General features: G+C 66.0%; 56 protein-coding genes (2 of these 56 only partly in view). 33 read left to right on the top strand and 23 right to left on the bottom strand.

The window, feature by feature from the left end; all coding sequences use genetic code 11:
- From flgK to ACN9MV_RS24950, 4 genes are all read left to right on the top strand, one after another.
- Positions 1–1,770: the 3' portion of a flagellar hook-associated protein FlgK gene (flgK, locus tag ACN9MV_RS24965; protein ID WP_426389969.1), read on the top strand. Its footprint begins 195 nt before the window's first position; 1,770 of the gene's 1,965 nt are visible here — the last part of the coding sequence; the start codon falls outside the window, past its left edge; its stop codon occupies positions 1,768–1,770.
- Positions 1,771–1,808: 38 nt separating this feature from the next.
- Positions 1,809–3,020: a flagellar hook-associated protein FlgL gene (gene flgL, locus ACN9MV_RS24960; RefSeq protein ID WP_093077303.1), complete on the top strand. Its 1,212-nt coding sequence runs from the start codon at positions 1,809–1,811 to the stop codon at positions 3,018–3,020.
- A gap of 845 nt (positions 3,021–3,865) precedes the next feature.
- The gene (locus tag ACN9MV_RS24955) at positions 3,866–8,143 is read left to right on the top strand and encodes an RHS repeat-associated core domain-containing protein (RefSeq protein ID WP_426389967.1); all 4,278 of its coding nucleotides are present in this window, start codon (positions 3,866–3,868) and stop codon (positions 8,141–8,143) included.
- Positions 8,144–8,619: 476 nt separating this feature from the next.
- Positions 8,620–8,967, top strand: a complete 348-nt coding sequence (locus ACN9MV_RS24950; protein ID WP_426389965.1) for a hypothetical protein — start codon at positions 8,620–8,622, stop codon at positions 8,965–8,967.
- A 70-nt stretch (positions 8,968–9,037) separates the two neighbouring features.
- On the opposite strand, the gene ACN9MV_RS24945 is transcribed toward ACN9MV_RS24950, so the two are convergent.
- Complete coding sequence (locus tag ACN9MV_RS24945; RefSeq protein ID WP_426389963.1) at positions 9,038–9,250, bottom strand: hypothetical protein; 213 nt, start codon at positions 9,248–9,250, stop codon at positions 9,038–9,040.
- A gap of 25 nt (positions 9,251–9,275) precedes the next feature.
- Here ACN9MV_RS24945 and ACN9MV_RS24940 point away from each other — a divergent pair, with 25 nt between their 5' ends.
- Both ACN9MV_RS24940 and ACN9MV_RS24935 read left to right on the top strand, forming a co-directional pair.
- Positions 9,276–9,557, top strand: a complete 282-nt coding sequence (locus ACN9MV_RS24940) for a hypothetical protein (protein WP_307617357.1) — start codon at positions 9,276–9,278, stop codon at positions 9,555–9,557.
- Positions 9,558–9,676: 119 nt separating this feature from the next.
- The gene (locus ACN9MV_RS24935) at positions 9,677–10,054 is read left to right on the top strand and encodes a cytochrome c oxidase assembly factor Coa1 family protein (protein WP_093077298.1); all 378 of its coding nucleotides are present in this window, start codon (positions 9,677–9,679) and stop codon (positions 10,052–10,054) included.
- A 95-nt stretch (positions 10,055–10,149) separates the two neighbouring features.
- On the opposite strand, the gene ACN9MV_RS24930 is transcribed toward ACN9MV_RS24935, so the two are convergent.
- The 17 genes from ACN9MV_RS24930 to fliF form a co-directional block, all read right to left on the bottom strand.
- Entirely contained in the window at positions 10,150–10,464 is a 315-nt protein-coding gene (locus ACN9MV_RS24930; RefSeq protein WP_426389960.1) for a hypothetical protein, read from the bottom strand.
- Positions 10,465–10,809: 345 nt separating this feature from the next.
- Complete coding sequence (locus ACN9MV_RS24925; RefSeq protein WP_426389958.1) at positions 10,810–12,222, bottom strand: amidase; 1,413 nt, start codon at positions 12,220–12,222, stop codon at positions 10,810–10,812.
- Between the two features lie 14 nt (positions 12,223–12,236).
- Complete coding sequence (locus ACN9MV_RS24920; RefSeq protein ID WP_426389956.1) at positions 12,237–13,028, bottom strand: transporter substrate-binding domain-containing protein; 792 nt, start codon at positions 13,026–13,028, stop codon at positions 12,237–12,239.
- Positions 13,029–13,105: 77 nt separating this feature from the next.
- Entirely contained in the window at positions 13,106–13,789 is a 684-nt protein-coding gene (locus ACN9MV_RS24915; RefSeq protein WP_426389954.1) for a GntR family transcriptional regulator, read from the bottom strand.
- Between the two features lie 96 nt (positions 13,790–13,885).
- Positions 13,886–14,671: a flagellar biosynthetic protein FliR gene (fliR, locus tag ACN9MV_RS24910; RefSeq protein WP_426393199.1), complete on the bottom strand. Its 786-nt coding sequence runs from the start codon at positions 14,669–14,671 to the stop codon at positions 13,886–13,888.
- Positions 14,672–14,699: 28 nt separating this feature from the next.
- Entirely contained in the window at positions 14,700–14,969 is a 270-nt protein-coding gene (gene fliQ / locus ACN9MV_RS24905; protein ID WP_093178182.1) for a flagellar biosynthesis protein FliQ, read from the bottom strand.
- Positions 14,970–14,979: 10 nt separating this feature from the next.
- Entirely contained in the window at positions 14,980–15,741 is a 762-nt protein-coding gene (gene fliP / locus ACN9MV_RS24900) for a flagellar type III secretion system pore protein FliP (RefSeq protein ID WP_093058548.1), read from the bottom strand.
- On the bottom strand, positions 15,738–16,154 hold the full coding sequence (gene fliO, locus ACN9MV_RS24895; protein WP_426389951.1) for a flagellar biosynthetic protein FliO: 417 nt from the start codon (positions 16,152–16,154) through the stop codon (positions 15,738–15,740). The genes fliP and fliO overlap by 4 nt, the downstream gene beginning before the upstream one ends.
- Positions 16,151–16,603 (bottom strand): flagellar motor switch protein FliN, encoded by a 453-nt coding sequence (gene fliN / locus ACN9MV_RS24890; RefSeq protein ID WP_093077287.1) that lies wholly within the window; start codon positions 16,601–16,603, stop codon positions 16,151–16,153. Before fliN ends, fliO begins: the two co-directional genes overlap by 4 nt.
- Complete coding sequence (fliM, locus tag ACN9MV_RS24885) at positions 16,596–17,597, bottom strand: flagellar motor switch protein FliM (protein WP_093058551.1); 1,002 nt, start codon at positions 17,595–17,597, stop codon at positions 16,596–16,598. The genes fliN and fliM overlap by 8 nt, the downstream gene beginning before the upstream one ends.
- A gap of 27 nt (positions 17,598–17,624) precedes the next feature.
- On the bottom strand, positions 17,625–18,137 hold the full coding sequence (gene fliL / locus ACN9MV_RS24880; protein WP_093077286.1) for a flagellar basal body-associated protein FliL: 513 nt from the start codon (positions 18,135–18,137) through the stop codon (positions 17,625–17,627).
- Between the two features lie 151 nt (positions 18,138–18,288).
- The gene (locus tag ACN9MV_RS24875) at positions 18,289–19,713 is read right to left on the bottom strand and encodes a flagellar hook-length control protein FliK (RefSeq protein ID WP_426389948.1); all 1,425 of its coding nucleotides are present in this window, start codon (positions 19,711–19,713) and stop codon (positions 18,289–18,291) included.
- A 28-nt stretch (positions 19,714–19,741) separates the two neighbouring features.
- Positions 19,742–20,197 carry a flagellar export protein FliJ gene (gene fliJ, locus ACN9MV_RS24870; RefSeq protein ID WP_093058554.1) on the bottom strand — a complete coding sequence of 152 codons (456 nt, stop codon included), beginning with the start codon at positions 20,195–20,197 and terminating at the stop codon, positions 19,742–19,744.
- The gene (fliI, locus tag ACN9MV_RS24865) at positions 20,194–21,657 is read right to left on the bottom strand and encodes a flagellar protein export ATPase FliI (RefSeq protein WP_426389946.1); all 1,464 of its coding nucleotides are present in this window, start codon (positions 21,655–21,657) and stop codon (positions 20,194–20,196) included. Before fliI ends, fliJ begins: the two co-directional genes overlap by 4 nt.
- A gap of 5 nt (positions 21,658–21,662) precedes the next feature.
- Complete coding sequence (gene fliH / locus ACN9MV_RS24860; RefSeq protein ID WP_426389944.1) at positions 21,663–22,457, bottom strand: flagellar assembly protein FliH; 795 nt, start codon at positions 22,455–22,457, stop codon at positions 21,663–21,665.
- Positions 22,444–23,442, bottom strand: a complete 999-nt coding sequence (gene fliG / locus ACN9MV_RS24855; protein WP_093058557.1) for a flagellar motor switch protein FliG — start codon at positions 23,440–23,442, stop codon at positions 22,444–22,446. The genes fliH and fliG overlap by 14 nt, the downstream gene beginning before the upstream one ends.
- Complete coding sequence (fliF, locus tag ACN9MV_RS24850; RefSeq protein ID WP_426389942.1) at positions 23,435–25,171, bottom strand: flagellar basal-body MS-ring/collar protein FliF; 1,737 nt, start codon at positions 25,169–25,171, stop codon at positions 23,435–23,437. The genes fliG and fliF overlap by 8 nt, the downstream gene beginning before the upstream one ends.
- A 285-nt stretch (positions 25,172–25,456) precedes the next feature.
- On the opposite strand from fliF, the gene fliE reads away from it, so the two are divergent.
- The 24 genes from fliE to ACN9MV_RS24730 all read left to right on the top strand — a co-directional run bounded on the left by fliE (position 25,457) and on the right by ACN9MV_RS24730 (position 49,718).
- Positions 25,457–25,780, top strand: a complete 324-nt coding sequence (gene fliE / locus ACN9MV_RS24845; protein ID WP_093077280.1) for a flagellar hook-basal body complex protein FliE — start codon at positions 25,457–25,459, stop codon at positions 25,778–25,780.
- Positions 25,781–25,958: 178 nt separating this feature from the next.
- Positions 25,959–27,617 (top strand): FliC/FljB family flagellin, encoded by a 1,659-nt coding sequence (locus tag ACN9MV_RS24840; RefSeq protein WP_093058560.1) that lies wholly within the window; start codon positions 25,959–25,961, stop codon positions 27,615–27,617.
- Positions 27,618–27,788: 171 nt separating this feature from the next.
- Positions 27,789–28,151, top strand: coding sequence for a flagellar protein FlaG (locus ACN9MV_RS24835; RefSeq protein ID WP_093058561.1), 363 nt, complete (start codon positions 27,789–27,791; stop codon positions 28,149–28,151).
- A 55-nt stretch (positions 28,152–28,206) separates the two neighbouring features.
- Entirely contained in the window at positions 28,207–29,649 is a 1,443-nt protein-coding gene (fliD, locus tag ACN9MV_RS24830; protein ID WP_093058562.1) for a flagellar filament capping protein FliD, read from the top strand.
- A 19-nt stretch (positions 29,650–29,668) separates the two neighbouring features.
- Positions 29,669–30,088 (top strand): flagellar export chaperone FliS, encoded by a 420-nt coding sequence (fliS, locus tag ACN9MV_RS24825; RefSeq protein ID WP_093058563.1) that lies wholly within the window; start codon positions 29,669–29,671, stop codon positions 30,086–30,088.
- 30 nt (positions 30,089–30,118) lie between these two features.
- The gene (locus tag ACN9MV_RS24820) at positions 30,119–30,451 is read left to right on the top strand and encodes a flagellar protein FliT (RefSeq protein ID WP_256216787.1); all 333 of its coding nucleotides are present in this window, start codon (positions 30,119–30,121) and stop codon (positions 30,449–30,451) included.
- A 34-nt stretch (positions 30,452–30,485) separates the two neighbouring features.
- Entirely contained in the window at positions 30,486–31,781 is a 1,296-nt protein-coding gene (locus ACN9MV_RS24815) for a flagellar hook-length control protein FliK (RefSeq protein WP_426389938.1), read from the top strand.
- Positions 31,778–32,053 carry an EscU/YscU/HrcU family type III secretion system export apparatus switch protein gene (locus tag ACN9MV_RS24810; RefSeq protein WP_426389936.1) on the top strand — a complete coding sequence of 92 codons (276 nt, stop codon included), beginning with the start codon at positions 31,778–31,780 and terminating at the stop codon, positions 32,051–32,053. The genes ACN9MV_RS24815 and ACN9MV_RS24810 overlap by 4 nt, the downstream gene beginning before the upstream one ends.
- Before the next feature lie 304 nt (positions 32,054–32,357).
- Entirely contained in the window at positions 32,358–32,750 is a 393-nt protein-coding gene (gene flhD, locus ACN9MV_RS24805) for a flagellar transcriptional regulator FlhD (RefSeq protein WP_371127410.1), read from the top strand.
- Positions 32,747–33,334 (top strand): flagellar transcriptional regulator FlhC, encoded by a 588-nt coding sequence (flhC, locus tag ACN9MV_RS24800; RefSeq protein WP_093058567.1) that lies wholly within the window; start codon positions 32,747–32,749, stop codon positions 33,332–33,334. Before flhD ends, flhC begins: the two co-directional genes overlap by 4 nt.
- Positions 33,335–33,412: 78 nt before the next feature.
- On the top strand, positions 33,413–34,273 hold the full coding sequence (motA, locus tag ACN9MV_RS24795; protein WP_093058568.1) for a flagellar motor stator protein MotA: 861 nt from the start codon (positions 33,413–33,415) through the stop codon (positions 34,271–34,273).
- Positions 34,274–34,286: 13 nt separating this feature from the next.
- Positions 34,287–35,165, top strand: a complete 879-nt coding sequence (gene motB / locus ACN9MV_RS24790; protein ID WP_093077275.1) for a flagellar motor protein MotB — start codon at positions 34,287–34,289, stop codon at positions 35,163–35,165.
- Between the two features lie 25 nt (positions 35,166–35,190).
- Positions 35,191–37,254, top strand: coding sequence for a chemotaxis protein CheA (gene cheA, locus ACN9MV_RS24785; protein WP_426389932.1), 2,064 nt, complete (start codon positions 35,191–35,193; stop codon positions 37,252–37,254).
- A 29-nt stretch (positions 37,255–37,283) separates the two neighbouring features.
- Positions 37,284–38,603: an EAL and HDOD domain-containing protein gene (locus ACN9MV_RS24780; RefSeq protein WP_426389930.1), complete on the top strand. Its 1,320-nt coding sequence runs from the start codon at positions 37,284–37,286 to the stop codon at positions 38,601–38,603.
- A 94-nt stretch (positions 38,604–38,697) separates the two neighbouring features.
- Positions 38,698–39,537, top strand: a complete 840-nt coding sequence (locus tag ACN9MV_RS24775; protein ID WP_371127411.1) for a CheR family methyltransferase — start codon at positions 38,698–38,700, stop codon at positions 39,535–39,537.
- Positions 39,534–40,172 (top strand): chemoreceptor glutamine deamidase CheD, encoded by a 639-nt coding sequence (gene cheD / locus ACN9MV_RS24770; protein WP_426389928.1) that lies wholly within the window; start codon positions 39,534–39,536, stop codon positions 40,170–40,172. The genes ACN9MV_RS24775 and cheD overlap by 4 nt, the downstream gene beginning before the upstream one ends.
- A gap of 56 nt (positions 40,173–40,228) precedes the next feature.
- Positions 40,229–41,254, top strand: a complete 1,026-nt coding sequence (locus ACN9MV_RS24765) for a protein-glutamate methylesterase/protein-glutamine glutaminase (protein WP_371127412.1) — start codon at positions 40,229–40,231, stop codon at positions 41,252–41,254.
- A gap of 31 nt (positions 41,255–41,285) precedes the next feature.
- Complete coding sequence (gene cheY, locus ACN9MV_RS24760) at positions 41,286–41,681, top strand: chemotaxis response regulator CheY (RefSeq protein WP_172839779.1); 396 nt, start codon at positions 41,286–41,288, stop codon at positions 41,679–41,681.
- A 1-nt stretch (position 41,682) separates the two neighbouring features.
- A complete protein-coding gene (cheZ, locus tag ACN9MV_RS24755; RefSeq protein ID WP_093058575.1) occupies positions 41,683–42,324 on the top strand; it encodes a protein phosphatase CheZ in 642 nt (213 codons plus the stop codon).
- A 143-nt stretch (positions 42,325–42,467) separates the two neighbouring features.
- Positions 42,468–43,610, top strand: a complete 1,143-nt coding sequence (flhB, locus tag ACN9MV_RS24750; RefSeq protein ID WP_093178159.1) for a flagellar biosynthesis protein FlhB — start codon at positions 42,468–42,470, stop codon at positions 43,608–43,610.
- A complete protein-coding gene (flhA, locus tag ACN9MV_RS24745) occupies positions 43,607–45,706 on the top strand; it encodes a flagellar biosynthesis protein FlhA (protein ID WP_093077268.1) in 2,100 nt (699 codons plus the stop codon). The genes flhB and flhA overlap by 4 nt, the downstream gene beginning before the upstream one ends.
- A gap of 71 nt (positions 45,707–45,777) precedes the next feature.
- Entirely contained in the window at positions 45,778–48,132 is a 2,355-nt protein-coding gene (flhF, locus tag ACN9MV_RS24740) for a flagellar biosynthesis protein FlhF (RefSeq protein ID WP_426393198.1), read from the top strand.
- Positions 48,133–48,142: 10 nt separating this feature from the next.
- A complete protein-coding gene (locus ACN9MV_RS24735; RefSeq protein ID WP_426389926.1) occupies positions 48,143–48,949 on the top strand; it encodes a MinD/ParA family ATP-binding protein in 807 nt (268 codons plus the stop codon).
- Between the two features lie 34 nt (positions 48,950–48,983).
- Positions 48,984–49,718: an RNA polymerase sigma factor FliA gene (locus ACN9MV_RS24730; protein WP_093058580.1), complete on the top strand. Its 735-nt coding sequence runs from the start codon at positions 48,984–48,986 to the stop codon at positions 49,716–49,718.
- A 30-nt stretch (positions 49,719–49,748) separates the two neighbouring features.
- Here ACN9MV_RS24730 and ACN9MV_RS24725 read toward each other — a convergent pair whose 3' ends face one another.
- Positions 49,749–50,405 carry a hypothetical protein gene (locus ACN9MV_RS24725; protein ID WP_093058581.1) on the bottom strand — a complete coding sequence of 219 codons (657 nt, stop codon included), beginning with the start codon at positions 50,403–50,405 and terminating at the stop codon, positions 49,749–49,751.
- Positions 50,406–50,670: 265 nt separating this feature from the next.
- Here ACN9MV_RS24725 and ACN9MV_RS24720 point away from each other — a divergent pair, with 265 nt between their 5' ends.
- A complete protein-coding gene (locus tag ACN9MV_RS24720) occupies positions 50,671–52,590 on the top strand; it encodes a glycoside hydrolase family 15 protein (protein ID WP_426389925.1) in 1,920 nt (639 codons plus the stop codon).
- Here the strand turns inward: ACN9MV_RS24720 and ACN9MV_RS24715 are convergent.
- Genes ACN9MV_RS24715 through ACN9MV_RS24700 form a run of 4 tightly spaced genes read right to left on the bottom strand, consistent with a single transcriptional unit; the run spans position 52,556 to position 55,179 of the window.
- A complete protein-coding gene (locus tag ACN9MV_RS24715; RefSeq protein ID WP_093058583.1) occupies positions 52,556–52,894 on the bottom strand; it encodes a hypothetical protein in 339 nt (112 codons plus the stop codon). The two genes, ACN9MV_RS24720 and ACN9MV_RS24715, sit on opposite strands and share 35 nt — an antisense overlap.
- Before the next feature lie 47 nt (positions 52,895–52,941).
- The gene (locus tag ACN9MV_RS24710) at positions 52,942–53,841 is read right to left on the bottom strand and encodes an NAD(P)-dependent oxidoreductase (protein ID WP_426389924.1); all 900 of its coding nucleotides are present in this window, start codon (positions 53,839–53,841) and stop codon (positions 52,942–52,944) included.
- On the bottom strand, positions 53,838–54,395 hold the full coding sequence (locus ACN9MV_RS24705) for a gluconokinase (protein ID WP_426389922.1): 558 nt from the start codon (positions 54,393–54,395) through the stop codon (positions 53,838–53,840). The genes ACN9MV_RS24710 and ACN9MV_RS24705 overlap by 4 nt, the downstream gene beginning before the upstream one ends.
- A gap of 4 nt (positions 54,396–54,399) precedes the next feature.
- Complete coding sequence (locus ACN9MV_RS24700) at positions 54,400–55,179, bottom strand: SDR family oxidoreductase (RefSeq protein WP_258355250.1); 780 nt, start codon at positions 55,177–55,179, stop codon at positions 54,400–54,402.
- Positions 55,180–55,312: 133 nt separating this feature from the next.
- Between ACN9MV_RS24700 and ACN9MV_RS24695 the strand changes: the two genes are divergently transcribed.
- Both ACN9MV_RS24695 and ACN9MV_RS24690 read left to right on the top strand, forming a co-directional pair.
- The gene (locus tag ACN9MV_RS24695; RefSeq protein ID WP_426389921.1) at positions 55,313–56,266 is read left to right on the top strand and encodes a 2-hydroxyacid dehydrogenase; all 954 of its coding nucleotides are present in this window, start codon (positions 55,313–55,315) and stop codon (positions 56,264–56,266) included.
- Between the two features lie 19 nt (positions 56,267–56,285).
- Positions 56,286–56,824, top strand: partial view of an L-idonate 5-dehydrogenase gene (locus ACN9MV_RS24690; RefSeq protein WP_093058588.1) — the 5' portion only. 535 nt of this gene lie beyond the right edge of the window; the window shows 539 of its 1,074 coding nt (coding positions 1–539); it begins with the start codon at positions 56,286–56,288; its stop codon lies beyond the right edge, outside the window.

Here is a 56,824-nt window from a genome sequence, read left to right as displayed (position 1 = left end):
CGCAGCTACGACCGCTACCTGACGGCGCAGCTCTCTATTGCGCAGTCGACCTCGGCCGCGCTTGCCACCAACAGCACGCAGATCAACCGCATCGACACCCTGCTGGCCGACAAGACCTCGGGCATCGCGCCGCTGATGCAGAGCTTCTTCACCAGCGTGCAGGGCGTGGCCAACACACCGGCCGACCCGGCGGCGCGCCAGCAGATGATCAGCTCGGCGCAGGCGCTGGCCAGCAAGTTTCGCGCGACCGACCAGTACCTGTCGGACCTGAACTCCTCCGTCAATGAGCAGATCGTCGGCAGCGTGGACCAGATCAACACCTACGCCAGCAAGATCGCCAGCCTCAACCAGCAGATCAGCCAGATCAGCGCCATGGCCGGCGGCCAGCCTCCCAACGACCTGCTCGACCAGCGCGACCAGCTCGTGAGCGAGCTGAGCCAGGTGGTCGACGTGAAGGTGCTGCAGCAGGACAACGGCAAGTACAACGTGTTCATCGCCACCGGCCAGTCTTTGGTGACGGGCGACTACGCCGCCACCATGGCGGCAGTTAACTCCGCCGCCGACCCGTCGCGCAAGGCCGTGGCGCTGCAGGGCTTTGCCGGCAACACGACCGAGCTGTCGGACGGCGTCATCACCGGCGGCACTCTGGGCGGGCTCATGAGCTTTCGGCGCGACACGCTCATTCCCACGCAAAACTCCATCGGCCGGCTCGCCATGTCGGTGGCCGACGCCGTGAACGCGCAGAGCAAGCTGGGCGTGGACCTCAGCGGCGCACTGGGCAAAGACTTTTTCACGCAGTCCGTGCCGGGTGTGCTCTCCAACGCAAAGAACGCGGGCAACCTCGAACTCACCGGCACGCTCTCGAACGCGTCGCAACTCACGACCAGCGACTACAACGTGAGCGTCACCGACGTGGCCGGCACGCTGACCTACTCGGTCACCCGCCTGTCGGACAAGCAGTCGATGGGCTCCTTCACCACCTTCCCCATCACCTTCGACGGCGTGAGCCTCACGGCCGCCAGCGGTACCGCGCAGGCCGGCGATTCGTTTCTGGTGCAGCCCACGCGCACCGGCGCGCGCGACCTCGACGTGCTGACGCTCGACCCCGCCAAGGTGGCCGCGGCATCGCCCATCGTCACCGGCAATACCGTCGGCAACAAGGGCTCCGGCGCGCTGGGCGCGGCCACGGTGGATGCGAGCTACCCCGCAACGCCGCTGGGCGGCACCGTCACGCTGAGCTACGACGCGACCACCGGCAACCTGACGGGCTTTCCGGCCACCTCGGCCGTGACGGTCACGCTGGCCGATGGCACCAGCACCAGCTACGCGGCCGGCACGCCCGTGCCCTACACCGCCGGCGCGAAGATGAGCTTCGACGGCATCACCGTTGCCATGACCGGCGCGCCTGCGCAAGGCGACACCTTCACCATTGGCAAGAACACCGCGGGCGTATCCGACGGCAGCAACGCGCTGCTGCTGGGCGCACTGCAGCGCAAGACCACCATGGCCAACGGCACGGCAACCTTCAACGGCGCCTACTCGCAGATCGTCAGCGAAGTCGGCAACCGCGCCATGGCAGTGAAGGTGGCAGCCACCACGCAAGACAGCGTTACCAGCCAGATCAAGGCCAGCCAGCAGGCCATCTCGGGCGTAAACCAGGACGAGGAAACCGCCAACCTGCTGATGTTCCAGCAGATGTACCAGGCCAATGCGAAGGTGATCCAGACCGCCTCGACCATCTTCGACACCATCCTCGGCATTGGCAGCTGAGCCAGCCCAACGTCAAGCAGATTCAACAAGGCAAAGCGATGCGCATCAGCACCCAATCCTTCTACGAACAGAACGTACTGGCCATGGGCCAGCAACAGCAGAAACTGTTCAGGGTCCAGCAGCAGCTGGCGACCAACTCAAAATTTCTCTCGGCAGGCGACGACCCGGTGGGCGCGGCCCGCGCACTCGGCGTCAGCCAGACGCTGTCGGAAATCTCGCAGTACGCCACCAGTCGCCAACGCGCGTCGCGCTCGCTCTCCACCGAAGAGAACGCGCTCAACTCGGTGACCTCGATCCTGCAGAACATCAAGGCCCTGACCGTGCAGGCCGGCAACGGCACCCTGTCGGACGCCGACCGCGCATCGCTCGCCACCACCATCCAGAGCAGCTATGACCAGCTGGTGGGCATCGCCAACTCCGACGATGGCAACGGCCAGTATCTGTTCGCAGGCTTCAAGAGCGGCTCCCCGCCCTTCGTGGCCACGGCCAGCGGCGGCGTGCAGTACGTCGGCGACCAGGGCCAGCGGCTGATGCAGGTCGACGTGGCGCGCCAGATGTCCACATCGGACGACGGCCGCAGCGTCTTCCAGTCGGTGCAGGGCGGTGCGGGCTATGTGGCGTCAGGCGCCGCGGGCAACACTGGCACCGGCGTGTTCGGCTCTGTCAGCGTGACCGACGCCACCGCGCCCAACTACGGCAAGGACTTCACCATCACCTTCAGCGCCACCGACTACACGGTGACGACCAAGGACACGCCGCCGGTGGTCGCAGCCACCGGCCCGATCTCTGCGGACACGCCCATCAACTTCGGCGGCGTGCAGATCAAGATCACTGGCACGCCGGCGGCTGGCGACAGCTTTGATGTGTCTACCGCGAAGAATGCCGGCACCGATGTGTTCGCTGCCATCGGCGAGCTGGTGAGTGCGCTGCGCACGCCGCTGAGCGGTGGTGGCGCGGCTGCGCAGGCGAAGCTGCAGAACGCGCTGGCCACAGCCAACGTGAAGGTGACGAATGCGCACGACAACGTGCTGACGGTGTTGTCGTCGGTGGGCTCAAGGCAGAGCGAGATCGATGCGCTGGACTCGGGTGGTGGGGATCGCAAGCTGCAGGAAGAGTCTTATCTGTCTTCCATTGAAGACCTGGATCCGTATAGCGCGATTGCGGAGTTTTATCAGCGGCAGTCTTCGTTGCAGGCTACGCAGATGACGTTTGCTAAGTTGAATAGTATTTCGTTGTTCAATTATTTGTAGAGGTAGGCAGGGCTGGGTGGCCTTGCGTTGGCCCGATTGCGAAGGGGTAGACCACTCTGGAAGTGTGCAGCGTGCGGCTGGCGTGAGGAGGAATCACGTAAGGAAAATAGAGTCTGAACCCGAATCTCCAAGCCGCGCGGGTCAACCTCAGGCTAGACGCGGAATTGGAAGTGGTCTTGCCGCGCTGGGATGCGTGGCGCCTCACGCCGTTATTAAGACTTCGGCGCCGGTCGCCAATGACCATGCGAGCATGAATTTGGTCCGGCGCGGTCGCAGGCTTATGGGTAGTCGCCCAATGACAACAGCAAGCTCCGGGGCGCTGCGTACTTTCATATTCAGCCAGCGATCAACTTACCTCGTGCCATTGGTCTGTCGTTGTCTGGGTGTGACCTTTCGGCTAATCTGAAACAACTTGTAGGCGTACGTTGCGTAGCAGTTGCGCGTCGTCTGACGGGTGATTGACTGTCGCGGGTCAGAGCCCACCAAGATGACCATGGACGCGGATAGCACGCCAAAGAAAACAAGGGGAGGAAGCGATGACGGGTTTCAGAAGGGCTTGGCTTGGGTTGCTGCTTCGGGTGGCATCTCGACGGGGATGGTCAACGAGTTGGCGTACTCAGTTCAGTCCGTCCATTCGCACGATCGCCTGCGTAACGCTGCTGCTGATCACCGCGGCGGCGCACGCGGGTATTCCCCCGCGAGTCAGATACATAGCTGACCACACTCTCCAGCCGGATGGCTTCTCGACCCGGTTGGAAGCCTGCGTTGACTTTGTAGATCAAATCAATGCGCAGTACGGGCCTCTACCTCAAGGTCAGTATCCTTGGATTTGGAAGGATCCACGGTTGAGTTCAGACGGTTCAATGTGCATCGTTGATCTGTATTGGAAAGAGCCAGCCGGCGTAATGGGGATTCGGGATTATGCAGGCGCGAGTATCGGCTATCGACAAGATTGCCCAAGCAGAAGCAGCCTCTATATGGGCAGTTGCATCTGCCAGGAAGGTCTGCAAGACGACGTCACCGCATTTGCTTGCAGACCTGCAGAGCCAGAGCAGGTTGCAGGGCAATGCACCCCCGATGGTCTGTCTGTTGGTCGTCCGATCTTGCCCTCCACTCAAGAGAAGTACCGCTCGGAGGCGGACTGGATTGATGGCGGTGTAGCGCCTCTTTCTTTTGTGCGGACGTATCGCAGCAGTTGGGGGCTGGATGGCACCGATACAAAGGCGAATCTGGGTGTAGGGTGGAGCCACAACCACGCGTGGCAGTTGGTTCAGTCTCCCGACAATCTGCGCATCTCCATCGTTATGCCTGAGGGCTACAACCGCAGTTTCACGAGGCAATCCGACTCTTCCACTACATGGACTGCAAACAATGGTGCCGACGTCCTGAGTGAGGTCAATAGCTCGTGGATCTACAAGCGCGCGGAGGACGACAGCGTCCTGGCGTTTACTTCCGAGGGCAAGCTGCAGACCAGAACCGAGCGCAACGGGTTCAGCTATGCCTATACCTATGACGGGGACGGTCGCTTGGCGGCGGTGGTCAACGGCTTCGGCAGAAGCCTCGCCTTCACATACGCTGGAAACAGATTCGCGACTGTCACCACCGCCGATGGTCGTCTCATTGGCTATAGCTACGACACCCAGGGGCATCTGGCGACAGTGCTGTATCCCGATGGAAAGAGCCGAGGTTTCCTCTACGAAAACAGCACCTATCCTCATGCTCTCACTGGCATCGTTGATGAAGCCGGAGGGCGTTGGGGCACCTTTGCCTATAGCAGCCAGGGGCAGGCCATCAGCACCGAACTGGCGGGAGGTGTCGAGCGCTACGAAGTCACCTATCTTGGATATGGGGCACAAGTCAAAGACCCCTTGGGAATGATCCGGGAGTATCGATACCAAGTTGACTCGGGAAAAGTCGCCGTTCGCTATGCTACCCAGGCATCGGGGACGGGCCAGCCTGACATGGGTTGGCGCACGCAGGACGCCAACGGCCTGATCACCTCGGAGACCGACTTCAAGGGGGTAGTGAACACTACGGCCTGGGATGTGGCTCGTCGGCTGCCAACGACCGTGGTCCATGCTTCCGGCACTCCTGATGCCCGCACGGCCTCCACTCAGTGGCATTCCATGTTCAGTCTGCCCGTGCTGGTAACCGAGCCAGGCCGCACCACTACCTATACCTACGACGCTGTTGGCAATGTGCTGACTCGCACGGTCACTGACACGGCGACCAATAAGGCCCAACTCTGGCAGTGGACGTACAACGCGCAGCAGTTGGTTGATACGGCAACAGAGCCCAACGGCGCAGTCACCAGCTACATCTACGACATCCGTGGCAACGTCCTCACTTCCACCAATGCTCTGGGCCACGTCACCAGCTACACCTACGACCTCGCCAACCGTGTCATCAGCTCCACGGCCCCTAACGGCCTCGTCACTACCTACACCTACGACCAGCGCGACCGCCTGCTGACCCAGACCGTCGGCGGCCGGACCACAGTTCTTACCTACAAGCCCTACGGCACGGTCGAGACGGTGTCCTTGCCCTCAGGCTTGGTCCTGACCTACGCCTACGACGCCGCCCACCGCCTGATCGGCTGGGGCAACAGCCGAGGCGAATCCGGCACCTACGCCCTCGATGGCATGGGCAACCGTACTGCTGAGCAGGTCAAGGACGGCTCAGGCAACGTCGCCTGGAGCGTGGCGCGCACCATCAACAACATCAACCGCCTCTTAAGCAGGACTGAAGGCTCCAACCAGACGAGCTTTTTTTACTATGACCCCAATGGCGAACTCACGGATGAGTACAACGGGAATCAGAGAGTTGCCGCATATGGACTTGACAACCTGCGCCGCGTCAAGACCGTTACCGATGCAGCGAGTGCCAGTGCCAGCCTGAGCTACAACGCCCAGGACGCGGTGACTTCAGCCAGCGACTTCAAGGGCGTGGCCACCGCCTACACCCGAGACGCCCAAGGCAACGCAACAACCGAGAGCAGCACCGATACGGGTGGAGCCAGCACACAGTACGACAACCTCGGCCTGCCCAGCCAGATCACCGACGCCCTCGGCCAGGCGACAACGATCACCCGCGATGCCCTGGGCCGCCCGACTGGCCTGGTCTTCGCCGACGGCAAGACCACCACCCTGCGCTACGACCTCACGGCCAACAGCAAGGGCTATCTGTCCGAGATCGTCGACCGCAGCGGCACCACCGAGTACACCCGCGACACCTTCGGCCGCGTGACCCTCAAGAAGCAGACCCTGGCCAACGGCAGCGTCCAGCAGGTCAGCTACACCTACAACCCCAACGGCACGCTGGCCAGCATCGGCTACCCCAACGCAGGCGGCGTGCTCACGCACACCTACGACAGCACCGGTCGCCTCACAGGCCTGAGCCTGAACGGCAACCCGCTGGTCACCGGCATCGCCTGGAACCCGCTGGGCCAGCCCACGGCGTGGACCTGGGCGTTCGCGAGCCCCTCCATCGGAGCCAGCCGCAGCTACGACACCGCAGGCCGGCTGACCGCCACCGAGTTCAGCAGCTACGCCTACGACGCAGCCGGGCGCATCACCAGCCTGACGCAGAACCTCTACCAGCCCGGCGACACCGACCCGACCCACAGCACCATCGCCAATGCCAACGTCACCTGGAGCGTGGGCTACAGCGCCGTGGGGCGCATCGTGAGCTTCGACGCCACGGGCAACACCGCAGGCTTCGGCTACGACGCCAACGGCAACCGCAACAGCAGCACCCGGGCACTCAATGGCACGAGCACCAGCCGCACCTACACGGTGGGGTCTGCAAGCAACCAGCTCACGGGCTTCAGCCAGACCATCAACGGCGCGAGCAGCACCAGCGTCACCTACGGCTACAACGCCAACGGCGACCTCCTGACGGATGGCCTGCGCAGCTACACCTACGACGCCGAAGGGCGGCTTGCCGCGGCGACGACGGGTGCGACCGATGTCAGCCCGACCACGCGCTATGCGCACAACGCGCTGGGGCAGCGGGTGTTCAAGACGGAGCCGCTGTATCCGCCCAGCCAGGGCGACGAGGCCGACCCGGGCTTCATGCAGAGCCTGATCGCGTTCTTCACGAAGTTGTGGAGCCCGAGCACGACGCAGGCGGAACAACTCGGCTACGCCTATGTCTACGACGAGCAGGGCACGCTGATCGCGGAGGTGGGCAGCGGGGGCACGAACAGTGCGGGGCAGAGCCAGTACATCTACCTGCCGACGGGCAATGGGCCGATGCCGGTTGCGGCGGTGATCAACGGAACGACATACGCCGTCCACAGCGATCACCTGAACACCCCGAGGAAGCTGACCAACGCAGACGGCCAAGCCGTCTGGCAGTGGGGCTACAGCGCGTTCGGGGAAGACAAGCCGACGGTTGCGAAGAACCGGTTTGCGAATCTGGAAGTGACGCCGAGTCCGGGCACGACGGGCATCTCTGAGGTGAAGTTCAACCTGCGGTATCCGGGGCAGTACGCCGATGAGGAATCGGGGCTGTTCTTCAATGGCTATCGCTCTTACTGCCCAAGTTGTGGGAGATACACGCAGCCTGACCCCATCGGACTTGATGGCGGTTGGAATCGCATCGGCTATGCGTATCAAAACCCACTGAGGTTCACCGACCCCAAGGGCCTGCAAGTTGCACCTGCCCCTTGGGGGCCGATGCCCTTCCCGCCTGTTTTGCCTGGTCGAAGCTCTTCGCCACAAGGCGGCAGCGATCTCGATGGAATTCCCATTCCCCCGCCTGTACTTGCGTGGCCAAAACCCCAAACGCCGGTATCACCTTTGAGCTTGACCGTGCCAGGATTAATTCTGGACATCTGCAAGGGCATTAGCAATCTGACTCAGGCCAGACTGCCAGACAAGGACACGCGAGAACTCTCAGATCAACAGGCGACGGATGACAAAGGAAGGCTAAGGTGCCAGTACTGTGGGCAGCAGATGAGGCCTGATTCCGGGCATGACAACTCAAGGGAATTTGATCATGAGGAAGCCTGGGCCAATGGCGGGGGGTCCGAGATCGATAACATCCTCAGCGCGTGTCGCAAGTGCAATCGCCAAAAGGGTCGGCGATTATTTCCTAACGAGTGGATTCCCAACCATTGACCGAGACCAGCATGATCCCAGGTAACCTGAAGTCCTATGTTTGCATCCATGTCTTTGAAAAGACGGAGCCTGTGCGTTTAATAGCTCGCCCAGACGGAGACTGGTGCTTTGTTTGTGGTGGAGAGCACGAGCAAAGTGCTTCGGCCTATCGAGTTGTAGGCATCGGACACGTGCTTGAAGATGATCCGAGCCTTCGCTCAGAGATGGATCTTGAGCCCGGCTGGGAATCTGAGCGAAAAGAACCTGGATCGCCCTGGATAAGAACGCGAGGCGACACGACGGGTTCGTAGAGGTTGCTTCGACACGACCAGATCGTGATGACCCAGTCTTCTGCTGGGCCTTTCATCACCGCCCGAAAATCTTCCGAACAATCGACGGCCCAGGTAGCCCCGTCAGAAGCGGGGGGCCCAACGAGCTTCTTGCCTCCCAGTAGGGGACCTGGCATGTGTTCCCGTGACGATTACAAGGACAGCTCCATGATGCCCTCTTCAATTTCGCAGCTTGACGCTGAATCGTTCGACTTCAATGTCGCTCATGTAGCGACCATTCCATCGAATCTTTCGATTCTTGCCAAGAGGTTCAACTTCAACGTTGAACATGAACTCGATGACCTTCAAGAGTACGACGTTGCGTATTTGAAGTTGGATGACGGGTTTCGCTTCTACCTTTGCAAGTACAAGGGCCTTCCCGAGAACACAGTGGATTTGTTCTTTTGCTCGCAGCTAGATGACTGGGAGCATCGGCTGGAGCAGGTGTCGGCCGCCCTTGGCATCACTTCATCCGAACTTCTCTGGAAAAACACCGGGTACATAAAGACCCCGTGAAGAGGTTCGGTGCTTCGCAATAAGGCGACCCGTTCCTAGCGGCCCCAGCTCTCCCGCTGGGCCCTGCTCTTCACCGTCCAAACAGCTTCCGAACAATCGACGGTCCCAGTAGCCCCGTCAGGAACGGATGGCGCTCGACCAGTTTCTTGCCCTGTGCGAACGCACTGGACTCCTCGACAGTCTGTGCAACGTTGTCGATGCTGTCGATCAGCTGCCGGTGGCGGTTGGGACGCGCGGTCAGTTTGGCGGGGGTGCTGGTGTAGGCTATGTCGATTGCGTTCAAAAAACGTGGTGCTTAAGGAGGTGATATGTCCAATCGTCAGGGTTTTCTTCTTGGCTTAGTGGTCTTAGCTGTGCTCATCCCGTTAGTTGTCGTTCTGTACCGAAAACTCTATGCGGGCAAGCCACAGACGGGGCTTCACATTCAGACTGCAGGCATCTCCTTGGCTTGGATCGGAGGGGTAATCGCTCTTGCACTCGATCAAGTGGAACTCGGCGCTAAGGCTATTTTTCTGGGCTTCCTGATTGGTATCGTCGGATTGTTCGTTCACACACAATCAACTCGCAAAGAAAAAGACCGGCAGGATTGAGATCAAGTAACTGAACTCCTCAAACGAACAGCTTCTGAACACAACCATCTCAACGAAGCGACGGGCCTTGGGCACATGAGCCTTCAAAAAATGCGAGCTGGAATGGGGCGAGTGGCAGCATGAAATTTCTGAAATGGGCTGCCGTAGTAGTGCTGGTGGTTCTCCCTCTTTCTGAGGTCGCAGGCCACTTGATCATCAAGCAGACCGACGCGTACCAGACGCTGAGAAATTTCGTTCAAACCTCAGACGGCATAAGAGAAAAAGTAGGCGATCGTCCGAAGATGAGCCTTCATTTCTTCGGGTACTCGATCCGAATGTCGGGGCCAAGTGGAAACGCGGAGTTTTCCGCTTCCGTGGAAGGCTCCAGTGGGACTGGCGAGTTGCATGCGAGCCTCGTAAAAAGTGGTAATTGGAGGATCGTGTCGATGAGCCTCGATGGCCAGGAGATTCAGGTGGCAACTATCAAAGAGTCCTCCGCGGTGGTTGCTGAGAAGTAGAGCAGTGGGCTGTCGCCAGTTTCGTGGACGTCGGCCCAAGCTCTTTTTAGTTTTCTCGAATCCTGTTGGACTGGCATCGATAACCTCGAAGGTGTTCATCGCGCACCGCCTTCACTCAAGGCAACACGCAACGACTGCATCGTGGTGTCGGCCGTTTCGACCCGCCGCTGCAGTTCCTCATTGACCACCCGCACCAGCGCGCTGAGTTCGGTGCGGGTCGGATACACCTCTTCCGTATCGTTCACACCCTGCGGAACGATGAGCTTTTCGAGACACGCGTAGGCACGATGCACAGCGTGAAGGCTGTCGATGTCATCGCACGCCTGCAGTGCAAGCGATTCAACGCCGGCGGCTTCAGAAGATTCGGGAACTGAGGTGACGTGCGCGGACGCGCGAGTGAATCCAGCCATGAATGGCCTCCAAGGGTTTCGGTTTGCTGAAACCGACGCACTCAACGCCAATTGAGGGCGGCGGCTCGACGGGTTGGCGTACCGGGAAACCACTTGCGTGAAACCGGCCGGGCTCGCGCCCGCCCATCGAGCCGCCAAAACTGGAGGCACGAACGACGAAGCCGCAGACCCTGCGGGGAAACTGCGGCTTGCGTCGCAGTGATTTCAGCGGGACGCCAATCCCGATCACGCCTGTTTTTGACATGACGGGCGCAGTATAGCCACGCAGACATCTGCGATCGAGAGGAGCGAGATGCCCCTATGGCCCGCAGTTCCAACCCAAATGCCGGGTGGAACCTCCTCATTTCAGCCCGTTGAGTGAAACCCTTCGTCCCACAGCGCAGGCCATGGAAAGGCTTCCTCATACTGCATGGCCAATGCCAGCAGTTCGGCATCGTGGCCGGCCGATGCGACCAGCTGGATGCCGGTCGGCAGGCCCTCTGCATGCGCGCTTGGCAATGCTATGGCCGGCAAGCCCGCGGCATTGGCGAAGGCGGTGAAGACGGCATGCCCGCGCGGGCCGACTTCCGTGTCCGCTATCCGCTCGGGATAGCTCTGTTCACAGGGCCAGGGCAGGGCGGCCGTCGCGGGTGTGAGGATGAAGTCGTAGCGGGCGAAGACGACTTCCATCTGTCGCTCGAGCTCACGCACTTCCGCCAGCACGTCGAACAGGCCGGATGCATCGAGCTTCAGGCCGGCGTTGAAATTCGCCTGCGCGACCGCGCCGCAGCGTGAGAGATCCGGGTGAACGCCCTCGGGCAATCCGAACTCGGGCCATTGCCATGCGCGCTGGAGCATCCAGGCGAGCCCTGCATTGGAAAGCGTCGGCCACAGCGCGTTGATCGCCTCCGACCAGTTCACCTGCTGCTGTGCTTCGTCCACCGCATGCCCCAACGCGGCGAAACCCTCGGCCGCGCGACGCACCGACGCGGCAATGTTGGGGTCGACGGCATGGGTGCCGAACCGGGGCACGAAAAGAATGCGAGCCGACGTGGGCTGGCCGGCCTCCAGGCGCGATCCTGCGATTGCCGCCGTCAGATGCCGTACGTCTTTCACGCAGCGACCGATTCCGCCGGCCACTTCGTAGTCGAGGAATATCTCGGGCAAGCCGCGCTCCCTGCGCACGAGGCCGCGCGAAGGCTTGAATCCCACAAGACCGCAATGCGATGCAGGCCGCCGGATGGAGCCGCCGCCATCGGTAGCCAGCGCCAGCGGCCCCAGGCCCGCCGCGACCGCCGCCGCGGCACCGCCCGACGATCCGCCCGGCGTCAGCGCGGTGTCCCAGGGGTTGCGGGTCGTACCGTGCAGGGCGTTGGAGGTGTAGCCCTGCATCGCGAATTCAGGCAGGTTCGATTTGCCGAACAGCACGGCGCCTGCCGCGCGCAGGCGCGCCACGGGCAGCTCGTCGTGCGACGCGACAAAGCCCTGCAGCAGCCTGCTTCCCCACGACGTGGGAAGACCCGCGACGTGCATGTTGTCCTTGACGCTCATTGGCACGCCGTCGAGCGGGCCCAGCGGCCGGCCGGTGGCCCAGCGTGCCGCGCTGGACGCCGCCGCGCGCCGCGCACCTTCCCGGTCGAGTGCCACGAAGGCGTTGAGCGACGGCTCGCAAGCCTCGGTGCGTGCCAGGCACGCCTGCAGCGCGTCGATGGGCGTGAACAACTGCTTTGCGTACCCGGCGGTCAACTGCGCCGCACTGAGGCGCCATGGCTCGTTCATGTCGTGGGAGCGCCTTACTGCGGCAAATCGCCGGCGGGGCGGCCCAGCCACTTGACGGCCAGCTTGTCGAGTTCGCCGCTCTTCTTCGCATCGAGCAAGATCTCGTTGACCTTGAGCCGCAGCGCGTCCTCTCCCTTGGCCACGCCGACGAAGTTCGGGGAATCCTTCAGCACGAACTTGAGCTCGCTCCCAAGTTGCGGGTTCTTCGCCATCATGGTGCTCGCCACCTGGGCGCTGGTTGCCACCAGCTGCGTCTGTCCGGCGACAAAGGCCGAGATGGTCGCGTTGTTGTCCTCGAAGCGGCGCAACTCCACGTTGGCTGGCGCCACCTTGGTGAGTTCCGCGTCGTCCACGGAGCCGCGCGTGACGGAGATGGACTTGCCCGCGAGCTCGGCCGGCGCCTTCACGGACAGCGTCTTCGGGCCGAACACGGCGATGAAGAAGGGCGAGTAGGCCACCGTGAAGTCGATGACTTTCTCGCGCTCCGGGTTCTTGCCCAGCGTCGAGATCACGAGGTCGGCCTTCTTGGTCTGCAGATAGGGGATGCGGTTCGCCGTCGAGACCGGAATCAATTCGACCTTGGCGCCGAGCTTGCCGGCGATCAGCCGCGCGACCTCGATGTCCAGCCCCTGGGGCGCCATGTCCGGGCCGACCGAGCCGTAGGGCGGAAAGTCGGTGGGAATCGCGATCCGGACCGTCTTGCTCTTCGTGATCGTGTCCAGCGCGTTCTGTGCGTGCGAGGCACCGGCTGCGAGAAAGGTAAGGGCGGCTGCGAGGCCGAGGGAAAGGTGGCGTTTGCTGAACATGGTGGCGTGCTCCGAGGTTGGGATGGGCGTTGAGAAGAAGTCGGCAGGGAAATCGGGGGCGCGTGGCAGGGGATGCTTCACCGGGGCGCAGACACCGGCGTGAGCGCGAGCCGCAGTTCGGCCAACGGGTCGGGCGTCTGGTCTGCGGGCACCCGCAGCTTGAGTTGCCAGGTCGACAGGTGGGCGAAGACGCGCTGTTCGGCCAGGGCCATGTCGCCGGCTTCCAGCGCCTCGACGATGGCGCTGTGCTCGCTGAAGGAGTGCGCAGCCTCGTCTTCCGACTGGTAGCGCAAGGCGATCAGCATCGTGCGTGCGGTGAGGTCGCGAACCGTGGCCGCGAGCACGCTGTTCCCCAGGCATTCGGCCAGGCAGACGTGAAAGTCCCCCAGCAGGAAGCTGCGCGCTCCCACATCGGTGCCTTCGACCGCTTCGCGCTGACGCTTCAGGTGCGTGCGCAGCCGCTGCAGCGCCTTGGAGGCCGGAGGCTTGCTGCACCGGATGAGGCCGGTCTCGATCACGAGGCGCGCGTCGAAAGCGGCCTGGGCTTCCTCCAGCGACAGCTCGACCAGGTACCACCCGCGACGCGCGCTGGCCTTCACCATGCCGCGAACCGACAAGGTGGTGAGCGCCTCGCGCACCACCGCGCGCGGTGCATCGAAGAGATCGCATAGCTGCTGTTCGCCGAGGCGGGCACCCGGTGCGAGCTTCTTGGCGAGGACGGCCTCGACGATGCGCTCGCTGATGTCGGTGGAAGATGGCATGAATCTGATCAAGCAGATCTCATGCCATCTGATTAATCAGTTTGATGCACCAGTTTGGATCTTCATGCGATCCGGGTCCTTTGCATCACCTTCGAATCAGGGCCGCAGCCCCTGCGTAACCCGCAACATGTTCCCCACAGCCTCCCCAAACCGAGGCTCCAGAAACGCCCCCAGATTCGGCATCAACAACTGCATCATGAAAATCCCCGCCAGCAGCGTCAGCGGAAACCCCACCGCAAAAATGCTGAACTGCGGCGATGCGCGGTTCAATATGCCCATCGCCAGGTTCAGCGTAAGCAGCGCGGTAATCAACGGCAACGCCAGCATCAGCCCGCTGGCAAAGATGTCGCCCCCGGCCAGCACCAGGAACATCCACCCACCAGACGCAAGCGGCGCATCTGCAATAGGCAGTGTGTGAAAGCTCTCAGCCAGTGCATTCACCATCAGCAGATGCCCGTCGAGCGCCAGGAAGATCAGCATCGCCAGCATGTTCAGCAGGCGCGACACCACCATGGTGCTGCCATGGCTCATCGGGTCGAAGAACGATGCGAACGACAAGCCCATCTGCAGGCCGATGTATTCGCCCGCGGCCAGCACGGCGGTGAACACGAGCCGCACGGTGAAGCCCATGGCCACGCCGATCAGCACCTGCTGCACGATGATCCACACGCCGCCTGCGGACACCACCGGCACCGTGGGCAGCGCCCCGATGGTGGGCGAGATGACGAAGGCCAGCATGGCGGCAATGGCCACTTTCACGGGCCGCGGCACCCACGCTTCGCCGAAGATCGGCGCGGTGCTCACCAGTGCGAGCATGCGCACAAAGGGCCAGAGGAAGGCCACCATCCAGCCCTCGAGCTGGGCCAAGGTGACCGAGATGATCGACGGGGTCACGTCACCTCAAATCACGTCACGCCAGCATTTGCGGAATGCCGGCGAACAGCGCGCGGATGTAGTCGAGCATGCGGTCGAGCATCCATGGCCCTGCAATCACCAGCGTCGCGAACACGGCCAGCAGCTTGGGAATGAAGGACAGCGTGGCTTCGTTGATCTGCGTGGCGGCCTGGAAGATGCTCACTATCAGGCCGATGACCAGTGCCACCAGCAGCAGCGGCGCGCCGATGAGCAGCGAGATTTCCATGGCCCTGTAGCCCATGGTCATGACGGATTCGGGGTTCATCTCTGCGTACCTAGAGGTAGAAGCTTTGCGCGAGCGCGCCGATGAGCAGTTGCCAGCCGTCGGCCAGCACGAACAGCATCAGCTTGAAGGGCAGCGCAATGGAAGCGGGCGGCACCATCATCATGCCCATGGACATCAGCACGCTGGCCACCACGAGGTCGATGATGAGAAACGGTATGAAGATGGTGAAGCCGATCTGGAACGCGGTCTTCAGCTCGCTGATGACGAAGGAGGGCAGCAGTATGCGCAGCGGCACGTCTTCGGGGCCCTGCATCTCGGGCACCTTGGCGAGCCGGGCGAACAGGGCCAGGTCGTTCTCGCGGGTCTGCTTGAGCATGAAGGTCTTGAAGGGCGCAATGCCGCGCTCCAGCGCGGTGTCGACGCTGATCTTGTTCTCGGAGAAGGGCTTGTAGGCCTCGTTGTAGGCCTTGTCGAGCACCGGTGACATCACGAAGAAGGTGAGGAAGAGCGACAGCCCCACCAGAATCTGGTTGGGCGGTGAGGTCTGCGTGCCGATGGCGGTGCGCAGCAGGCCCAGCACGATGAGGATGCGCGTGAAGCTGGTCATCGACAGCAGCAGCGCGGGCAGGAAGGTGAGCGAGGTCAGCAGCACCATGGTCTGCACGCTCAGCGACCAGGTCTGGCTGCCGCCGGGGCCGGGCGTGCTGGTGATGCCGGGCAGGCCCTGCGTCCATGCAACGGCGGGCAGCAGCGTGGCGGCGAGCAACAGCAGCGCGGCGCGCATGCCGCGGCGCAATGCGGGGTTCTTCATGGGGCAGGACGATGCGGCTTGCCCGAGAGGGCTTCACGCAGCTTGCGGGCAAAGAGTTCGACGGGTGTGGGTGCGACCGATGGCGACGCGGAGGCTGCAGCGGCCGCATGGGCCTGCGCCGGCAGCGTGTGCAGCGTGTTGACCTGGCTCGGCGTGACGCCCAGCACCAGCCAGATGTCGCCCACTTCCACCACGACCACGCGCTCGCGCTGGCCGACTGCGGCGCTCGACACCACCTTCACCAGTTGGCCGCTGCCCAGGCGCTGGAGGCCGAAGCGCCGCGCCAGCCAGGCGCACAGAAAAATCAGGCCGACCACCGCCGCCATGCCGAAGCCGGCCTGCAGCAGGCCCGATGCGCCGACGGCAGCCGGAGCCACGTCGTGAACGGGCGTGGGCACTGTTGGCAGGCTCATGCGCGCGCGAGCTTCTGCATGCGCTCGGAGGGCGTGACGATGTCGGTCAGGCGAATGCCGTACTTCTCGTTCACCACAACCACTTCGCCTTGCGCAATGAGGTAGCCGTTGATCAGCACGTCCAGCGGTTGGCCGGCCAGGCCGTCGAGCTCCACCACCGAGCCCTGCGACAGCTGCAGCAGGTTCTTGATGGTGATGCGCGTGCGGCCGATCTCGGCGGTGAGCTGCACCGGCACGTCGAGCACGCGAGCGATATCTACCGGCGTGGTGGACGAGTGCGCGGGGGCCGGCGCGTCCTGGATCTGCTGGAAGACCTGCGCGGTGGCGGGCGCGAATGTGGGTGCGGGGGCGGGTTCGGATGCGGCAGGAGCCGAGGCGGCCGTCTGCTCGGCCAGGGCGCTGGCCCAGTCGTCCGCGTCGCTGCTGCCGGAAGAGGTGTTGTCAGTCATGGTCGTTCTTCAAATCGCTGTCTTGGTGGGAGATCATGTGTTGCACGCGCAGCGCATAGCGCTCGTTGGAGGTGCCGTAGCCGCACTCCATCACCGGCACGCCGCCGACCTTGGCGACGACCGTCTCGGGCAGCTCGATGGGAATCACGTCGCCGATCTGCAGCTTCATCACTTCGCCCAGCGTCGATGGCATGGTCACGAAGTCGGCCACCAGCTCGACGTCGGCGGCCTGCATCTGGCGCGACATCTGCTTGACCCAGCGCTTGTCGACCTCGACCTCGTCCTGGATCGGGTTGGACAGCAGGTCGCGGATCGGCTCGATCATCGAGTAGGGAATGCACACGTGCAGGAAGCCGCCCACCGGGCCGAACTCGATCTGCAGCGTGGTGTTGATCACCACCTCGTTGGGCGCGACGATGTTGGCGAGCTTGCCGTGCATCTCGGCGCGCACGTAGTCGAAGTCGAGCGGAAACACCGGCTGCCATGCGTCGCCATAGCACTGCAGCGACAGGTCGAGCAGGCGCTTGATGATGCGCTGCTCGGTGCGCGTGAAGTCGCGGCCTTCCACGCGCACGTGGTAGCGGCCGTCGCTGCCGAACAGGTTGTCCACCACGAGGAACACCAGCTTCGGGTCGAACACGAAGAGGGCGGTGCCGCGCAGCGGCTTCATGTGGATCATGTTGATGTTCGCGGGCACCGGCAGGTGCCGCACGAACTCGCCGTACTGCTGGATCTGCACGGGCCCCACCGAGATGTCGGGGCTGCGGCGCATGAAGTTCAGCAGCGCGCCGCGCAGGCCGCGCGCAAAGCGGTCGTTGATGACCTCCAGCGTGTGCATGCGGTTGCGCACCACGCGGTCGGGAGCACCGAGGTCGTAGGCCGGCAGGCCGTCCTTCGGCGGTGCGGGGGAGGCCGCCTGGTCGAGGTCTCCGCCGGTGACGCCTTGCAGAAGCGCATCGACCTCGTCCTGGGAGAGCACCTGTTCATACGCCATGGATCGCTTGTCCGAAGGAAGAGGTGGTCACTGCACGACGAACGTGTTGAAGGAGACGCTGGAGATGCCCAGTTCGGGCGTGTCCGGGGCCAGCGGGGTGCTCAGCGCCTTGCGGATCTCCTCGGCCAGCTTGGCCTTGTCTTCCGGCGCCACCACCGATTCGGGCGCGCGGTTCGACAGCAGGAGCAGCAGGCGGCTGCGCACCTCGGGCATGAACTCGACGAGCTGCGCCTTGGTCTGCTCGTCGCGCACGCGCACCGCCATGCCGATCTGCAGGAAGCGGCCGCGGCCTTCCGACTGCAGGTTGACGGTGAGCGGCTCGAGCGTCAGGAAGATGGGCTTCTCGGGCGTCGGCGCCTTGGCCGTTTCGGTGGAGGCGGCGCCCATGAAGCGGGGCAGGAAGACATACGCGGCCGCGCCGCCGGCAGCGATCAGGCCGACGGCGATCACGATTCCGATCAGCAGCTTCGAGGAGCGGCGGGGGGCCAGCGTTGCGGAGATGGCCGGTGCGACAGTTGCGGCGGGTGATGAGGTAGCCATGGTTAAGCGGTTTTTCTTGTCCGATCTATTCTTTGCGAAGTCCCTCGCGAACGAACGGCCGAACAAGCGCACAAAGGCGTTTCATATCCGTTCATTGCGGGGCGCCGCACAGGGCGCCGTCGCGGGCGGGGGGCGAATGTGTTGCCGGGGCTCAGGCGAAGGTGTCCACCCCGGCTGCGTTGTTGGAAGCACCCGCGCGCACGGCGGCGAGGGGCGCAATTGCCGGGGCGCTTGCCGTGGTGCGGCCTGTGCCGGGGTAAGGGGAGGCCGCCTGCTGCCGCGCGGCGTTCTGCTGCTGTTGCTGGCTTTGCTGCTGTGCGAAGGCGGCGTCGTTGCCGAAGGGCTGGCGGGTTTCCGCGCCGACCGAGGTCTGGCCCAGCGTGATGCCCTGCTCCGACAGCGAAGTTCGCAGCTGCGGCAGCGCGGCCTCGATGGCCTTGCGCACGCTCTCATGGGCCGACACGAACATGGCCTGCGCCTGGTTGTCGCCCATCGACAGCGTCACCTTGAGCGGGCCGAGGCCGGCGGGGTTCAGGTTGAGTTCGGCCGTGTGATTGCCGCTGGTGCTCATGCGCGCCAGCTGCTGGCCGAGGGCCGGCGCCCATTTGTCGCTGCCGACTTCGGGGGCGATGGTGTGCACGGGGGCGCGTGTGGCGGCCGTGTCGTTCGCGCTGTCTGATGAAGCGGTTGCTATCGCGGCGGGCTGCTGGAGCGCGATGGGTGCCACGGGTGGCTGGGCGTCCGTGTCGCTGGCGGTCGCGGCTGACACTGCTGCAATGGGCGCGGCCTTGGCTTGTGCATCGTCGGCCGCTTCGGGTTGCTGCGCGGCGCTGGCCAGTTGCTCGGCGGTGGTGGCGCTCACGGGGGCGCGCGATGCGGCGCCGCGGCCGGTCGCGGCGGTGCCGACCGGCGAACCGGCGGGAGCGGATGCGGGCTTCGCGATGCCGACGGACATGGTCTGTGCCGCGATGGCGGCGCGGGCGAGTTCGTGTAGCGAGGCGGCTGGTGCGGTGTCGGCCTGGAGTTGCGCAGCCTGGGTGGCGGGCAGTGCGGCCGTCGCGGGTTTCGTGGCGGCATCTTTCGAGACCACAGCGGCTTCGGGTGCGGCCGATGCATCGGCGACGGCTGCGTCAGCGCCAAGCGTCTTCGCGGCAGCGGCCTGCAGGGCCGGGTCCAGCGGAATGTCTGCCGCCGCACCGGCGGGCGCTGTTGCGGCGGTGGCGTCGGCCGCGCCTTCACCCTGTTGCTGTTGAGCAGAGCGCCCCGCGAGCGTCAGCGCATGCAGCGGCGTGTGCGCCGTCCCGAGAAAGGCGAGGTTCGGATCGGCGGGCAGCGCGTCTTCTTTCTTCGTGTCTTCATCCGCGCCGGGCTTGCGCACCGGCTTGCGGTCGATGGCGGCGACATCCTGTGCGCTGTCTTTCGGCGCCGCGTCGCCGTGGCTGCCGTTGTTTGCGCGCGAACGCTCCAGCGCCGCGCCAAAGCTGCGGCCCTGGTCTTCGTCCGCGCCGCGGTTGCGCACGCCGGTCTGCGCGGCAGGCTGGCTGGTGGCGTTCGTCATGACGGGGGGCGTGATCATTGGAGTCATGTCGGTTCCTGCGTGAAGATCAAAGAGTCGGATGCGAGGCGCGGTCGAAGAACTTGCGCGCCGCGCGCTCGTCGCTGTCGCGCTGCTCGCGCTTGGCCTCGGCCATCATTTCCTGCATGCGCACGCGCTCGGCCAGCGTGTCGAAGGAGCTCAGGCGGCGCTTCTGCTGCTGCCAGTCGGTGCGGCCGGTGTCGAGCCGGGTCTCGGTCTGCGCCGCGATGGCGCGCTGCTGCTCGATGGCGCCGTCCAGCGTGCCCAGAAAGTTGCGGTAGTTGCGCCACTGAGAAGAAGGCAGGCCGTCGCGCATCAACGCGTCGAGCTGGTCGTGATAGTCCTGCCGGTACTGCAGCAGCAGTTCGAGCTTCTGGCTGGCGTTGAGGTGCGCGTTCTGCAGCGCACCCAGGCGCCGCGCGGCGTCGTCGGTCTGCGTGTGCGCCAGGTCGATCAGCATGCCGAGAGGGAGCTTGCGTGTCATTTCGTGAATCTCTGCGGTGTTGTTGTCGTGGATGCGCGCTGCTCGGTCGCGAACAGGCCTTCGAGGTGCCCGATCGACTCGGCGTAGCCCGCGCGTTCGTCCATCGACTGCTGCAGGAAGCCTTCGATGCGCGGGTACATCGCGATCGCCTGGTCGAGCTGCAGGTCGTGGCCGGGCGCATAGGCGCCCACGCTGATCAGGTCGCGGTTGCGCTGGTAGCGCGAGAGCATCTGCTTGAAGCGGCGCACCGAGTCGTACTGCGAAGACGGAATCAGCGCGGTCATGGCGCGGCTGATGGAAGCCTCGATGTCGATGGCGGGGTAGTGCCCGGCCTCGGCCAGCGTGCGCGAGAGCACCACGTGGCCGTCGAGAATCGCGCGCGCCGAGTCTGCAATCGGGTCCTGCTGGTCGTCGCCCTCGGACAGCACCGTGTAGAAGGCGGTGATCGAGCCGCCGCGCCCCTGCGCATCGCGCGCGCCGTTGCCCGCGCGCTCCACCAGCGCCGGCAGCTTGGCGAACACCGACGGCGGATAGCCCTTGGTGGCAGGCGGCTCGCCTACGGCCAGCGCAATCTCGCGCTGCGCCATCGCGTAGCGGGTGAGCGAGTCCATGATGAGCAGCACGTCCTTGCCGCGGTCGCGGAAGTATTCGGCCAGGCAGGTTGCATACGCCGCGCCTTGCAGGCGCAGCAGCGGCGAGTTGTCGGCGGGCGCGGCCACCACCACCGCGCGGGCCAGGCCCTCTTCGCCCAGCGTGTTCTCGATGAAGTCCTTCACCTCGCGGCCGCGTTCGCCGATCAGGCCGACCACGATGACCTCGGCGCTGGTGTAGCGCGCCATCATGCCCAGCAGCACGCTCTTGCCCACGCCGGAGCCGGCGAACAGGCCCATGCGCTGGCCACGGCCGACGGTGAGCATCGCGTTGATGGCGCGCACGCCGACGTCGAGCACCGAATCGATGGGCGCACGCGACAGCGGGTTGACGGGCGGCGTGCTCAGCGGCACCTTGCGCGCGATGTCGAGCGGGCCGAGTCCGTCGAGTGGGCGGCCGGCTGCATCGACCACGCGGCCGAGCATGCCTTCGCCTACGGGCAGGCGCTTGGTGTGTGCGTTGCCGGCCATGCCGGCTGCATCGGGCTCCGGCGAGCCGGGCCGCGCGAACACGCGCGCTCCGGGCACGAGGCCCGCCACTTCGGTCTGCGACATCAGGAACAGGCGGTCGCCGGCGAAGCCAACGACCTCGGCTTCGGCATGGCGCTGCGGATGGCCGGGCGGCAGTTCGATCAGGCAGTCGCTGCCCACGGGCAGTTGCAGGCCCACGGCTTCGAGCACCAGACCGACGGCGCGGGTGAGGCGGCCCGAGGCGATGGTGGTCTCGCAATGCGCGACGTTGGCGCGCGCTTTCTCCAGCGCGGCGCGCACCGATTGCAGATGGGCGTTGGGGGCAGCGGTGGTCTGCATGGGCGTCAGAGCGAGTCGGCCTGCCCGTCGGCATCGCCGTGCAGCGAGGCGGTCACGCGCTTCCAGCGCGTGCCGAGCGTGCCGTCGAGTTCGCCGGTGGCGGACTGCACGCGGCAGCCGCCGCGCGCGATGGTGTCGTCAGCGCGCACTTGCCAGCCGGCGGCTTCGATCTCGTTGCCCAGGCTGTTCTTCACCAGTGCCACGTCGTCGGGGTTCAGCAGCAGGCGCGGCTCACCGCGCAGCGCGGGCTCGGTGTTGAGCAGGTCGCGCACCACGGGCAGCACCCATTCGGGCTCGGCCTTCAGCGTGCGGTGCACCACCTGGCGCGCCACGTCGAGCGCGAGCGCGAGCATGGCCTGCGAAAGTTCTTCCTCTGCGCGGCGCAATGCATCGGGCAGCGACTGGGCCAGCGCGCGCAGGCGTTCGGCATGCACGCTGGCGGCCGCGAGGCCGGTGGCCAGCCCTTCGGTGTGGCCGACCTTGCGGCCTTCGGCAAGCCCGGCGGTGCGGCCCTCGGCCTCGCCGTCGATGCGGGCTTCCCTGCGGATGCGCGCGATGTCGGCAAGGTCGACCCTGGGGGCGGGCGGTGCAGGCGGCGGGCCGTTGCGCTCCGCGCCCTTGCGGCTGGCGGGTGCCTTGCCGTCGATGGTGCCCATCTCCCAGCGCTCCCAGGCCGAAAGCGTGGGAGTGGGCGAGGGCGCAGGCTTCGGTCCGGCCGCCGCATGGCGCGCGGCGGCATGGATGGCGGCAAGCCGTTCGCGCGACTCGCCGAAGGCGCCGTTGGTGTCAGACGAAGTCATCGGTACCAGGCGCCGCGATCACGATTTCGCCAGCCTCCGCCAGACGGCGGGCGACTTGCAGGATGGCCTTCTGCTCGGTCTCGACCTGCGACACGCGCACGGGGCCGCGCAGCTCCATGTCTTCGCGCAGCGTCTCGGCGGCGCGCTGCGACATGTTGTTGAGGAACTTGTCGCGCAGCTCCATCGGCGCGCCCTTGAGCGCGATGATGAGCGAGTCGGACTCGATGTCCTTGAGCAGGCGCTGGATGCTGCGGTCTTCCAGGCCCAGCAGGTTCTCGAACACGAACATCTCGTCGACGATGCGCTGGGCCAGCGCTTCGTCCTGTTCGCGCACATGGGCGATGGCTTCTTCTTCCACGCCGGTGCTCATCAGGTTGACGATCTCGGCCGCGGTGCGCACGCCGCCCAGGCGGCTGCGGCGCACGCCCTGGCCCGCGAGCATTTCGGTGAGCACGTCGGTCAGCTCGTTCAGTGCCGATGGCTGCACGCCGCCGAAGGTGGCCACGCGCATGATCACGTCGTGGCGCAGCCGCGCCGGCAGCTTCTCCAGCACTTCCGATGCCTTCATGCGGTCCAGGTGCACGAGCAGCGTTGCAAGGATCTGCGGATGCTCGTCGCGGATGAGTTCGGCCACTTCGCCGGCCTCGAGTTCGTTGAGCCGCTCGATGCCGCCGTGCGGCTCGTCGGGCTGCAGGATGTCCTCGAGCAGGTTGCTGGCGCGGTCGTCGCCCAGCGCCTTCTTCAGCACGGCGCGGATGTAGCTGGTCGAGCCCAGGTGCAGGGCCGACAGCTGTTCGGTCTCGTGGCGGAATTCGGAGAGCACGGCGGCCAGCTCGTCCTTGGAGACGGAGCTGAGCTTCGACATCGCAAGGCCCAGCGCCTGCACCTCGGAGGTGGGCAGCTGGTGCAGCGCGGCGGCGGCGCGGTCTTCGCCCAGCGCCATCAGAAGAATGGCGCTCTTGCGGGTTCCCATTTCGCTATTCATCGTTGTGCATCCAGTGCTGGATCAGGGTGGCCACCAGCTTCGGGTCCTTGTCGGCGGCCTGGTGGGCGTATTCCATGTCGGCCTTGCGGCGGTTGGCCTCGCGCTCGCGCAGGCTTTCGTCGGGGGAGGGCGCGTTCGGGTCTGGCTCCGCGGCAGGCGCGAAGGCGGGGCCGGAGGACGCCGCGGGTGCAGGCGCGGGAGCCAGGTGCCGGCGCATCAGCGGACGCAGCACGGCGAACCAGGCGAAGAGCGCGAGCAGCCCGTACAGCAGGTACTGGCCCAGCATCTTGCCGAGCTCGATGTTCTCGCGGTCGCGCCAGAACGGCACCTCGGGCGCAGGGGCACTGTCGGCGTCGCGGGCGAAGGCACTGTTGACCACGTTGAGCGAGTCGCCGCGATCCTGGCTGAAGCCCATGGCTTCCTTCGCGAGGTTGCGGATTTGCTCCAGCTCGGCCGGAGTCAGCGCGCGGCTGCTGCTCTTGCCGCTCGCGTCCACGGCATCGCGGTTGTTCACCACCACGGCGACCGACAGGCGCTTCACGCCGCCGGCGGCCTGCTGCACGTGGCGGATGGTGCGGTCGAGCTCGTAGTTGGTGGTGGTGTCCTTGCGCGTGCTGCTCGGGCCGGTGGGGGCGGTGCTGGCCGTGGAGCCTGCCACGCCCGGTGCACCCGGAGCGCCGGGTGTTCCCGGTGCGGGCGGCGTGCCCGGTGCGTTCGGTGCACGCGGGCCGGTGATGGGCGCGGTCGGGTTCACCGGCGGCTGGTTCGACAGCGCGCCCGGCACGCCGCCGGGTTGCCCGCCGCCGTGCTGCGCCGATTCGCTGCTCTGCTGGCTGCGGATGGCGACCTGCGTCGGGTCCTGGTTGGGCTTGTATTTCTCGTCGGTGTGCTCGACCACCGAGAAGTCGATGTCGGCCGCCACCTGCGCGCGCACATTGTTCGCGCCCACGATGGGCTGCAGGATCGCCTCGATGCGGCGGATGTAGCCCTGCTCGATCTCCTGCGCGTACTTGAGTTGGCTCACGTCCAGCCCGCGGTCGCCGCCGCGCGCCGAAGACAGCAGGTTGCCGCGCTGGTCGACCACGGTCACGCTCTTGGCGTCGAGGTCGGGCACGCTGCTGGACACCATGTGCACGATGGCGCTGACCTGGCCTTCGTCGATGCTGCGCCCGCGTGCGAGCGCGAGCACCACCGAAGCCGATGGCTTCTTCTGGTCGCGCACGAAGAGCGAGGGCTTGGGCAGTGCCAGGTGCACGCGGGCCGACTCGATGGCGCCGATGGATTCGATGGAGCGCGCCAGCTCGCCTTCGAGCCCGCGCTGGTAGTTGACCTGCTCGGCGAACTGGCTGGTGCCGAACTTCTGGTTGTCCATCAGTTCGAAGCCGACGCCGCCGGCCTTGGGCAGGCCCTGCGCCGCGAGCTTCAGGCGCGTCTCGGCCACCTTGTCGCCCGCGATCAGGATCGCGCCGCCGCCGTCGGCGAACTTGTAGGGCACGTTCATCTGCTGCAGCGACGCGATGATCGCGCCGCCGTCGCGGTCCGACACGTTGGTGTAGAGCACCTTGTAGTCGGGCCCGCGGCTCCAGAGCATGAACGCGGCCGCGGCGGCCACCAGGGCCGCGCCTCCGATGATCAGCGGCAGCCGGGGCTGCGCGCGCATGCGGTCCAGTAGCGCGGGCTGGCCGTTGCCGGCCGCAGGCAAAGCACCCGCGGGCGCCGCCGTGCTCATGGGTGCACCTTCGTCGTGGCGGTTGCCGTTGCCATGGTGGGAGAGGAGATTCGGTGTAGAGATTTCATTCCGGATGGCCCGTGATGTCGTCCGCGGCCTGTTCGTTTCGCCGACGATTGTCAACAGTCACCCGGAATTCGAATGCCCGAACAGCCGGGGTTTTTGCCCTCAGTTGCGCGCTTGAATCGGGGTCTTCCCTTGATACGCTGCAAGCAGGCAGGAGGGCTTTTGCCCCTCCATGTCAAGTCACGCAGAAGTGTTCAAACAAAGGAAGAGGGATCTCCCATGTCGATCAGTGCCATCGAATCCGTACTGCAGCAGATGCGCGCCACCGCGCTGCACACGGGCATTGCGCCCGCGGCCGCTGCCGGTACGCCGGTCGAAGCCGGCGGTTTCGCAGCCGAGCTCCAGCGCTCGCTTTCCAACATCAGCGGCGCGCAGCAGCAGGCCTATGCGCAGGCCGAGTCGTTCGAACTGGGCAAGCCCGGTGTCGCGCTCAATGACGTGATGGTCGACCTGCAGAAGGCCAACGTCGCCTTCCAGACCGGGCTGCAGGTGCGCAACCGCCTGGTGACCGCCTATCAGGAAGTGATGAACCTGCAGGCCTGAGGGTGCGGGTTGGTGGCATGGGCAGCCTGTGCAACTTTTTTGTACGTTGCCCTAAAGGTTCGTGAGACCCCGCCGATAACCAAGTCAACGATGGCTTGAGTCTCACAGTGGAAGCGGGTCCAGCGTTACGGCCGAAGGCCGGAGTCCACAACCTTTTTTCATCAATCAGGAGTCGAACATGGCGCAAGTCATCAACACGAACAGCCTCTCTCTCATCACGCAGAACAATCTCAACAAGTCGCAGTCGGCGTTGAACAGCGCCATCGAGCGCCTGTCTTCGGGCATGCGCATCAACAGCGCCAAGGATGACGCTGCCGGCCAAGCCATTGCCAACCGCTTCACGGCCAACATCAAGGGCCTGACGCAAGCAACGCGCAACGCCAACGACGGCATCTCGATCGCCCAGACGACCGAAGGCGCGCTGACCGAAGTCAACAACAACCTGCAACGCATCCGCGAACTGTCGGTGCAAGCCGCCACGGGCACGAACTCGGCAAGCGACCTGGACTCGATCCAGTCGGAAATCGGCCAGCGCCTGGACGAAATCAACCGCGTCTCGGAACAGACCCAGTTCAACGGCGTGAAGGTCCTGTCGGCTGACGCCGGCAAGCTGACCGTTCAAGTCGGCGCGAACGATGGCGAAACCATCGACATCGACCTGCAAGAAATCAGCGCCAAGACCCTCGGTCTGGACGGCTTCAACGTCAACAACACCGGTTCGAAGAACAAGACCGCCACGGCTTCCGACCTGCTGGTCGCCGGCTTCACCGCGGGTGCCACCACGAACGGCATCACGGCTTACAGCCGCACGCTGACCACGGCCGCCAACGGCGCCACGGCCAACGACGTGCTGGCCAAGATGCAGGACGGCGGCACGGTCACCATGACCGGCGGCGCAACCTACACCTACAGCGCAGCGACCAAGAGCTACACCGCCACGGAAGCTACCCGCAGCCAGGCCAACACGCTCGCTTCGCTGACCCCGCCGGCCGGCACCAGCGTGACCGCCACGGTCAAGCTCGGCAACCGTTCGATGGACGTCAAGATCGACAGCAACGGTGCAATGACCGACGCTGCCGACGGCTCGGCCCTGTACCTCGACGCGTCGAAGAACCTGACCAAGACGGGCGCTGGCGCGACTTCCGCCGCCACGCTGTCGGCGGTGCTCGAGCAAGCCACCGGCATGTCCGCCACTGGCGACTCGATCACCATCGGCGCAACCGGCGCTTCGTACACGGTGGTGACGGCAGCTGCCGGCGCCAGCACCTTCGCGGTTGCCGGCGAGCGCGCCACGGCCGACCAGGTCGCAGCCAAGATCAACGCTGGCGCAGGTTCCATCGACATCGACGGCGCTGGCGCTACCGCGGCCTACGCAGTGGCAGCAGCCGGCGGTGCCGTGACCGGCGCCTACATGGGCGTGAGCGGCCTGACGACGACCGCCGCCGAATCGATCAACCTGAACGCCAACGGCGTGGCGACCGATTCGCAAGGCAGCACCGTGTATGCCGATTCCACCAAGCCCGGCAAGGTGACGACCAACGCAGTGAGCGATGCCAAGTCGACGGTCGACCCGCTGAAGGCACTGGACGCCGCCCTGTCGAAGGTCGACAAGCTGCGCAGCTCGCTGGGTGCGGTGCAGAACCGTTTCGACTCGGTGATCGCCAACCTCGGCACCACGGTGACCAACCTGTCCTCGTCGCGTTCGCGCATCGAAGACGCTGACTACGCAGTTGAAGTGTCGAACATGACGCGCGCCCAGATCCTGCAACAGGCAGGTACCTCGGTGCTGTCGCAAGCCAACCAGACCACGCAAGGCGTGCTGTCGCTCCTGCGTTGATCGACAAGGTCTAGTTAGTCAGAAGCAAAGGAATGCCGGGCCCCTCCCGCAAGGGTGGAGTCCGGCTGGCGCAGGTCCCCGGAGCAAGCCGGGACCACTTGCGCTGCCCTCTGCGGCCATGCCCCAAGGGTGAGGCCCCAGAGGACAGCGAACCAGCAAGACAAGGTGGAAATGATGTTGAACCCCGTGCCGGCTACCCCCGTGATGGAGAACCAGTGGACGCAGCTGCTCGTCGGCGGCGCCGCGGCCGTGCGGGGCCTGGTGGCCGGTGCGAAGGGCGACGCTGCGGCCGACGCGAAGGACGACGCCACGCCGGTGCAGGTCGAGCAGGCGGTGCACCAGGTGAACGAAGCCTTCGCGCTGCGCGAGGTCGGCCTGCAGTTCGAGGTCGACAAGGACACAGACAAAGTCATCGTCAAGGTGGTGGACCGCGCCAGCGGCGAGGTCATCCGCCAGATTCCCAATGAAGACGTCGTGCGCATCGCGAAGCTGATGAGCGACGGCAACGGCTTGCTGGTGGACCACGCGGCCTGAGGCCGCACCAGATTCTTCATTCGTAGCAGAACACCCAATTCAGGAAAGCTTTCACATGGCAACCATCAGCAGCCTCGGCGTCGGCGCCAATCTCGACCTTGCCAGCTTGCTCACGCAACTCCAGACCGCCGAGAGCCAGCCCCTGGTGGCACTGCAGGCGAAGGCCAAGAGCTACACGAGCAAGCTGTCCGCCTACGGCACGATCCAGAGCGCGCTCAGCACGCTGCAGACGGCCGCCAAGAAGCTGGGCGACCCGACGCTGTTCCAGAGCGTGACCGGCACGCCGACCGTCAGCGGCATCCTGTCTGCATCCGCCACGGACGTGAGCGCCGCCGGCAACTACACCATCGACGTGTCGCAGCTCGCGCAGGCGCAGACCGTCATCACCGCGGGCCAGGTCGACACCAAGACCGCGATCGGCAACGGCAAGATCACCATCGACTTCGGCGCGATCACGGGCGGCACGCTCAACGCCACGACCGGCCAGTACACCGGCGCCACGTTCACCGCGGATGCGAGCCAGACCGCGAAGTCGATCACCATCGACCCGACCAACAACACGCTGGAAGGCATCCGCAACGCGATCAACGGCGCCAATGCCGGCGTGACGGCCACCATCGTGAACGACGGCAGCGGCTCGCCCAACCGGCTGGTGCTGACCTCCACGCAGACCGGTGAGAAATCGAGCATGCGCATCTCTGTCGACGGCGATGCGACGCTGCAGAACCTGCTGAACAACGACCCGGCCGGCACGCAGAACCTGAAGCAGACGGCAGCGGCGCAGAACGCCAAGCTGAACGTCAACGGCATCGACGTCACCAGCGCTAGCAACACCGTGAAGGAAGCCATCCAGGGCGCCACGCTGACGCTGGTGAACACCGGCAAGACCGGCCTGTCGATGAAGGAAAACACGGCCGGCGTGAAGACGGCGATCAACGATTTCGTGAAGGCCTACAACAGCCTCCAGAGCACCGCCGCGTCGCTGACCACGTACGACGCCGACACCAACACCGCCGCCGCGCTGGTGGGCGACAGCACGCTGCGCAACCTGCAGACGCGCATCCGCCAGGCGCTCACCACGCCGCAGGCCGGCGGCACCAACGACATGAAGGTGCTCACCGAGATCGGCGTGGCCTTCCAGAAGGACGGCACGCTGGCCGTGGATTCCGACAAGCTCGACAAGGCCCTCGCCAACAACCTGAAGGGCGTGGCGAACCTCTTCTCGAGCGCCACCGGCAGCACGGCCGGCTACGGCAAGCAGATCGATGCGCTGGTGACCGACCTCAACACCGGCGCCCTGAAGGTGGCCAGCGACGGCGTGACCTCCACCATCAAGCAGCTCGACGACCAGTACGACGCGATGCAGCTGCGCGTGGACGCCACGGTCGACCGCTACCGCAAGCAGTTCAACCAGCTCGACGTGCTGATCAACAGCATGAACAACACGAAGTCCTATCTCACGCAGCAGTTCGAAGCGATGTCGAACAGCAGCAAGTAAGCAAGCGGGGCACCAGCCGATGTACACCTCCCACAACATGCGCACTGGCGCCGGCGCTTATGCGCGCGTCGGTGTGGAAACGAGCGCAATGAGCGCGTCGCCGCACCAGCTCATCGTGATGCTCTTCGATGGCGCGAAGACCGCCATCGGCATGGCCCGCCACCACATGGCGGCCGGCGATATCGAAGCCAAGGGCAACGCGATCTCCAAGGCCATCGGCATCGTCGACAACGGCCTGAAGGCCGCGCTCGACGCCCAGGCCGCCGGCGATGCCGGTGCCGAACTCGTGCGCAACCTGTCGGCGCTGTACGACTACATCGTGCAGCGGCTGTTCCGCGCCAACCTGCACAACGACGTGCAGGCCCTGGACGAGGCTGACCGGCTGCTCGAGAACGTCGCTTCCGCCTGGCGGGAGATCGACGACCGGGCTCGCAGCTGAAATGCAACCGCAAAAATGAGACAGGACAACATGGCATTCCGGAGTGAGGTCGTTCATTGCTACGAGGAGCTGGCAACCAGCATTGCATCGATGCTGGTGTTGGCACGCGCCAAGGAATGGGGCCGGCTCCCCGCGCTCGAAGAGCGTTGCGCGGCCATGGTCGAGCGATTGCGCGCCATCGAACCGTTCGAGACGCTGGATTCGATGCAGGTCGAGCACGTGCTCGATTTGCTCGAACGCATCCGCTCGGACCAGGCCGAGGTGTCGGGCCTCATCAAGCCGCAGATCGAGGACCTGATCGGCCGGATGGGGTATCTCACCCAGCAGAAGAACCTCGGCAGAGCCTACGGGCCGCCGCACTGAGCGCGGCCCGAAGAAACGCCGAAGAAGCCGCACCATGACTGCACTCGCCGGACTACTCGATGCGCTGCTGGCCGCAAGGCTGGCGCCGCGGCTCGACGTGCTGGGCATCAAGGCCGAGGCCGTCATCGGCGCGCCGGGGCCGGCCGTGCCTGTCGGCAAGGTCGACAACGACGTGCGGCTGCCTTCCAATGCCGCGCTCGACCGGCAACTGCCGGGCGCGATGGCCGGCGGCACGGCGCATGCAGGCGCGGGTGCGACGCCGTCGGTGGCCATGCGGCTGTCGGTCGCGGCGCGCGTCATCGGCGCGGTGCTGGCCGACCTGCAGGCGCAGCCGGGGCCGGTGCGCGGCGCGGCGCCGCTGCTGTCGTCGCGCGGACAGTCTGCGAGCGCTGCGGCGTTGGCCGGCGCGCTGGCGCAGACGGTGTCGGACAGCGGCCTCTTCTATGAATCGCACCTGGCGGAGTTCGCGGCCGGCAGCCGCACGCTCGCGCAGATGGCGCAGGAGCCGCAGGCGCGCTGGTCGACGCCGGTGGCTGCGAGGCCCGATGTGGCGGCATTGGCTGCAGCCGTGGCTGCGGTTGCGCAGGCGCCGGCCTCCGCGACCTCCGTGGGGGTGTCCGGCGTGTCGCCGGCGCTCTTGGTGCAAGCCATGGTGGTATCGGTACCACAGGGCGATGCATTCCGCACTGTTGAGAATGCGCCCGTGCCGCAGGCGCCCGCTACCGATGCGCAGCCACAGGAAGCCGCGCGTTCCGCACAAGACACCGCCCAGGTTTCCGGGCAAGCCGTATCGAACGATGCCGCGCGCGTGCAGGCGGCCTATCGCCAACCCGAGAGCGCGCAGGTCGGCGGCATGCTCGATTCGATGCCCGCGCATCGTGCCGGCGAATCCGCACGCCAAGCCGACGGCGCTGCTGCCGTATCGGCATCGCGCGGCGCCGAAGTGATTCATCCGCAAGCCGTCACGATCGTGCACCAGCAGCTCGACCTGCTGGCCAGCGCAGTCTTCCGCTGGAGCGGCCAGGCCTGGCCCGATGTGCCGATGAGCTGGTCCATCGAGGAAGAGCAGGCGCAGCAGCGAGATGGCGCCGCGGCGGAAGAAGAGGGCACGCGCCGCTGGTCGACCACGGTGTCGCTGGCGCTGCCGCGGCTCGGCGAAGTCGATCTGCGCCTGAGCCTCGAAGGCCCCGCCGTGCAGGCGCATCTCTTTGCGCGCGAGACCGCCACCATGGCACGCCTGCGCGGCGACACGGGCCGGCTCGCGAAGCGCTTCGACGCGGCGGGCCTGCGGCTGCAGCAGGTGCAGGTCATGGCGAAGGCGGCGGCATGAATGAAGTGCTCGACAACCGCAACAGCGCCGTCGCGCTTTCGTATGCGGACAAGACACGGGCCCCGATTGTCGTGGCCAAGGGCTATGGCGTGGTGGCCGAATCGATCATGCGCGAGGCGCGCGAGAACGGGCTTTACGTGCACTCGTCGGCCGACCTCGTGAAGCTGCTGATGCAGGTCGACCTCGATCAGCAGATACCGCCGCAGCTGTACCTCGCGGTGGCCGAGGTCATGGCGTGGATCTACGGCCTCGAAGGTCGCGCAGGCGACTAATTGAACAACGAATCAATGGCAAATCATGAATACGGATATTCATGCAAGAGATTTATCAGTGAATCAAAACAAGGCCATAGTATTTATTAATTCGATGCCTCTGATGAATAAATTACTGCCCAAAAACTCGTGATTGGAACAACTTGTTACGTGATTGTGTAACGCTTATGACCCTCACTCTCCGTGGGGACAAGTGGCGTTTCTGTCAGACGACTCCTACCTTTTTTGGTCTCCTGTCATACAAAACACTTCAACATGTAAAACTTTGTGTATATAATGTATACACGATTGATAGGAGCACGAAGTGAGCTTTGAATCGGAAATGGGATCAGACGTGGAAAATTGCAACATCACCGCAAACGGCGTGATTTCGAGAGAAATCGGCGAGATAAATCTGGCCTATATGCTGCTGGCGCAGAAGCTGGTCAAGCAGGATCGGGCCGAGGCCATGTTCCGCCTGGGAGTGGGGCGCGAGCTTGCCGATCTGCTGGCGAACATGTCGCTCAGCCAGATCGTGAAGCTGGCTGCTTCCAACTTCCTGCTGTGCAGCTTCCGCCTGGACGACCGACCGATGTTCGCGGTGGTCGGCGAGGGCAAGGAGCCGGCGCTGCAGCAGGCGCATATGTCGATCCTGATGGCTGCGCGACAGGCCCAGGCTCAAGCCCAGGCGCCGATGCGCGGAGCGAGCGCGGCGTGAGCAGCAAGAGCGTTCTGGGCGAGGTCCGGCAGGTCCAGCTCGCGATCGAGCTGATCGGTCTCGGCGCCCGGCTGCAGTTCCTGGAGGCGGCAGTCAAGCTGAGCCGGGAGCGCCTGATACGCCTCTACAAGGAACTCAAGGGCGTTTCTCCGCCCAAGGGGCTGCTGCCGTTCTCTACCGACTGGTACATGACGTGGCTGGCCAACATCCACTCGTCGATGTTCTACAACATCTACCGCTTCATGCTCGACGAAGCCGACGAGAACGAATTGCCCGCGCTCATCAAGGCCTATCGCCTCTACACCGAGCAGGTCGAGTCGCAAGGCGGCGAGGTGGTGCTCGACTTCACCCGCGCCGAAACCATGGTGCGCTTCTTCGACAGCGACATGCTGCAGCTGAGCACCTGCAGCCGCTGCGGCGGCCACTTCGTGGCCCATGCACATGACAACAAGAACGGCTACGTGTGCGTGCTGTGCCGTCCGCCTTCGCGCGCAGGCAAGGCGCGCAAGCCCAAGCTGTCCGAGGTGCGCCGGGGTGGGCTCGTCGCCGTGGCGCCGGTGCTCGACATCGGCGGCGCCGTCTAGGAAAAAAGTGCCCCCGCTTCTGATGTCCGGAGGCTTGGGGTTTGTTGATTCGACGCCGCAGGGCGATAGGGGAAGCGCGTGCTGGTTCTGGCTGGATATCTCGTGGTGATAGGTGCCGTGTTCGGTGGCTACGGCCTCATGGGCGGGCACTTCGGCGTCCTGTTCCAGCCGGTGGAGTTGCTCATGATCGGCGGCTCCGCGCTGGGCGCGTTCATTGCCGGCAACAACGGCAAGACCATCAAGGCCACCATCAAGGAGCTGCCGCTGTTGCTGCGCACCTCCAAGCACAACCGCCAGCTCTACATGGACCTGATGGCGCTGCTGTACGAGCTGCTCGCCAAGGCCCGCAAGGAAGGGATGATGAAGCTGGAGTCCGACGTCGAAGACCCGACCCAGAGCGAGATCTTCATGCGCTACCCGAGCATCATGGCGCACGAGGGCATCACCGTCTTCCTGTGCGACTACCTGCGCCTGGTCATCAGCGGCAACACCGACGCGCACGAGATCGAGGCGCTGATGGACCACGAGATCGAAACCATCCGCCACGAAGCCGCGGTGCCCGGCCACAGCCTCTCGCGCGTGGGCGACGCACTGCCCGCGCTGGGCATCGTCGCGGCCGTGATGGGCGTTGTGCACGCGCTCGGATCGGCCAACCTGCCGCCTTCGGAGATGGGCGCGCTCATTGCCCACGCGATGGTGGGCACCTTCCTCGGCGTGCTGCTGGCCTACGGCTTCGTGTCGCCGCTGGCTTCGCTGATCGAGCAGAAGGTGGAAGAGGGCATGAAGATCTACCAGTGCGCCAAGGTCACGCTGCTGGCCAACCTCAACGGCTACGCGCCGCAGCTCGCGGTGGAGTTCGGCCGCAAGGTGCTGTTCTCTACCGAGCGCCCGTCTTTCACCGAGCTGGACAACCACGTCCGCGAAGTCAAGGCGCGCTGACGCATACACGGCCATGAGCGACTCGAAGCCCCAGATCATCGTCAAGCGCGTGCACGCGGGCGCGCGCGGCGGCGGCCATGCGGGCGGCGGCTGGAAGATCGCCTATGCCGACTTCATGACCGCCATGATGGCCTTCTTCCTCGTGATGTGGCTGCTCTCCATCTCGAGCCCGAAGCAGCGCGAAGGCATCGCCGAGCACTTCCGCATGCCGCTGCGCGTGGCGCTGGCCGGCGGCGAGAAGTCCAGCCTCAGCACCAGCATGATTCCCGGCGGCGGCGCCGATCCGATGCACGTCGAGGGCGAGGTCAAGCTCACCGAAACGGCCAGCGAGGACGAGGCCGACGCCGCCCGCCTGGCCGAGATGAAGAGGAAGCTCGACCAGCTGATCGAGAAGAGCCCGGTCTTCCAGCAGTTCCGCTCGCAGATCCTGATCGACATCACCACCGAGGGCCTGCGCCTGCAGATCGTCGACACAGAGAACCGCCCGATGTTCGAGCTGGCCAGCGCCCGCGTGGTGCCGCACATGCGCGCCATCCTGCGCGAGCTGGCGCCCGCGCTCAACGGCCTGCCCAACAAGATCACGCTGTCGGGCCACACCGACGCCATCGTCTACACCAATGACCGCTCTTACGGCAACTGGGAGCTCTCGTCCGACCGCGCCAACGCCTCGCGGCGCGAGCTCGTGGCCGGCGGCATGACCGAGGACAAGGTGCTGCGCGTGATCGGCCTGGCCGACAGCATGCACCTGGACAAGGCTGATCCGCGCAACCCCATCAACCGGCGCATCAGCATCATCCTGCTCAACCATCGCACGCAGGAGCGCATCGAGCGCGAGAACAGCAGCGAGCCTGCCGGCACGCGCATCGGCAAGGCGGCCGCGAAGGCGTCGTAACAACAAAACAACAAGAGCTCAAGAGATGGACCTCAGTCAATTCACCCAGGCCTTTTTTGTCGAAGCCGTCGAACTGCTCGCGGAGATGGAGCAGCTGCTGCTGGAGCTCGACGTCGAGGCACCCGACAGCGAACAGCTCAACGCCATCTTCCGCGCGGCGCACTCGATCAAGGGCGGCGCCGCGACTTTCGGTTTCGTCGCCCTGACCAACACCACGCACGTTCTCGAGTCGCTTCTGGACCGCGCCCGCCACGGGCAGCTGCGCCTGAACGGCCGAATGATCGATGCATTCCTGGAAACGAAGGACGCCTTGCAAGAACAACTCACTGCCTACCAGGCCGGCAAGGAGCCGGACCCGGACATGGTCGCGCACATCTGTGGCGTGCTTCAGCAACTCGCGCTCGAAAACGGCGACGACAGCGCGGTGGCGCAGGTGTCCGCACCGGCGCCTGCTCCTGCTCCAGCGCCAGTGGCTGCGCCTGCAGCGCCGGTCGCATCGTCCGCATCGAGCAGCGGCGCGCTGCGCATCCGCTTCGCGCGCCTGTCCGACAGCGAATGCGACCTGCTCGCGGGCGAGCTGGCCAACCTCGGCAAGGTGTTGTCGCGCACGCGCAGCAACGACCAGCTGACCGTGCTGCTGGAAACCACCTGCGCGCCCGACGACATCGTCGCGGTCTGCTGCTTCGTCATCGACGAGTCGCAGATCGACATCACGCATGAAGCCGCTGCTGCTGCCGTAGAGGCCCCGGCCGTGGCCGAAGCCCCGGCACCCGTGGCTGCGCCAGTGCCCGAACCGGCTGTAGTCGCCGAGGCATCGAAGCCGCAGGCAGCGGCATCGGTCGCCGCACCCGCAGCCAAGGAATCCAGCTCCATCCGCGTCGATGTCGAAAAAGTCGACCAGCTCATCAACCTCGTGGGCGAGCTCGTCATCACGCAGTCGATGCTCACGCAGGCCGCGACCATGCTCGACCCGGTGGCCTACGAGCGCTTCCTGAGTGGCCTCGGCCACCTGGAGCGCAATGCGCGCGACCTGCAGGAGTCGGTCATGTCCATCCGCATGATGCCGATGGACTACGTGTTCAGCCGCTTCCCGCGCGTGATCCGCGACGTCAGCGCCAAGCTGGGCAAGCAGGTTCGCCTGGACACCTACGGCAAGGAAACCGAGCTCGACAAGGGCCTCATCGAGCGCATCGTCGACCCGCTCACGCACCTGGTGCGCAACAGCCTCGACCACGGCATCGAAACGCCGGAAGTGCGCCTGGCCAAGGGCAAGGACGCCACCGGCCAGCTGCTGCTATCGGCGCAGCACCACGGCGGCAACATCGTGATCGAGGTGAGCGACGACGGCGGCGGCCTCAACCGAGAGCGCATCCTGGCCAAGGCCATGCAGCAGGGCATGCCGGTCAGCGAGTCGATGCCCGACGAAGAGGTGTGGCAGCTCATCTTCGCGCCCGGATTCTCCACAGCCGAACAGGTTACCGACATCTCGGGCCGTGGCGTGGGCATGGACGTGGTCAAGCGCAACATCCAGGAGATGGGCGGCCACGTGGAGATCCACTCGCGCGGCGGGCAGGGCACCACCACGCGCATCGTGCTGCCGCTCACGCTGGCCATCCTCAACGGCATGTCGGTGAAGGTGGGCAGCGAGGCCTACATCCTTCCGCTGAGCTACGTCATCGAGTCGCTGCAGCCGCTGCCGGAGCACCTGCATTCCATTACCGCCGACGGCCACGTGATCCGCGTGCGCGGCGAGTACCTGCCGCTGATCGAACTGCACCGCGTGTTCGACGTGTCGGGTGCGCAGACGCATCCCACGCAGGGCATCCTGGTGATCGTGCAGGCTGACGACAGCCGCTTCGCGCTGCTGGTGGACGAACTGCTCGGACAGCACCAGGTGGTGGTGAAGAACCTGGAAACCAACTACCGCAAGGTGCCCGGCATTTCCGCCGCGACCATCCTCGGCGACGGCAGCGTGGCTTTCATCATCGACGTGGGCGCCATGCCGCGCATCCAGCGCGCGCAGGCCGCGAGCACGGCCGCGCTGGCGGGCGCCGCCCGGAGGATTGCCACCGACGCCATCGCGCTTTGATCGCTCTGACACCCCACGGAGACAGCTGAATGCGGTTTGATTTCTTCCGGCGTTCCTCCGGCGACACAGGGGCCAACCCCGATCTTGGCGCCGGCACCGACGCGTCGGCGCAGCCCGACGCGGGGCCCGACGGCCACGTGGCCTATGCCATGCTGCTCGACGCCCAGCGGCGCGTCATGGGCTATCGCATGGCCTGGCGCGCGGCGGGCGGCGAGGGCTCCGGCGTGTCCGGCGCTGCCGGCGTCAAGGCGCTGATGGACACGCTCGCCATGCACCTCAACCCCACGCCCGCAGGCTGGCTGCTGGGGCCGCAGCTGGTGTTCGTCGACGTGACGGTCGATGCGTTGTTCCAGAGCGAGCTGCAATCGCTGCCGCCACAGCACATGGTGCTGTGCATGGGCGTGGACGAACTGCTGGACGCGGACATGCGCTCCATCCTGCTGTTCCTGCGCGAGCAGGGCTTCGGCTTCATGCTGTGCGGCGCCACTGCGCTGCCCGAAGACCCCGAGCTGCGCGCCATCGTCACTCACTTCGAGGTGGATGCGCGCGACGCCGACACCGTGGCTCGGCTGCGCCGGGACGCGGAGCTGGGCCACCCGCCGGTCGAGCCGATCGCCTCGCGCGTGGAAAACTGGGACGAATTCGACGCCTGCGCCGGGCGCCGCGTGAATGTGTTCATCGAAGGCGCGTTCCGCAATCCGCCGGTGCGCGAGACCGAGGACGCGCTGCAGCCCGAGTCGCTGCTGATCGTGCAGCTGATGCAGATGCTCCAGCGCAACGAAGACGTGCGCGTCATCGAGGCCGCGCTCAAGCACGACGCTGCGCTCACCTACCGGCTGCTGCGCTACATCAACTCGCCCTCGGTCGGCATGGCGGTGGAAATCCATTCGCTGCGCCATGCGGTGGCCATGCTCGGCTACTCGCCGCTGTACCGCTGGCTGTCGCTGCTGCTGGCCACCAGCAACAAGGGCGGCTCGCCCTTCATGATGAAGAAGGCGATCCTGCGCGGGCGCTTCGTCGAACTGATGGGGCAGGGCATGCTGCCGGCCAGCGAGGCCGACAACCTGTTCGTGGCCGGCATGTTCTCTCTGCTCGACCAGTTGCTGGGCGTGTCGATGGAGGGCGTGCTGCGCAAGGTGCAGCTCACCGAGTCGGTGCAGCAGGCCATTCTTTCGCGCGGCGGCCTGTACGGCCCCTTCGTGGCGCTGGCCGAAAGCTGCGAGCTCGACGACGGACAGGCTTCGCGCCTGTCGGAAGCGTTGTTCCTGAGCGCGGACCAGGTCAATGCGGCGCAGCTGTCTGCGCTGGTGTGGGCGCAGGACGCGAGCCCGGTCGCGGCCGGCCCCTGAACGCGCGCGAGGCCGGAAGTGCAGGGCATTTGTTCGTTTGATCGGGCCATTGGAAACGGCGGACGCTATGTACATTGAAAGCCAAGCTTCCAGGATGGCCGTGACTACCGAGTTCCTTTTTACCGACAGCGACTTTTCCCGGATCCGCACCCTCATACACCGCCGCGCCGGCATCGCCCTGGGCGAGCAGAAGCGGCAGATGGTGTACAGCCGGCTCTCGCGCCGGCTGAGAGAGCTCCAGGTACCCGACTTCGCCACCTACCTCGACTGGCTCGAAGGGCGGCAGGATGGCGAGGAGTGGCAGTTGTTCATCAACTCGCTCACCACCAACCTGACCTCGTTCTTCCGCGAGGCCCATCACTTCCCGACGCTGGCCGAGCACGTGCGCAAGGCGAAGCAGCCCGTCACCGTGTGGTGCGCGGCGGCCTCGACGGGCGAGGAACCCTATTCGATTGCCATCACACTGATGGAGGCGCTGGGTGACAAGGCGGGCTCGTCGCGTGTGATCGCCACCGACATCGACACTTCGGTGCTGGCCAAGGCGGCTACCGGCGTGTTCACCGCCGAGCAGGTGCGCAGGCTCGCACCCGAGCGGCTGCGGCGCTTCTTCAACAAGGGCACCGGCGCGAATGCGGGCAAGGCGCGCATCCGCCCGGAGGTGGCGGCGCTGGTGAAGTTCTCGCGGCTCAACCTGCTCGACAGCGCGTGGGCGGTGAAGGAGCCGGTGGACGCGATCTTCTGCCGCAACGTGATGATCTATTTCGACAAGCCCACGCAGAAGAAGGTGCTCGACCGCTTCGCGCCGCTGCTCAAGCCGAACGGCCTGCTGTTCGCGGGGCATTCGGAGAACGCGTCGCTCGTCAACCAGGCCTTCCGGCCGCTGGGCCAGACCGTGTACGAGCTGGCGCGCGCGCGTGCCACGGGCGTTCCATGATGGCCTCGAACCCTGCCGCACCGGACTCGGTGGCCAGCCACCACTACTTCGACCGCGACGTCGGCCTCATGGCCGTGAAGCTGTTGCCCTCCGAGTACTACGTGACTTCGAGCAACACCGTGCTGAGCACCGTGCTCGGCTCGTGCGTGGCCGCCTGCCTGCACGACAGGGAAGCCGGCGTGGCCGGCATGAACCACTTCATGCTGCCTGACGACGGCGAAGCCGCCGGCACCGGCACGCGCGACGCATCCGAGTCGATGCGCTACGGCGCCTACGCCATGGACACCCTGATCCGCGAACTGGTGCGCGCGGGCGCGCGCCGCGACCGGCTGCGTGCCAAGGTGTTCGGCGGCGGCGCGGTACTGGCCAACATGACCACGCTCAACATCGGCGACCGCAACGCCGACTTCGTGCTGCGCTACTTGCGCAACGAACGCATCGAAGTCGCCGCGCAAGACCTACGGGGGCCGCATGCGCGCCGCGTGTGCTTCGTGCCGGCGACCGGCAAGGCCATCGTGCGCAAGCTGCGCGCGCAGACAGAAGTGGCGCAGGTGCAGAACGAAGAGGGCGAGTTGCTGCGCAGGCTGTCCGGCCTTCGCGCGGCGCCGGCTGCCGCAACCAAGGGAAATCCGTGAGCAATAAAAAAATCAAGGTGCTGTGCGTCGACGATTCGGCACTGATCCGCAGCGTGATGACGGAGATCATCAACAGCCAGAGCGACATGACCGTGGTGGGCACCGCTGCCGATCCGCTGGTGGCGCGCGACCTCATCAAGGTCACGAACCCCGACGTGCTCACGCTCGACGTCGAGATGCCGCGCATGGACGGGCTGGAGTTTCTCGAAAAGCTCATGCGGCTGCGGCCCATGCCCGTGGTCATGGTGTCGTCGCTGACCGAGCGCGGCTCGGAGATCGCGCTGCGCGCGCTCGAGCTGGGCGCCATCGACTTCGTGACCAAGCCGCGCCTGGGCGTGCGCGACGGCCTGCTCAACTACACCGAACTGATCGCCGGCAAGATCCGCACGGCCGCGAGCGCGCGGCTGCTGCCCGGCCGGCATGCCGCGGCCCCGCGCCCCGGCGGCGACGCGCCGCACGAATCGCTGCTGCGCAGCCCGTTGCTGAGCACCGAAAAGCTCATCATCATCGGCGCCTCCACCGGCGGCACCGAGGCCATCCGCGAAGTGCTGCAGCCGCTGCCGCCCGATTCGCCCGCGGTGATGATCGCGCAGCACATGCCGGCCGGCTTCACCCGCTCGTTCGCGCAGCGGCTCGACGGCCTGTGCCGCATCAACGTGAAAGAGGCCGAGCACGGCGAGCGCGTGCTGCCCGGCTATGCCTACATCGCGCCCGGCGGCTTTCACCTGTCGCTCGCGCGCAGCGGCGCCAACTACGTGGCCCACCTCGACCAGGAGCCACCGGTGAACCGCCACCGGCCGTCGATCGACGTGCTGTTCGATTCAGCGGCCAAGCACGCGGGCAAGAACGCCATCGGAATCATCCTGACCGGCATGGGCAGGGACGGCGCCGAAGGCCTGCTGCGCATGAAGCGCGCGGGCGCGCACACGCTGGCACAGGACGAGGCCAGCTGCGTTGTCTTCGGCATGCCGCGCGAAGCCATTGCGCTGGGCGCGGTGGACGACGTGTCCCCATTGAGCGAAGTGAGCCGCCGGGTGATGGCGCACCTTCGCACGTTCGGCGAACGTGCGAACCGAGTTTGAAAAACGACCTGTTGGAGTTGGAAATATCGTGATCGACAAGAGCATCAAAATCCTGGTTGTGGACGACTTCCCGACCATGCGCCGCATCGTGCGCAACCTGCTGAAGGAACTGGAGTTCCTCAACGTCGACGAGGCGGAAGACGGCGCGGCCGGTATCGAGAAGCTGCGCGGCGGCAACTTCGGATTCGTTGTGTCCGACTGGAACATGCCGAACATGGACGGCCTGACCATGCTGCAGACCATTCGCGCCGACCCCGAGCTGAAGAAGCTGCCGGTGCTGATGGTCACCGCAGAGGCGAAGAAAGAAAACATCGTGGCGGCCGCGCAAGCTGGCGCCAACGGCTACGTGGTGAAGCCATTCACCGCCGCCACGCTCGAAGAGAAGATCACCAAGATCTTCGAGAAGCTTGCGAAGGAAGCGGCCTGACATGAGCCAGAACGCTGCCGGGGCCGCGGACCCCACCAACACCGCCGAAGAACTGCTGGGCCGCATCGGTCAGCTCACGCGCCAGCTGCGCGAAGGCCTGCGCGAGCTGGGCCTCGACAAGCAGGTGGCCAAGGCCGCGCAAGCCATTCCGGATGCACGCGACCGCCTGAGCTACGTGGCTGCCACCACCGAGCGTGCCGCGCACCGCGCGCTGAACGCCATCGACGTGGCACAGCCGCTGCAGGAAGCTCTGGCCAGCGATGCCAAGGGCCTCAGCAAGCGCTGGGACCTGTGGTTCGAAAACCCCATCGAGCTCGACCATGCGCGCGAACTCGTGCTCGACACGCGCAGCTACCTCAACGAGGTGCCGGAGCGTGCCGGCGCGATCAACTCGCAGCTCATGGAAATCCTGATGGCGCAAGACTTCCAGGATCTGACCGGCCAGGTCATCAAGAAGATGATGGAAGTGGTCAACGACGTGGAGACGCAGCTGCTGCAAGTGCTGATCGACAACTCCGCGCCCGAGAAGCGCCAGGAGGCCGCGCACAGCCTGCAGAACGGCCCGCAGGTCAAGCCCGGCAACCCCGATGCGGTGACCGACCAGGCACAGGTCGACGACCTGCTGGAGAGCCTCGGCTTCTGAGCCCGGGCCGGGCTTCCAGGCCCTGCCTATTGTCCGAATAGCAGGGCGATAAGGGCCCTTATCGGCAGATTGTTCCGGACGACCGAATTCAATAATTTGGTCATGAGCAAGGCGTACTTCGCCACTGCTGGTTCGGAGCATGAATGGCTGAGGAAAGCGATCTCGAAAAAACGGAACCCGCCTCCGAGCGACGCCTGGAGAAGGCGCGCGAGGAAGGCAACGTAGCCCGTTCGCGCGAGCTCACCACCTTCGTCATGCTGGGCACCGCATGCGCGGGGCTGTGGTTCGCAGGGGAGTCGCTGGGCACGAGCATGAGCGGTGCGCTGCACCGCGGCCTGCAGTTCGACCGCGCCAGCGCTTTCGATCCCTCGCACATGCTGGCCCAGACCGGGTTGATGGCGATGCACACGCTCACGGCCATCGGCCCGCTGTTCGCGATGATGATCGTCGCTGCCGTGGTCGCGCCGCTGATGCTCGGCGGCTGGCTGTTCTCCACCAAATCGGTGGGACCGAACTTCAGCAAGCTCAATCCGCTGGCCGGCATCGGCCGCATGTTTTCCGCGCAGTCGCTGGCCGAGCTTTTCAAGGCGCTTGCCAAGTCGGCGCTGATCGGCGGCGTGGCGTGGTGGGTGGTGTCGCGCGACATCGGCGCGCTGATGGACCTGATGGCGCAGCCCGCGCACTACGCGCTGCCGCACGCAATGGTGCTGGTGGCCAAGCATTGCGCGCTGATCGCGGCCACGCTGTTTCTCGTGGCGCTGATCGACGTGCCCTTCCAGCTCTGGAGCTACTACCGCAAGCTGCGCATGTCGCGCGAAGACCTGCGCCAGGAGCACAAGGAAAGCGAAGGCGATCCGCACATCAAGGCCGCGATCCGCCGCCAGCAACAGCAGATGGCGCGCCGCCGGATGATGGCCGAGGTGCCCAAGGCAGACATCGTGCTGACCAACCCCACGCACTTTGCGGTGGCGCTGAAGTACACCGACAGCGGCATGCGCGCACCGCGCGTGGTGGCCAAGGGCACCGAGCTTGTGGCCGCGCGCATCCGCGAGATGGCGCTGGAGCACAAGGTCGCGATTCTCGAAGCGCCGCCGCTCGCGCGCGCTCTCTACAAGCACACGAAGCTGGGCGATGAGATTCCGGCGGGCCTGTACACCGCGGTGGCCGAGGTACTGGCCTGGGTGTACCAGCTCAGGCGCTGGAAGACCGAGGGCGGCGACGCCCCGCGCACGCCGACCGATCTGCCGGTGCCGGCAGACCTTCAATACACAGTGGAAGCCGCATGAACGCGATGACAAACCTGATGCGTCTGCCGACGCGTCTGTTCTCCGGCTCGCAGTTCAAGGGACTGGCCGGGCCGATTCTCATCATCCTCATCCTGAGCATGATGGTGCTGCCGCTGCCGCCCTTCCTGCTCGACCTGCTGTTCACCTTCAACATCGCCATGTCGGTGATGGTGCTGCTGGTGAGCATGTACACGATGAAGGCGCTGGACTTCGCGGCCTTCCCCGCCGTGCTGCTGTTCTCGACGCTGCTGCGCCTGTCGCTGAACGTGGCGTCCACGCGCGTGGTGCTGATGCACGGCCACACCGGGCCCGACGCGGCGGGCAAGGTGATCGAGGCCTTCGGGCACTTCCTCGTGGGTGGCAACTTCGCGGTGGGCGTGATGGTCTTCATCATCCTCGTGCTCATCAACTTCATGGTGATCACCAAGGGCGCGGGGCGCATCGCCGAGGTGGGCGCGCGCTTCATGCTCGACGCGATGCCGGGCAAGCAGATGGCCATCGACGCCGACCTCAACGCCGGCCTGATCGGCGAAGACGTGGCCCGCAAGCGCCGCACCGAGGTTGCGCAGGAGGCCGACTTCTACGGCTCGATGGACGGCGCCAGCAAGTTCGTGCGCGGCGACGCGATCGCGGGCCTGCTCATCATGGTGATCAACATCATCGGCGGGCTGGTGGTCGGCATGCTGCAGCACGGGCTCGACTTTTCCACTGCCGGCAAGACCTACACGCTGCTGGCCATCGGCGACGGCCTGGTGGCGCAGATTCCGGCGCTCGTCATCTCCACCGCCGCCGGCGTGATCGTGTCGCGCGTGACCACCGACGAAGACGTGGGCAGCCAGCTCACGGGCCAGCTCTTTTCCAACCCGCAGGTGCTGTTTCTCACGGCCGGCATCGTCGGCCTGCTGGGCATGATCCCGGGCATGCCGAACCTGGCCTTCCTGCTGATCGCGGGCGGCCTGGTGTGGCTGGGTCGACGGCTTGTGATGCGCAAGCCGCAGGAAGCCGCGCAGAAGGCAGCCGCCGCCGCGCAGGCCGCGAACCCCGCGCCTTCGGCCGAGATGGAAGAAGCGACGTGGGACGACGTTGCAATGGTCGACCCGCTGGGCATGCAGGTCGGCTACCGGCTCATTCCGCTGGTGGACCAGTCGCAGCAGGGCGAGCTGCTGGGCCGCATCAAGAGCATCCGCAAGAAGATTGCGCAGGAGGTCGGCTTCCTGGTGCCGGTGGTGCACATTCGCGACAACCTGGAGATCAAGCCCAACACCTACGTCATCAGCCTGAAGGACGTGGAGATCGGGCGCGGCGAAGCCTTCCCCAACCAGTGGATGGCCATCAACCCCGGGCAGGTGACGGGCACGCTGCCCGGCACGCCCACGCGCGACCCGGCCTTCGGCCTGGCGGCGGTGTGGATCGACGCCAGCCTGCGGCAACAGGCGCAGGTGCAGGGCTACACGGTGGTCGATGCCTGCACGGTGATGGCCACGCACCTGAACCACCTGATCCAGACGCATGCCGCCGAACTGCTGGGCCGCCAGGAAGTGCAGCAGCTGCTCGACCAGATCGCCAAGACCGCGCCCAAGCTCACGGAAGACCTGGTGCCGAAGGTGCTGTCGCTCAGCACGCTGCACAAGGTGCTGCAGAACCTGCTCGACGAGGAGGTGCCCATCCGCGACATGCGCACCATCCTCGACGTGATGGCCGAGCACGCGCCGACCATCAAGGACCCGACCGAACTCACCACGCTCACGCGCCTGGCGCTGGGCCGCGCCATCACGCAGCAGCTGTTCCCGGGCGACACCGAGATGCAGGTGATCGGCCTCGACGGCTCGCTCGACGGCGTGCTGCAGCAGGCCTTGACCAACAGCAGCGGCATCGAGCCGGGCATTGCCGACAACCTGCTCAGGCAGGCGCAGGCCGCGATCCTGCGCCAGGAGCAGATGGGCCTGGCGCCGGTGCTCGTGGTGCAGCACGCGCTGCGCGTGCTGCTGTCCAGATTCCTGCGGCGCAGCCTGCCGCAGCTGAAAGTGCTTTCGCATGCGGAGATTCCTGACTCCCGCACCATCAAGATCACCACCGCCATCGGAGGACGAGGTTGAATTCCAAGCAGACCGACGTGCGCACCACCGCGCGCAAATTCGTCGCGGCCACCAGCCGCGAAGCCCTGAGGATGGTGAGGGAGGCGCTGGGCGCCGACGCCATCGTGCTGACGCATCGCGCAATGGCCGAGGGCGTCGAGATCGTCGCAATGGTCGAGGGCGAAGTGCAGGGGGTGTTGAAAGACACCGCGTCTGTGCCTGCGAAGCCCGTGGTGATCGCGGCGCCCGTGGCATCGGTCCCCGTGCCTGTGGCGGCCCCTGTGCCCGCTCCCGCACCCGCTGACACCGTGCTCACCGAACTGCATTCCATGCGCGGCATGATCGAAGAGCAGCTCGCCAGCGTCGTGTGGAACGACAAGCAGCGCCGCGACCCGGTGCGCGGCCGCCTGCTGCGCACGCTGCTTGGCGCCGGCTTCAGCGCGGGCCTGTCGAAGGCCATGCTGGAGAAGATGCCCACCGGCCAGACATACGCCGAAGGCATGGCCTACGTGCGCTCGGAGCTGATCCGCGCCGTGCCTGTGCATGAAGACGAAGACGCGCTGTTCGCGCAGGGCGGCGTCTACGCCCTGATGGGCCCGACCGGCGTCGGCAAGACCACCACCACCGCCAAGCTGGCCGCGCGCTGCGTGATGCGCTTCGGTGCCGACAAGCTCGCGCTGGTGACCACCGACAGCTACCGTATCGGCGCCTACGAGCAACTGCGCATCTACGGCCAGATCCTCAATGTGCCGGTGTACGCCGTGAAGGATGCGGCCGACCTGCACCTGGTGCTGCAGGACCTGCGCGACAAGCACATGGTGCTGATCGACACCGTCGGCATGAGCCAGCGCGACCGCGCCGTGTCCGAGCAGATCGCGATGCTCGGCCAGAGCCAGCGGCCCGTGAAGCGGCTGCTGCTGCTCAACGCCACCAGCCACGGCGACACGCTCAACGAGGTGGTGCATGCCTACCGCCACGGCAACGAGCTCACCGGCTGCATCTTCACCAAGGTCGACGAGGCCACGCATCCGGGCGCACTGATCGACACCGTGATCCGCCACCGCCTGCCGGTGCACTACATCTCCAGCGGCCAGAAGGTGCCCGAGAACCTGATGCAGGCCGACCGCGCGCAGCTGGTGGACAGCGTGTTCCAGCCGCGCCAGCACAGCCCGCTGTTCGTGCCCGCGGAAAGCGATCTGCACGAGGAGCCGGCGGGCGCGGGCCCCTCGGCGCAGGTGGTGCAGGCGCAGGGCGAGACCGACCGCCTGCGGCTGAAGTACCAGAACCTGATTCGCGCCATGGCACACGACGCGCAAGAACTCGCCACCACCGCGAGCGCGCTGGCGGGCGCACAAATCGGCTTCGAGCGTTCGCGCGCACTCTGGCGCCAGGCCGGCGACGAAGGCTCCGGCCAGAAGGCCGTGCTGCACGACCTGATGGTGCATGCGCGCAGCGAAGTGGCCGCCGGCTGCGAGACCCATGTGCTCGCGCTGTGCGGGCAGGTCGGGCTGCGCTCGAACGAAGGCGGCGATGCTTATGAATGCCACGGCAGCCTGCTGCTGTCGGACCGCACGGGCCTGCCGCTGGCAGCGCCGAACCAGTGGCTCTCGACCGCCGCCACGCGCGGCATGAAAGACGCTGCGCGCAAGCCCGGCGCACGCCAGGTGCCGTGGCTGCGCCAGCAGGACTTCGGCCACAAGCCGCTGGTGCATCTGTTGACGAGGCTGCCCGGCATCGAGGCCATGGTGCAGTGGCAGGCGGCGGGCCAGCGCTGGCTGGCGCGCGCGCCGGGCTCCACCGCGGTGATCGACGTGCGCACCGGCGCACCCGACACGATCGCGCGCATGGACTTCGAATTCGGCGAGGGGCGGCCCGTGCGCTTTCGCGGCAAGGCGGCGTTGCACAGCGAGGCGCATGCTGACGTGGTGCTGCGCTTCAACGCAGCCGCCATGGCGGCGGGCATCGGGCGCGATGCGATGCCCGCGCTGCGCTGCGTCGCCACGCGGGTGGTCGATGCGCGCACCGGCAACGTGCTGGCGCAGGGCCATGCATTGACCAATATCGGCGCGGACGTTTCCACGCAGCAGCTCGCGCAATGGCAGGGCTGGGCCAGCGACGCCGAGCCCTGCTTCCGCCTGCTGCGCGACGGTGTGCAGATGGTCGGCGGTATCGGCGAGCTGGGCGACCCCGACATCATGAAGCGGCTGCTGATCGCCGGCCAGATGACCACCACCGTGTGGCGCCTGTTGCACGCCGAAGGCGAATGGGCCGACCGCACGCGCGCGCTGCTGGGCCAGCTCACGGGGCGCCCGGCGCGCAACGGGCGGGCCATGAGCGGCGGTGCTCTGTATGCGGGCGTGGGCAAGCTCTTTCTGCTGCTGGAGGCGCTGGGCACCGAGTCGACCGCTCCCACGCAGGCGCCGCGTGCGCTGGAGAAGTTGGGTTGAGGAATCAGGAATGAACAAGCTGGTTGCGGATCAGGCCGACGGACTGCGGCGCATGCTCGCACCGACGCATGCGCGCGTGGTGGCCGTCGCAGGCCTGGGGCAGGGCGCGGGGAGCACCACGGCCGCGATGAATCTCGGTGTGGCACTGACCCTGCAGGGGCGCAACGTGCTGCTGTTGGACGAGCACTGCCCGACTGTGGGCTCCGCCTGCGAGGTGTGGGACATCGATCCGCTGGGGAACCTGGCCGATGTAGCGAGCCAGCGCCTGACGCTGGATGGTGCAGAGGTCAAGGCAGCCTGCGGCGTGCACGTGCTACCCGCGCCGCACGGCGCGGTGAATGGTGCGGATGGCGAAATCGACCCGCGCAAGTTCTGGCACGACGGCGTCGTCATCGTCGATGCGGCTTTCGACGCCGAAGGCCGGCTGTCGGCGCTCGCGCAGGGCGCGGACGACCTGCTGCTGGTGCTGCAGCCGCACCCCGCGTCGATCACCGCGGCCTATGCAGGCATCAAGCGGCTGCACCACGCGCACGGCATCAAGCAGATGCGCTTCCTGGTCAACGGCGCGGCCGACGTCGTGGCCGCGCGCCAGATCATGAGCAACCTCGCGCATGCCGCCAGCCGCTATCTCGCGCTGCTGCTTCAGCCCGCGGGCTGGGTGCGCTTCGACCCGCTCGTTGCCGACGCGTGGCGCCTGAAGAAGACCATCGTCGAGGCCTTTCCCGCGAGCCATGCCGCTGTCGACTTCCGGCGCATTGCCGGCGAGGTCGACCGCTGGCCCTGGCGCGCGGCCGAGCCGCTGCAGGCCGTGGCCTGAGCCCGCCGACCCGGACAACCCAAGAAGGACGGCCGTGTACACCGCACAGGGAACCATCGAAAAATCACATCTGCTGGCGCAGCACCAGCCGCTGGTGCGCCGCATCGCGTTGCAGATGATGGCCAAGCTGCCGGCCAGCGTGGAGCTGGACGACCTGATCCAGGCCGGCATGCTGGGCCTGCTGGACGCCTCCAGCCGCTACCAGGACAACCGCGGCGCGCAATTCGAGACCTTCGTCAGCCAGCGCATCCGCGGCGCCATGCTCGACGAACTGCGCGCCAGCGACTGGGGCTCGCGCGGCCTGCGCCAGTCGGCGCGCGGCGTCGAGAAGGCGATCCAGGCGCTGGGCCACAAGCTCGGGCGCTCTCCCACCGAAGGGGAGATCGCCAAGGAGCTGAAGATGGACCTGGAGGCGTATCAGTCGCTGCTGCAGGAGATCCAGGGCTGCCAGCTGGTGTATGTCGAAGACTTCTCCAAGGACGACCCGGACAGCCCGTTCCTCGACAGCCATTCCCAGGACGCGCGCAAGGACCGGCGCGGCAGTGACGATCCGCTGGAGCAGCTGCTGGAGAGCGGCTTCCGGCATCAGCTGGTAGACGCCATCGGTGCGCTGCCGGAGCGCGACCAGCTGCTGCTGAACCTCTACTACGAGGAAGAGCTGAACCTGCGCGAGATCGGCGCGATCCTGGAGGTGAGCCAGTCGCGGGTGTGCCAGCTGCACAGCCAGGCGATCAGCAGGCTGCGGGCCAAGCTGAAGGATGTGCTGTAGCGGACTCCGGGGCCAGGGCCGCCGCCTGAATCAGAAAGTCGCATCGAGCACCTGCGAGGGGATGAGGCCGTTGAGCGTCACATTGTTCGTGAGTGGATCGAACAGTTGCGGTTGCAGAACGTACTTCCAGGCGCCGTTCCTGTAGTACAGGAAGTTGAAGGCGTTCGGCAGCGGAATATGCTGGTTGGCGTGGCCGTAGTCGTCGAAGCCGATGTACGAGATCACTTCCTGCCCTTGCGTCTGGATCATCTGATTGATGTTGGCTTGCCCGGGGTGCTGGTGGTGATACACCCTGATCAGATGCGCACCGAGCGGCGAGTTCGTCACCATCAGGGCGCAGCCATTCATGGCGGCGGTGAAGACGAACCTGTGCTGCGGGTTGTGTCGAGGTACGTCGACGAATCCGGGCATCACGTTGCCCTGGATGAAAGGACACCAATACGCCGAGATCGGCTGATCCTGATGGAGGACATTTCCCACCGGCCTCAAGGTGACCTGGAGGGCTTGCGCGGTGCCCTGCAGATCGAACGAGCCCATCTTGGCCGTGTTGAGTACCAGGACCTGCATGGCGAAAGCTGGATTCTGCTGCGCCTGCGCGTTCTGCATGAACCACGAAACGCCGTTGATCGCGCGAAGCTGCGCGTACGCAACGGGATCGGCTCGGAAGAGTTGGTTGTGTCCGTTCACGTGTGATGTCTATTTGCGTTGGAATGGGAGGGGCAAAGTAGAGCGCTGCACCATGGGGCCCAAGCGGCGACCTGTGCCGTTTCATCTTCACGAGCCTCTTGTCATTTCGTGCGCGGCTGATGGTAGGAGCGCGACGGTGCGAAGGCCATCCCCAGGAACAAGTAGATGGGTGCCTTATTTGTCATGCGCCATTAGGCGTTGTCCGTCAGCAATCCGCGCCCGCCGCTGGCGTGCCACGCCCGCGCGCACGGCAAAGCTCGGCCTCTTGCCAAAGACTCCCAAGCAACCCTCCTCACGGCTGCACGCCGACCGCCCGAACCGCCCCATTGGCGACTACGCGCTCATCGGCTCGACCCACAGCGCGGCCCTGGTGCATCGCGGCGGCGATATCGAGTGGCTGTGCCTGCCGCGCTTCGATTCGGCCGCGATGTTCGCCAGCCTGCTCGGCGACGAGCGCAACGGCCATTGGACGATGCGCGCCAAAGACCGCAAGGCGCGTGTCACGCGGCGCTACCTGCCCGGTACCGTGGTGCTCGAGACCACGATCCGCACGGCCAAGGGGACGGCCATCGTCACCGACTTCATGCCCCGACCCGCGCTCGACGGCACGCACGAGGTCGTGCGCATCGTGCAGGGCGTGCGCGGCACGGTCGCCATGCATACCGAGTTCCGCATCCGCTTCAACTACGGCGGGTGGTGCCCGTGGATGGAGCGGCGCGACGGCGCGGTGTTTGCCACGGCCGGGCCGGACTCGGTGCGCATCAGTTCTGGTGTGCCGCTGACCAACGAGAACTTCGCGAGCTTTGCCGACTTCACCGTGTCCGCGGGGCAGGCCATCGCGTTCAGCCTCGACTGGTTTCCCTCGCACCTGAAGCCGCCGGTGACGCGCGACGCCAGCGCGCTGCTGGCGCGCACCGTCGCCGAATGGAGCGCGTGGACCGGCCGCTGCGGCTACCACGGCGAGTTTCGCGAGCCGGTGATGCGCTCGCTGCTCACGCTCAAGGCGCTCACCTACGAGCCCACCGGCGGCATCGTCGCCGCGCCGAGCACCTCGCTGCCCGAACTGCCGGGCGGCGAACGCAATTGGGACTACCGCTTCTGCTGGCTGCGCGACGCGGCGCTCACGCTCTACGCGCTGATCGGTTCGGGCTATGTCGAGGAAGCCAGCGCCTGGCGCTGGTGGCTGATGCGAGCGGTGGGCGGCTCGCCCGAAGAGCTGCAGGTGATGTACGGCCTGCACGGCGAACGCTCGCTCACCGAGCTCGAGCTCGGCTGGCTGCCGGGCTACGAAGACAGCCGCCCGGTGCGCATCGGCAACGGCGCGCACGGGCAGCGCCAACTGGATGTGTACGGTTCCGTCATCGCGGCCTTTCATGCGGCGCGCAAGGCCGGGCTGGCGGACATGGACAAGGTGTGGCCGCTGGAGCGCGCCATCGCGAAGCACCTGATGGTGCTGTGGAAGGAGCCCGACTGCAGCCTGTGGGAAGTGCGCGGCGAGCCGCGCCACTTCGTGCATTCCAAGATCATGTGCTGGCTGGCCTTCGACCGGGTGATCGCGAGCGCGACGGAGTATGGGCTCGAAGGCCCTGTCGAGCGCTGGCGCGAGGTGCGTGACGAGATCCACGCCGAGGTCTGCGCCCGCGGCTACGACGCCGCGAGCAATTCATTCGTGCAGTACTACGGCGCAGACACGGTGGATGCGGCGCTGCTGTGGATGCCGCTGATCGGCTTTCTGCCGATCCATGATGCGCGCGTGCAGGGCACCATCGCGCGCATCGAGAAGGAGCTGATCTTCAACGGGCTGGTGTACCGCTATCGCACAGAGAAAGGCGTGGACGGCCTCGAAGGCGGGGAGGGCGCGTTTCTCGCGTGCAGCTTCTGGCTGTCGAACGTGTACGTGGCCATGGGCAAGCTGCGCAAGGCGCGAGCCCTGTTCAAGCGCCTGCTGGCGCTGGGCAACGACCTGGGCCTGTTCGCGGAGGAGTACGACCCGGTGGCGCAGCGGCAGCTCGGCAATTTTCCGCAGGCGTTTTCGCACATCGGGTTGATCAACAGCGCGCATGCGCTGGTGTCGGCGGCCGGTGGCGTGTGGGAGCTGGCGGACCTCGATGGCAAGGCGGCGTCGAAGAAGACGGCTAGAAAGACGCCGCTCAGGCGGCCGGCAGCGCGAACTCCTCGGCGCTGAACACCGTGTGGAAGACCGTGCCGTCGAACATCTCGAACAGCTTCTTCGAGACCTCGCGGCTTTCATGGCGAACGGGTGAGTCGAGTGCGCGGGCGATGTCCTCGCGACTCGCATAGCGGATCGACAGCACCATCGCCAGTTCGGGGTCGCTCACATCGCTTTCGATCTGGCGCAGCACGCGCACTTCGAGCGCACCGGGGAAGCGGGTCCACAGCGGCACGAGTTTTTCGTGCACGTGGCGGTCGAAGGCTTCTTCCATGCCGGCCTTGACCCGGCCCCTGAAAAACGCGCAGCGGATGAACATGGTGTCTCTTCTTTCCTGGGTGAAAGCTGTGTGTGGCGGGAGGCGCTTCAGCCGCGCCCGTAGCCGTCGAACTGCCGCATCATGGCCGCCGTGTCTTCGGCGCCGAGCCCGGCCGCGACGAAGGCTCGGTGCAGCTCCGAGACGGCGCCCGCCAGCGGCATCGGCAGGCGCTGGTCTTGCGAGAAGGCCTGCACCGCTTCGAGGTCCTTGAGCATGTTGTCGATGCGGCCGGTAGGCGTGTAGTCGCGCGCGGCCATCTTGGGGCCGAACTCGCGCAGGATCTGGCTGTCGGCGCGGCCGCCGGCCAGTGCGGCGGGCAGCTTCGATGCATCGACGCCACCGGCTTCGGCCAGCCGCACCGCCTCGGCCACGGCCTGAAAGCCGATGGCGCAGAGCAGCTGGTTGACGAGCTTGGTGGTCTGGCCCGCGCCGCTGTCGCCCATGTGGGTGTAGTTGGCGCACAGGCTGTCCATCACGGCGCGTGCGCGCTGCACGTCGTCGGCGCTGCCGCCTGCCATCACCGTGAGTTGCCCGAGCAGGGCCTTGGGCGCGCCGCCGGAAAGCGGCGCATCGACGAAGCCCATGCCCGTGCGCTCGCGCAGCGACTGTGCGAGCCGGCGCGTGGAAGGTGGGTCGATGGACGACATGTCGATCAGCAGCCGCTTCGCATCGGCAGGTGCGGCGGCGGCGATGCCGGCCTCGCCGAAGATCGCGCGTTCCACCACCGCCGCAGAGTTGAGGCTGGTGATGACGAAGTCGCTGGCCGCCGCTGCCGCTTGCGCGGTGTCGGCCGCTTGTGCGCCTTGTGCTGCCAGCGCGGCCACCTTGGCCGCATCGAGGTCGAACACGTTCACCCGGTGGCCGCATTCGAGCAGCCGGCGCGCGATGGCCGAGCCCATGATGCCCACGCCGATCACGGCCACGCGCTGGCTGGATGCTGCTGTCATGCAGAGACTTTCATGGAAGCATCCTTCGAGCGTTGAACGAGCCGTGCGCCGATGTCGGCCACGATCTGCTGCACGGGCACGGCGATGTCGGCGTGCAGCACGTCGGGTTCGCTCGCGTCGGGCCTCTCCAGCGTCTTCAGTTGGCTGTCGAGCAGCGCCGGCGGCATGTAGTGCCCGGTGCGTTGTTCCATTCGCTGCCGCACCAGCGCGGGCGACCCGTCGAGAAACACGAACTGCAGCTCGGGCGACGCGGCGCGCAGCCGGTCGCGGTAGGCGTGCCGCAGGGCGGAGCAGGCCACCACCACGCCACGCGGTGCGGCCGTGCGGTCGGCGAGGCTGGCGCCCACGCGGTCGAGCCAGGGCCAGCGGTCTTCGTCGGAGAGCGGGAGGCCGGCGCGCATGCGCGCCACGGCCTCGGGCACGTGCAGGTCATCGGCATCGACCCACGGCACGCCCAGCGTCTGCGCCAGCCCGGCGGCCACGCTGCTCTTGCCGGTGCCCGACACGCCCATCACCACCACGCTCAGGCGCTGCGGCTGCTCTGGATGCTGCACGGTGCTACAGGCTCGAGGTGATGCCGCCATCCACATACAGGATGTGGCCGTTGACGAAGCTCGACGCATCCGAAGCCAGGAAGATGGCCGCGCCGCCCAACTCTTCCACGTCGCCCCAGCGGCCGGCGGGCGTGCGGCCCGAGAGCCACGCCGTGAAGGCTTCGTCGGCCACCAGCGCCTGCGTGAGTTCGGTCTTGAAGTAGCCCGGCCCGAGGCCGTTGACCTGGATGCCGTACTTGCCCAGGTCGATCGCCATGCCCTTGGTGAGCATCTTCACCGCGCCCTTGGTGGCGGCGTAGGGTGCGATGCCCGGGCGGCCCAGCTCGCTTTGCACCGAGCACACGTTGATGATCTTGCCGCGCTTGCGCTCGATCATGCGTTGCGCGACGAAGCGGCCGACCAGGAACACGCTGTCGATGTTGGTGGTGGTGATCTTGTGCCACGCGTCGATAGGGAATTCGGCGAACGCGCCGCGGTGCTGCATGCCGGCGTTGTTCACAAGGATGTCGATGGCGCCGATGTCGGCTTCGATGGCGGCCACGCCGGCTTCCACCGCTGCGGCGTCGGTCACGTCGAAGGCCATGGCCTCGGCCGCGATGCCCTTGGCGCGCAGGGCGTCGCGGGCGGTGGTGAGCGATGCGGCATCGCGTGCATTGAGCACCACGCGCGCGCCGGCGTTGCCGAGCGCAGCCGCCAGCGCAAAGCCGATGCCCTTGCTGGAGCCGGTGACGAGGGCGGTGCGCCCGGAAAGATCAAAGAGTTTCAAAGGAGGCTCCGAGTACATGGCTGACGGCATAAGTTACCGGTATCTTTTGAGATCGTCAACTGGTAAAACCTCCGCTGGCATTATTTTCTTTCATCAATTAAAGTTACCGGTATCTTATTGAGTCGCAACCGCTATCCGAGGAGACACCCGCTTGACCGCTACCGCTACATCCCCGCACGTGCTGATGCCAGGCACCTACCCGGAATGGGACATGGCGCCGATGCGGGCGGCCTACACGCTGCATCGCCTCTGGGAAGCGCCGGACCGGCAGGCCTTCATTGCCGAGCACGCGCCGAACATTCGCGCGGTCGCAACGCGCGGCGAGCTGGGTGCCAACGCCGAACTGATCGCCGCGCTGCCTGCGCTGGAGCTGATCGCCTGCTACGGCGTGGGCACCGACGGCATCGACCTTGCCGCCTGCCGCGCGCGCGGCATCCGCGTGACCAACACACCCGACGTGCTCAACGGCGACGTGGCCGACCTCGCCGTGGGGCTCACGCTGGCGGTGCAGCGGCGCATTCCGGCGGGCGACCAGTTCGTGCGCAGCGGCGCGTGGGCCGGTGGCGGCATGCCGCTGACCACCCGCGTCTTCGGCCAGCGCATCGGCATCGCGGGCTTCGGCCGCATCGGCAGCACCATCGCGCGGCGGCTCTCAGGCTTCGACGTGGAGCTGGGTTACTTCAGCCGCACGCCGAAGGCCGACAGCCCGCACCGCCACTTCGCCAGCCTGAGCGCGATGGCCGACTGGTGCGACGTGCTCATCGTCATCCTGCCCGGCGGAGAGGCCACGCGCGGCATCGTCGATGCCGAGGTGCTGCAGGCGCTGGGGCCCAGGGGCTGGCTCGTGAACGTGTCGCGCGGCACCACCGTCGACGAAGGCGCGCTGCTGCAGGCGCTGGAGGCGCGCGGCATTGCCGGCGCGGCGCTCGACGTGTTCCTCAATGAGCCGCGCATCGACCCGCGCTTTGCCGCGCTCGACAACGTGGTGCTGCATCCGCACCATGGCAGCGGCACCGAACAGACGCGCCGCGCCATGGGCGAACTGGTGCGCCGCAACCTCGAGGCCCACTTCGCGGGCCAGCCTCTCATTACCCCCGTGCCCTGACTGGCCGAAGGAAAGAATCATGCGTTTGCGTTGTATGTGCCTCGTGATCCACGCCCCCGACGACCTGCGTCTGGACGAACAGGACGCCGGCGAGATCGGCCCCGGCCAGGTGCTGGTGAAGGTCGGCATGGGCGGCATCTGCGGCTCCGACCTGCATTACTTTCACAACGGCGGCTTCGGCACCGTGCGCATCAAGGAGCCGATGGTGCTGGGCCATGAAGTGGCCGGCACCGTGGTGGCAGTGGCGCCCGGCGTCGAGAGCGTGCGCATCGGCGACAAGGTGGCCATCAACCCGAGCCGCCCCTGCGGCGCCTGCAAGTTCTGCCTCGAAGGCCTGCCCAACCAGTGCCTCGACATGCGCTTCTACGGCAGTGCCATGCGCACGCCGCACGTGCAGGGCGCGTTCCGCAACATGCTGCTGTGCGAGGCCACGCAGTGCGTGAAGGTGGCCGAGCACGTGCCGCTGCGCCTGGCCGCGCTGGCCGAGCCGTTCTCGGTGGGGCTGCACGGCGTGTCGCGCGCCGGGCCGTTGCTGGGCAAGCGTGTGCTGGTATCGGG

This window comes from Variovorax sp. R-27, from assembly GCF_049913215.1.
GTDB lineage: Bacteria > Pseudomonadota > Gammaproteobacteria > Burkholderiales > Burkholderiaceae_C > Variovorax.
Note: the sequence above shows the minus strand (reverse complement) of the source record. Positions and strands in the feature narration are given on the sequence as shown.

Excerpts from the sequence above, each read along its gene's own strand:
- flgL (WP_093077303.1), top strand. The coding sequence starts at position 1,809 with ATGCGCATCAGCACCCAATCCTTCTACGAACAGAACGTACTGGCCATG.
- motB (WP_093077275.1), top strand. The coding sequence starts at position 34,287 with ATGAGCGACTCGAAGCCCCAGATCATCGTCAAGCGCGTGCACGCGGGC.
- ACN9MV_RS24935 (WP_093077298.1), top strand. The coding sequence starts at position 9,677 with ATGAAATTTCTGAAATGGGCTGCCGTAGTAGTGCTGGTGGTTCTCCCT.
- ACN9MV_RS24875 (WP_426389948.1), bottom strand. The coding sequence starts at position 19,713 with ATGATCACGCCCCCCGTCATGACGAACGCCACCAGCCAGCCTGCCGCG.
- cheA (WP_426389932.1), top strand. The coding sequence starts at position 35,191 with ATGGACCTCAGTCAATTCACCCAGGCCTTTTTTGTCGAAGCCGTCGAA.
- ACN9MV_RS24915 (WP_426389954.1), bottom strand. The coding sequence starts at position 13,789 with ATGCCATCTTCCACCGACATCAGCGAGCGCATCGTCGAGGCCGTCCTC.
- fliN (WP_093077287.1), bottom strand. The coding sequence starts at position 16,603 with ATGACTGACAACACCTCTTCCGGCAGCAGCGACGCGGACGACTGGGCC.
- ACN9MV_RS24715 (WP_093058583.1), bottom strand. The coding sequence starts at position 52,894 with ATGTTCATCCGCTGCGCGTTTTTCAGGGGCCGGGTCAAGGCCGGCATG.
- cheD (WP_426389928.1), top strand. The coding sequence starts at position 39,534 with ATGATGGCCTCGAACCCTGCCGCACCGGACTCGGTGGCCAGCCACCAC.
- flhB (WP_093178159.1), top strand. The coding sequence starts at position 42,468 with ATGGCTGAGGAAAGCGATCTCGAAAAAACGGAACCCGCCTCCGAGCGA.
- fliS (WP_093058563.1), top strand. The coding sequence starts at position 29,669 with ATGTACACCTCCCACAACATGCGCACTGGCGCCGGCGCTTATGCGCGC.
- ACN9MV_RS24735 (WP_426389926.1), top strand. The coding sequence starts at position 48,143 with ATGAACAAGCTGGTTGCGGATCAGGCCGACGGACTGCGGCGCATGCTC.
- ACN9MV_RS24780 (WP_426389930.1), top strand. The coding sequence starts at position 37,284 with ATGCGGTTTGATTTCTTCCGGCGTTCCTCCGGCGACACAGGGGCCAAC.
- ACN9MV_RS24950 (WP_426389965.1), top strand. The coding sequence starts at position 8,620 with ATGATGCCCTCTTCAATTTCGCAGCTTGACGCTGAATCGTTCGACTTC.
- ACN9MV_RS24930 (WP_426389960.1), bottom strand. The coding sequence starts at position 10,464 with ATGGCTGGATTCACTCGCGCGTCCGCGCACGTCACCTCAGTTCCCGAA.
- ACN9MV_RS24835 (WP_093058561.1), top strand. The coding sequence starts at position 27,789 with ATGATGTTGAACCCCGTGCCGGCTACCCCCGTGATGGAGAACCAGTGG.
- ACN9MV_RS24925 (WP_426389958.1), bottom strand. The coding sequence starts at position 12,222 with ATGAACGAGCCATGGCGCCTCAGTGCGGCGCAGTTGACCGCCGGGTAC.
- cheZ (WP_093058575.1), top strand. The coding sequence starts at position 41,683 with ATGAGCCAGAACGCTGCCGGGGCCGCGGACCCCACCAACACCGCCGAA.
- fliJ (WP_093058554.1), bottom strand. The coding sequence starts at position 20,197 with ATGACACGCAAGCTCCCTCTCGGCATGCTGATCGACCTGGCGCACACG.
- flhF (WP_426393198.1), top strand. The coding sequence starts at position 45,778 with ATGGTGAGGGAGGCGCTGGGCGCCGACGCCATCGTGCTGACGCATCGC.
- fliQ (WP_093178182.1), bottom strand. The coding sequence starts at position 14,969 with ATGAACCCCGAATCCGTCATGACCATGGGCTACAGGGCCATGGAAATC.
- ACN9MV_RS24940 (WP_307617357.1), top strand. The coding sequence starts at position 9,276 with ATGTCCAATCGTCAGGGTTTTCTTCTTGGCTTAGTGGTCTTAGCTGTG.
- flhA (WP_093077268.1), top strand. The coding sequence starts at position 43,607 with ATGAACGCGATGACAAACCTGATGCGTCTGCCGACGCGTCTGTTCTCC.
- ACN9MV_RS24840 (WP_093058560.1), top strand. The coding sequence starts at position 25,959 with ATGGCGCAAGTCATCAACACGAACAGCCTCTCTCTCATCACGCAGAAC.
- fliF (WP_426389942.1), bottom strand. The coding sequence starts at position 25,171 with ATGAGCACGGCGGCGCCCGCGGGTGCTTTGCCTGCGGCCGGCAACGGC.
- ACN9MV_RS24710 (WP_426389924.1), bottom strand. The coding sequence starts at position 53,841 with ATGACAGCAGCATCCAGCCAGCGCGTGGCCGTGATCGGCGTGGGCATC.
- fliL (WP_093077286.1), bottom strand. The coding sequence starts at position 18,137 with ATGGCTACCTCATCACCCGCCGCAACTGTCGCACCGGCCATCTCCGCA.
- ACN9MV_RS24775 (WP_371127411.1), top strand. The coding sequence starts at position 38,698 with ATGGCCGTGACTACCGAGTTCCTTTTTACCGACAGCGACTTTTCCCGG.
- ACN9MV_RS24815 (WP_426389938.1), top strand. The coding sequence starts at position 30,486 with ATGACTGCACTCGCCGGACTACTCGATGCGCTGCTGGCCGCAAGGCTG.
- fliO (WP_426389951.1), bottom strand. The coding sequence starts at position 16,154 with ATGAGCCTGCCAACAGTGCCCACGCCCGTTCACGACGTGGCTCCGGCT.
- ACN9MV_RS24810 (WP_426389936.1), top strand. The coding sequence starts at position 31,778 with ATGAATGAAGTGCTCGACAACCGCAACAGCGCCGTCGCGCTTTCGTAT.
- ACN9MV_RS24820 (WP_256216787.1), top strand. The coding sequence starts at position 30,119 with ATGGCATTCCGGAGTGAGGTCGTTCATTGCTACGAGGAGCTGGCAACC.
- ACN9MV_RS24765 (WP_371127412.1), top strand. The coding sequence starts at position 40,229 with ATGACGGAGATCATCAACAGCCAGAGCGACATGACCGTGGTGGGCACC.
- fliD (WP_093058562.1), top strand. The coding sequence starts at position 28,207 with ATGGCAACCATCAGCAGCCTCGGCGTCGGCGCCAATCTCGACCTTGCC.
- fliG (WP_093058557.1), bottom strand. The coding sequence starts at position 23,442 with ATGAATAGCGAAATGGGAACCCGCAAGAGCGCCATTCTTCTGATGGCG.
- ACN9MV_RS24920 (WP_426389956.1), bottom strand. The coding sequence starts at position 13,028 with ATGTTCAGCAAACGCCACCTTTCCCTCGGCCTCGCAGCCGCCCTTACC.
- fliE (WP_093077280.1), top strand. The coding sequence starts at position 25,457 with ATGTCGATCAGTGCCATCGAATCCGTACTGCAGCAGATGCGCGCCACC.
- fliH (WP_426389944.1), bottom strand. The coding sequence starts at position 22,457 with ATGACTTCGTCTGACACCAACGGCGCCTTCGGCGAGTCGCGCGAACGG.
- fliM (WP_093058551.1), bottom strand. The coding sequence starts at position 17,597 with ATGGCGTATGAACAGGTGCTCTCCCAGGACGAGGTCGATGCGCTTCTG.
- fliI (WP_426389946.1), bottom strand. The coding sequence starts at position 21,657 with ATGCAGACCACCGCTGCCCCCAACGCCCATCTGCAATCGGTGCGCGCC.
- ACN9MV_RS24700 (WP_258355250.1), bottom strand. The coding sequence starts at position 55,179 with ATGTACTCGGAGCCTCCTTTGAAACTCTTTGATCTTTCCGGGCGCACC.
- fliP (WP_093058548.1), bottom strand. The coding sequence starts at position 15,741 with ATGAAGAACCCCGCATTGCGCCGCGGCATGCGCGCCGCGCTGCTGTTG.